General features: G+C 64.7%; 41 protein-coding genes. 19 read left to right on the forward strand and 22 right to left on the reverse strand.

Features of this window, described 5'->3' with window-relative positions; translation table 11 throughout:
- Positions 1 to 311: 311 nt before the first annotated feature.
- Together ACMZ6R_RS11355 and argF are read right to left on the reverse strand one after the other, a co-directional pair.
- The gene (locus tag ACMZ6R_RS11355; protein ID WP_416111457.1) at positions 312 to 1,505 is read right to left on the reverse strand and encodes an argininosuccinate synthase; all 1,194 of its coding nucleotides are present in this window, start codon (positions 1,503 to 1,505) and stop codon (positions 312 to 314) included.
- Between the two features lie 21 nt (positions 1,506 to 1,526).
- Positions 1,527 to 2,435: an ornithine carbamoyltransferase gene (gene argF / locus ACMZ6R_RS11360; protein WP_416111459.1), complete on the reverse strand. Its 909-nt coding sequence runs from the start codon at positions 2,433 to 2,435 to the stop codon at positions 1,527 to 1,529.
- 241 nt (positions 2,436 to 2,676) lie between these two features.
- Between argF and ACMZ6R_RS11365 the strand changes: the two genes are divergently transcribed.
- From ACMZ6R_RS11365 to ACMZ6R_RS11375, 3 genes are all read left to right on the forward strand, one after another.
- Positions 2,677 to 3,048 carry an SH3 domain-containing protein gene (locus tag ACMZ6R_RS11365; protein WP_416111461.1) on the forward strand — a complete coding sequence of 124 codons (372 nt, stop codon included), beginning with the start codon at positions 2,677 to 2,679 and terminating at the stop codon, positions 3,046 to 3,048.
- A gap of 302 nt (positions 3,049 to 3,350) precedes the next feature.
- Positions 3,351 to 4,514, forward strand: a complete 1,164-nt coding sequence (locus ACMZ6R_RS11370) for a DUF459 domain-containing protein (RefSeq protein WP_416111463.1) — start codon at positions 3,351 to 3,353, stop codon at positions 4,512 to 4,514.
- A gap of 97 nt (positions 4,515 to 4,611) precedes the next feature.
- Positions 4,612 to 5,625 (forward strand): DUF459 domain-containing protein, encoded by a 1,014-nt coding sequence (locus tag ACMZ6R_RS11375; RefSeq protein ID WP_416111465.1) that lies wholly within the window; start codon positions 4,612 to 4,614, stop codon positions 5,623 to 5,625.
- A gap of 35 nt (positions 5,626 to 5,660) precedes the next feature.
- Here ACMZ6R_RS11375 and ACMZ6R_RS11380 read toward each other — a convergent pair whose 3' ends face one another.
- The 3 genes from ACMZ6R_RS11380 to ACMZ6R_RS11390 form a co-directional block, all read right to left on the reverse strand.
- Entirely contained in the window at positions 5,661 to 8,672 is a 3,012-nt protein-coding gene (locus ACMZ6R_RS11380) for a PAS domain S-box protein (RefSeq protein ID WP_416111467.1), read from the reverse strand.
- A 302-nt stretch (positions 8,673 to 8,974) separates the two neighbouring features.
- A complete protein-coding gene (locus tag ACMZ6R_RS11385) occupies positions 8,975 to 10,342 on the reverse strand; it encodes a sigma-54-dependent transcriptional regulator (RefSeq protein ID WP_416111469.1) in 1,368 nt (455 codons plus the stop codon).
- Positions 10,339 to 12,075 carry an ATP-binding protein gene (locus ACMZ6R_RS11390; protein WP_416111471.1) on the reverse strand — a complete coding sequence of 579 codons (1,737 nt, stop codon included), beginning with the start codon at positions 12,073 to 12,075 and terminating at the stop codon, positions 10,339 to 10,341. Before ACMZ6R_RS11390 ends, ACMZ6R_RS11385 begins: the two co-directional genes overlap by 4 nt.
- 360 nt (positions 12,076 to 12,435) lie before the next feature.
- Between ACMZ6R_RS11390 and ACMZ6R_RS11395 the strand changes: the two genes are divergently transcribed.
- Complete coding sequence (locus tag ACMZ6R_RS11395; RefSeq protein WP_416111473.1) at positions 12,436 to 14,481, forward strand: methyl-accepting chemotaxis protein; 2,046 nt, start codon at positions 12,436 to 12,438, stop codon at positions 14,479 to 14,481.
- A gap of 95 nt (positions 14,482 to 14,576) precedes the next feature.
- On the opposite strand, the gene ACMZ6R_RS11400 is transcribed toward ACMZ6R_RS11395, so the two are convergent.
- The 8 genes from ACMZ6R_RS11400 to ACMZ6R_RS11435 all read right to left on the reverse strand — a co-directional run bounded on the left by ACMZ6R_RS11400 (position 14,577) and on the right by ACMZ6R_RS11435 (position 19,990).
- Positions 14,577 to 15,587: a DUF1566 domain-containing protein gene (locus ACMZ6R_RS11400; RefSeq protein WP_416111475.1), complete on the reverse strand. Its 1,011-nt coding sequence runs from the start codon at positions 15,585 to 15,587 to the stop codon at positions 14,577 to 14,579.
- Between the two features lie 203 nt (positions 15,588 to 15,790).
- The gene (locus ACMZ6R_RS11405; protein WP_416111477.1) at positions 15,791 to 16,243 is read right to left on the reverse strand and encodes a C-GCAxxG-C-C family protein; all 453 of its coding nucleotides are present in this window, start codon (positions 16,241 to 16,243) and stop codon (positions 15,791 to 15,793) included.
- Between the two features lie 153 nt (positions 16,244 to 16,396).
- Positions 16,397 to 16,648 (reverse strand): FeoA family protein, encoded by a 252-nt coding sequence (locus ACMZ6R_RS11410; protein WP_416111479.1) that lies wholly within the window; start codon positions 16,646 to 16,648, stop codon positions 16,397 to 16,399.
- A 124-nt stretch (positions 16,649 to 16,772) separates the two neighbouring features.
- Positions 16,773 to 17,024, reverse strand: a complete 252-nt coding sequence (locus ACMZ6R_RS11415) for a FeoA family protein (protein ID WP_416111481.1) — start codon at positions 17,022 to 17,024, stop codon at positions 16,773 to 16,775.
- A 79-nt stretch (positions 17,025 to 17,103) separates the two neighbouring features.
- Positions 17,104 to 17,793, reverse strand: a complete 690-nt coding sequence (locus tag ACMZ6R_RS11420; RefSeq protein ID WP_416111483.1) for a molybdate ABC transporter permease subunit — start codon at positions 17,791 to 17,793, stop codon at positions 17,104 to 17,106.
- A gap of 3 nt (positions 17,794 to 17,796) precedes the next feature.
- The gene (gene modA / locus ACMZ6R_RS11425) at positions 17,797 to 18,516 is read right to left on the reverse strand and encodes a molybdate ABC transporter substrate-binding protein (protein WP_416111485.1); all 720 of its coding nucleotides are present in this window, start codon (positions 18,514 to 18,516) and stop codon (positions 17,797 to 17,799) included.
- The gene (locus ACMZ6R_RS11430) at positions 18,516 to 19,271 is read right to left on the reverse strand and encodes an ATP-binding cassette domain-containing protein (protein ID WP_416111487.1); all 756 of its coding nucleotides are present in this window, start codon (positions 19,269 to 19,271) and stop codon (positions 18,516 to 18,518) included. The genes modA (ACMZ6R_RS11425) and ACMZ6R_RS11430 overlap by 1 nt, the downstream gene beginning before the upstream one ends.
- Complete coding sequence (locus tag ACMZ6R_RS11435) at positions 19,271 to 19,990, reverse strand: alpha/beta fold hydrolase (protein ID WP_416111489.1); 720 nt, start codon at positions 19,988 to 19,990, stop codon at positions 19,271 to 19,273. The genes ACMZ6R_RS11430 and ACMZ6R_RS11435 overlap by 1 nt, the downstream gene beginning before the upstream one ends.
- A gap of 296 nt (positions 19,991 to 20,286) precedes the next feature.
- Here ACMZ6R_RS11435 and ACMZ6R_RS11440 point away from each other — a divergent pair, with 296 nt between their 5' ends.
- The gene (locus ACMZ6R_RS11440; protein ID WP_416111491.1) at positions 20,287 to 21,471 is read left to right on the forward strand and encodes a TOBE domain-containing protein; all 1,185 of its coding nucleotides are present in this window, start codon (positions 20,287 to 20,289) and stop codon (positions 21,469 to 21,471) included.
- Between the two features lie 264 nt (positions 21,472 to 21,735).
- On the opposite strand, the gene ACMZ6R_RS11445 is transcribed toward ACMZ6R_RS11440, so the two are convergent.
- The gene (locus ACMZ6R_RS11445; RefSeq protein ID WP_416111493.1) at positions 21,736 to 23,079 is read right to left on the reverse strand and encodes a TrpB-like pyridoxal phosphate-dependent enzyme; all 1,344 of its coding nucleotides are present in this window, start codon (positions 23,077 to 23,079) and stop codon (positions 21,736 to 21,738) included.
- Between the two features lie 208 nt (positions 23,080 to 23,287).
- Between ACMZ6R_RS11445 and modA (ACMZ6R_RS11450) the strand changes: the two genes are divergently transcribed.
- A complete protein-coding gene (modA, locus tag ACMZ6R_RS11450) occupies positions 23,288 to 24,034 on the forward strand; it encodes a molybdate ABC transporter substrate-binding protein (protein ID WP_416111495.1) in 747 nt (248 codons plus the stop codon).
- A gap of 204 nt (positions 24,035 to 24,238) precedes the next feature.
- On the opposite strand, the gene ACMZ6R_RS11455 is transcribed toward modA (ACMZ6R_RS11450), so the two are convergent.
- Positions 24,239 to 24,589 (reverse strand): cupin domain-containing protein, encoded by a 351-nt coding sequence (locus ACMZ6R_RS11455; protein ID WP_416111497.1) that lies wholly within the window; start codon positions 24,587 to 24,589, stop codon positions 24,239 to 24,241.
- Positions 24,590 to 24,802: 213 nt separating this feature from the next.
- On the opposite strand from ACMZ6R_RS11455, the gene ACMZ6R_RS11460 reads away from it, so the two are divergent.
- On the forward strand, positions 24,803 to 25,648 hold the full coding sequence (locus ACMZ6R_RS11460; RefSeq protein ID WP_416111499.1) for a hypothetical protein: 846 nt from the start codon (positions 24,803 to 24,805) through the stop codon (positions 25,646 to 25,648).
- Positions 25,645 to 27,153: a carboxypeptidase M32 gene (locus ACMZ6R_RS11465; RefSeq protein ID WP_416111501.1), complete on the forward strand. Its 1,509-nt coding sequence runs from the start codon at positions 25,645 to 25,647 to the stop codon at positions 27,151 to 27,153. The genes ACMZ6R_RS11460 and ACMZ6R_RS11465 overlap by 4 nt, the downstream gene beginning before the upstream one ends.
- On the opposite strand, the gene ACMZ6R_RS11470 is transcribed toward ACMZ6R_RS11465, so the two are convergent.
- Positions 27,141 to 27,752 (reverse strand): MBL fold metallo-hydrolase, encoded by a 612-nt coding sequence (locus tag ACMZ6R_RS11470; protein WP_416111503.1) that lies wholly within the window; start codon positions 27,750 to 27,752, stop codon positions 27,141 to 27,143. The genes ACMZ6R_RS11465 and ACMZ6R_RS11470 overlap by 13 nt on opposite strands.
- Positions 27,753 to 27,856: 104 nt before the next feature.
- Here ACMZ6R_RS11470 and ACMZ6R_RS11475 point away from each other — a divergent pair, with 104 nt between their 5' ends.
- The 3 genes from ACMZ6R_RS11475 (at position 27,857) to ACMZ6R_RS11485 (ending at position 31,645) form a co-directional block, all read left to right on the forward strand.
- Positions 27,857 to 29,029 (forward strand): hypothetical protein, encoded by a 1,173-nt coding sequence (locus ACMZ6R_RS11475; RefSeq protein ID WP_416111505.1) that lies wholly within the window; start codon positions 27,857 to 27,859, stop codon positions 29,027 to 29,029.
- Positions 29,030 to 29,270: 241 nt separating this feature from the next.
- A complete protein-coding gene (locus ACMZ6R_RS11480) occupies positions 29,271 to 30,365 on the forward strand; it encodes a D-alanyl-D-alanine carboxypeptidase family protein (protein ID WP_416111507.1) in 1,095 nt (364 codons plus the stop codon).
- A 230-nt stretch (positions 30,366 to 30,595) separates the two neighbouring features.
- Entirely contained in the window at positions 30,596 to 31,645 is a 1,050-nt protein-coding gene (locus tag ACMZ6R_RS11485) for a polysaccharide deacetylase family protein (protein ID WP_416111509.1), read from the forward strand.
- Positions 31,646 to 31,657: 12 nt separating this feature from the next.
- On the opposite strand, the gene ACMZ6R_RS11490 is transcribed toward ACMZ6R_RS11485, so the two are convergent.
- Entirely contained in the window at positions 31,658 to 32,131 is a 474-nt protein-coding gene (locus ACMZ6R_RS11490; RefSeq protein WP_416111511.1) for a hypothetical protein, read from the reverse strand.
- A 115-nt stretch (positions 32,132 to 32,246) separates the two neighbouring features.
- Between ACMZ6R_RS11490 and ACMZ6R_RS11495 the strand changes: the two genes are divergently transcribed.
- Positions 32,247 to 33,686 (forward strand): helicase HerA-like domain-containing protein, encoded by a 1,440-nt coding sequence (locus tag ACMZ6R_RS11495; RefSeq protein ID WP_416111513.1) that lies wholly within the window; start codon positions 32,247 to 32,249, stop codon positions 33,684 to 33,686.
- Between the two features lie 147 nt (positions 33,687 to 33,833).
- Here ACMZ6R_RS11495 and ACMZ6R_RS11500 read toward each other — a convergent pair whose 3' ends face one another.
- The 4 genes from ACMZ6R_RS11500 to ACMZ6R_RS11515 form a co-directional block, all read right to left on the reverse strand.
- A complete protein-coding gene (locus ACMZ6R_RS11500) occupies positions 33,834 to 34,061 on the reverse strand; it encodes a hypothetical protein (protein ID WP_416111515.1) in 228 nt (75 codons plus the stop codon).
- A 189-nt stretch (positions 34,062 to 34,250) separates the two neighbouring features.
- Entirely contained in the window at positions 34,251 to 34,913 is a 663-nt protein-coding gene (locus tag ACMZ6R_RS11505; protein WP_416111517.1) for a LutC/YkgG family protein, read from the reverse strand.
- Positions 34,910 to 36,331, reverse strand: coding sequence for a lactate utilization protein B (locus ACMZ6R_RS11510; RefSeq protein ID WP_416111519.1), 1,422 nt, complete (start codon positions 36,329 to 36,331; stop codon positions 34,910 to 34,912). Before ACMZ6R_RS11510 ends, ACMZ6R_RS11505 begins: the two co-directional genes overlap by 4 nt.
- Positions 36,328 to 37,050, reverse strand: coding sequence for a (Fe-S)-binding protein (locus tag ACMZ6R_RS11515; protein ID WP_416111521.1), 723 nt, complete (start codon positions 37,048 to 37,050; stop codon positions 36,328 to 36,330). The genes ACMZ6R_RS11510 and ACMZ6R_RS11515 overlap by 4 nt, the downstream gene beginning before the upstream one ends.
- A 125-nt stretch (positions 37,051 to 37,175) precedes the next feature.
- On the opposite strand from ACMZ6R_RS11515, the gene ACMZ6R_RS11520 reads away from it, so the two are divergent.
- The 5 genes from ACMZ6R_RS11520 to ACMZ6R_RS11540 all read left to right on the forward strand — a co-directional run bounded on the left by ACMZ6R_RS11520 (position 37,176) and on the right by ACMZ6R_RS11540 (position 42,265).
- Positions 37,176 to 38,465, forward strand: coding sequence for a citrate/2-methylcitrate synthase (locus ACMZ6R_RS11520; protein ID WP_416111523.1), 1,290 nt, complete (start codon positions 37,176 to 37,178; stop codon positions 38,463 to 38,465).
- Positions 38,466 to 38,594: 129 nt separating this feature from the next.
- Positions 38,595 to 41,027: a mechanosensitive ion channel family protein gene (locus ACMZ6R_RS11525; RefSeq protein WP_416111525.1), complete on the forward strand. Its 2,433-nt coding sequence runs from the start codon at positions 38,595 to 38,597 to the stop codon at positions 41,025 to 41,027.
- Between the two features lie 71 nt (positions 41,028 to 41,098).
- Complete coding sequence (locus ACMZ6R_RS11530; protein WP_416111527.1) at positions 41,099 to 41,374, forward strand: hypothetical protein; 276 nt, start codon at positions 41,099 to 41,101, stop codon at positions 41,372 to 41,374.
- Positions 41,375 to 41,429: 55 nt separating this feature from the next.
- On the forward strand, positions 41,430 to 41,852 hold the full coding sequence (locus ACMZ6R_RS11535) for a bactofilin family protein (RefSeq protein WP_416111529.1): 423 nt from the start codon (positions 41,430 to 41,432) through the stop codon (positions 41,850 to 41,852).
- 188 nt (positions 41,853 to 42,040) lie between these two features.
- Positions 42,041 to 42,265, forward strand: coding sequence for a hypothetical protein (locus ACMZ6R_RS11540; RefSeq protein WP_416111531.1), 225 nt, complete (start codon positions 42,041 to 42,043; stop codon positions 42,263 to 42,265).
- Positions 42,266 to 42,534: 269 nt separating this feature from the next.
- Here the strand turns inward: ACMZ6R_RS11540 and ACMZ6R_RS11545 are convergent, their stop codons facing one another.
- Complete coding sequence (locus ACMZ6R_RS11545) at positions 42,535 to 43,875, reverse strand: UDP-glucose dehydrogenase family protein (protein ID WP_416111533.1); 1,341 nt, start codon at positions 43,873 to 43,875, stop codon at positions 42,535 to 42,537.
- A gap of 221 nt (positions 43,876 to 44,096) precedes the next feature.
- Between ACMZ6R_RS11545 and ACMZ6R_RS11550 the strand changes: the two genes are divergently transcribed.
- Both ACMZ6R_RS11550 and ACMZ6R_RS11555 read left to right on the forward strand, forming a co-directional pair.
- Positions 44,097 to 44,822, forward strand: coding sequence for a pyridoxine 5'-phosphate synthase (locus ACMZ6R_RS11550; RefSeq protein WP_416111535.1), 726 nt, complete (start codon positions 44,097 to 44,099; stop codon positions 44,820 to 44,822).
- Between the two features lie 12 nt (positions 44,823 to 44,834).
- On the forward strand, positions 44,835 to 45,215 hold the full coding sequence (locus tag ACMZ6R_RS11555; protein ID WP_416111537.1) for a holo-[acyl-carrier-protein] synthase: 381 nt from the start codon (positions 44,835 to 44,837) through the stop codon (positions 45,213 to 45,215).
- The last annotated feature ends 106 nt before the right edge of the window (positions 45,216 to 45,321 follow it).

Here is a 45,321-nt window from a genome sequence, read left to right on the forward strand (position 1 = left end):
CCCCCGGACCCCCACCCTCCCCCAAAAACTCTCAAAGGGGTTTATCGTCAGCAGTCCAATGCATCTTTACAGGCGGCGCTTCGCCGCTGGCGCACCTTGTTACCGCAATCGCGTCCGGCGTCGAGAGGCGAAAGCCCCTCGTGCCGCCGGGCCGATTGCGGCAACAAACGTTGGTCTCCCGCCGCCCGACGCCACCAAATCCGCCACCGCCTACCAGCCCAACCCGGTAACGGGGGGACCGGGGGGCATCAAGCCCCCCGGCAGTGGGGTCCAGGGGAGGCAGAGCCTCCCCTGGACGCCGGAGGCAATTCCTACTTCCCGAGCCCGCGCAGGCGCAAGCCGACCAGCTTGATGAAGCCGGAAGCATCGGCCTGGTTGTAGATTTCGTCCTTTTCGAAGGTGGCGAGCTTGGGGTTGTAGAGGCTGTTGGGCGACTTGCGGCCCACCGGATAGGCCTGGCCCTTATAGAGCTTGACGCGCACGGTGCCGGTGACGCGGCTGGAAGCTTCGTCGATCATGGCTTGCAGGGCCTTGCGTTCCGGACCGTACCAGAAGCCATTGTAGACCATCTCGGCGTACTTGGGAACGAGCCCGTCGCGCAGGTGCATGACCTCGCGGTCGAGGCAGATACCTTCGAGGTCGCGCTTGGCGATATGCAGGATGGTGCCGCCCGGGGTCTCGTAGACGCCGCGCGACTTCATGCCGACGAAGCGGTTTTCGACCATGTCGATGCGGCCGATGCCGTGCTTGCCGCCAAGGGTGTTGAGCAGCTTGATGAGCGACGCCGGCGAAAGATTTTCGCCGTCAACGGCCACCGGGTCGCCGTGTTCGAAATCGATGGCGATGACGTCCGGGGTATCCGGGGCTTTCTCCACGGGCACGGTGAGGAGGTAGGTGTCGGGGCCGGGTTCGTTCCAGGGGTCTTCCAGCTCGCCGCCCTCGAAGCTTAAGTGCAGCAGGTTGCGGTCCATGCTGTGGTCCGAGCCTTTCTTGTCCGAGGGGACGGGGATGCCGTTTTGCTTGGCGAAATTGATGAGGTCGGTGCGCGAGGCGAAATCCCATTCGCGCCAAGGGGCGATGGTGCGCAGATCCGGGGCCAAAACGCCGGTGGTCAGCTCGAAGCGGACCTGGTCGTTGCCCTTGCCCGTGGCGCCGTGGGCCACGGCCTGGGCGCCCTCGGCCCGGGCCACCTCGACGAGGCGCTTGGCGATAAGCGGCCGGGCGATGGAGGTGCCGAGCAGGTAGCGGCCTTCGTAGATGGCGCCGGCGCGCAGCATGGGGAAAATGAAGTCCTTGGCGAATTCTTCGCGCAGGTCGTCGATATAGGCCTTGGACGCGCCGGTGCGCAGGGCCTTTTCCTCCAGGCCGTCGAGTTCCTCTTCCTGGCCCAGGTCGCAGGTGACGGTGATGACCTCGCAGTCATACGTCTTTTTGATCCATTTGAGGATGACGGAGGTGTCGAGGCCGCCGGAATAGGCGAGGACGACTTTCTTGATGGCGCTCATGGCTCGTTCCTTCTTGCGGGGCTATTTCCCCTTGGTGAAAATCCATTCGAGAATGGCTTTCTGCACGTGGAGACGATTTTCGGCTTCGTCCCAGACCACGGAATGGGGTCCTTCCATGACGGAATCGGTGATTTCCTCCCCGCGATGGGCGGGCAGGCAGTGGAGCACCTTGACATCGGGTTTGGCCAGGGCGAGAAGCGCGTCGTTTATCTGGAACCCGTCGAAGGCCTTGGCCCGGATGGCCTGTTCCGATTCCTGGCCCATGGAGGCCCAGACGTCCGTATAAAGGTAGTCCGCGCCCTTGGCCGCTTCGGTCGGATCGTTGACCACGGCCACGTCGGCCCCTTCGTCCCGGGCGCGTGCAACCACGGCGGGATCGGGTTCGTAGCCCTTGGGCGCGGCCACGACCACGCGGAGGGGGAAGCGGGCGGCGGCGTTGATAAGCGAATGGGCGATGTTGTTGCCGTCGCCGACAAAGGCCACGGTGAGCCCTTGCAAACCGCCGGAGTGCTCGCGCATGGTGAGCAGGTCCGCCATGATCTGGCAGGGATGGTATTCGTCGGACAGGGCGTTGACCACGGGGATGGAGCCGGCCGTGGCCAGTTCCTCGAGCTTGTGGTGGCCGAAGGTTCGCACGATCAGACAGTCGGCGTAGCGGGACAGCACCCGGGCGGTGTCGCGAATGGGTTCGTCGCGGCCGAGCTGGGAATCGTTTTGGGTCATGAAAATGGGCCAGCCGCCGAGGTGGCGCACGGCGACCTCGAAGGACACGCGGGTGCGGGTGGAGGCCTTTTCAAAGACGAGGATGCAGGTTTTGCCGTCGAGCAGGCCCGAGCGATAATCGGCGGCCTTCATGGTGGCGGCCCTGTCGAGCAGGGCGGCGGCCTCTTGCTTGGAGAAGTCCAGAATGGTCAGGAAGTGTTGGGGCATGACGATATCCTTGCGACGCGACTTGCCGTAAATTGTAGAAAAGGCAATATATAGTCCTATCCGCCAGGCCTTGTAAAGGGCCTGGACGCCATACCGCTGTCCCGGATGCGTTGACCCGGCCGCCGTCAGGGTGGTAGCAAAATCCCATACTGATACATCCCATCCGGCGCCGGGCCGCCTGTCCGGCCGGGCGCGGAAACACGGGCCCGTCGGCCCATAATCCAGGCGGGAGGATGCACTCATGAAGGCAATGCGCACGGTGTGCCTGTTGGTTGGCTTCTCGGCCCTTGTGGCTCTGTCGGGATGCGTGGTCGCGGCCGGTCCCACGGTGTACGTGCCGTCGCCACCGCCCGTCTGCCCGGACGGCTACTACTGGTCGCCGGGATACGGCTGCGTGCCCGCGCCCGTCATGGTCGCTCCAAGCGTCGTCTACGCCCAGGTCAATACCCAGTATCTGAGCCTGCGGTCCTGCCCGACGACCAAGTGCGGCATCCTGGCCTCGCTGGACCTCGGCGAGCAGGTCCAGGTGCTCTACCACCAGGGCGGCTGGACCCATGTTTTCGTCCCCACCCGGGGGCTTGAAGGCTGGGTCGCCACCAAGTACATCGATTAAAAGAGCTTTCTTGTCGTGCGGCGGTCGGCCAGTCAGGCCGTCCGCCGCAGCGCCCCCTCTCCGTCTGGACAAAGCGCCGCGCCGGCTCTATAGGTAGCCGGATGCAATATTTCCCGCCGACTGCCGCCTGCCGGCGCATCCTCCGGATCTCCGAACGCCTTTTTACCGCCGCAACGCCGGTTCGGGTCGTCGCCTTCCATCACGCCCCGACCCCAGCTGCAAACGAATTGACCCGGACCGGCGCCAACTGACGGCTCCCGGCGGACAGCCCCATCCCTAACTCCCGAGCACAGTCAAGGCCCATGAGCTGGAAAAAAGCCTGCCTGATTTTTTATATCGCCCTGGTGGTGACGGCCGTGGCCAACATTGAAAAGGTGTCGGTGTGGGTCGATGAGCGGCTGGCCGACGGCCCCGCCCCCGGAGTGGCCCGCGAGGTGCGCCACGTGCGCAACCTCTGGCGCGAGACCAGTCTGGCCACCGTCTCCCGCAAAATGGACTGCGCCCTGGCGCCTTTTTTCGACGAGACCTACAAAAACACCCTGGCCTGCCGCGACGAACCGGCCACGGCCAAGGCGGCCCAGGCCCTGCATGACCGCCTGGACCCCAACCAGCCGGTGATCAAAAGCGACATCCCGGTGGATACGGCCGGGTTGCTGGCCGCCCTGGCCCCGCCAAAGCCGCCGGTTACGGATGCCGGGACGGCTGGCGACGCGAATACCGCCCAGCCGGGCGCGCCCGCCACGGGGCAGCAGGAAGGTCCCAAGTTGACGGCCGCCAAGCTGCAAGCCCCCCGCAGGATGCTGGTGGTGGGTGATTCCCTGGCCATCGGCCTGTCCTTGTCCCTGCGCCGATCCGTGGCCGAATTCGACGGCATGGAACTGTTCGAGGAAGGCAAGGTGTCAAGCGGCCTGGCCAATCCCAAGTATTACGACTGGAGCAGGGCGCTGCGCGTCTTTCTCGACAAGTACAAGCCCGACGTCGTGGTTGTCATGATGGGAGCCAACGACGCCAAGTACATCAACGTCAACGAAAAGCCCCGGGCGCCCGGAAGCCCGAACAAGACCTGGCCCGAGGTCTTCGCCATGCGCCTGGAAAATCTTTTGAGCGCCTTGCAGGACAAAGGCATCCGCAATTACTGGATCGGGCTGCCCATCATGGGCGATCCGACCTTTGCCAAGCAGGTCCAGGTCATGAACGGGATACTCAAGACCGAGTGCGCCAAATACAGCGCCAGCCGTTTTCTCGACACCTGGAATCTGCTCACCGACGCCCAGGGCAATTACTCGACGTTTCTGCCCAACGAAAAGGGCGTCAAGATCAAGGTGCGGGCCAACGACAAGGTGCATTTCACCGTGGCCGGGGGCGACATCCTGGCCCAATCCTTCCTGGCCGCCCTGGCCAAGGACATGGAACTTCGGCCCAAGAAATCCGATGCGACCAATACAACGGCTTCCAACAAGCCATGATCCTTGCGCCGAGGCGCCAAACACCGGTTCAGCCCACGCCCGCCGTGCCGGGACGGGGCGCATTCTCCCGCTGCTTTTGGCCTGTGTCCTGTGTTTCATGGCCGTCTCCTGCAAAGGCGAAAGCGGGGAGACGACCCAGCCCGACAGCGTGCTGACCCCATCGGGCCTCTTTTCCCGACGCGCCCCCAAACCGCCCCACGCCTCCCCTCTGCGGATGCTCGTCGTCGGCGATTCGCTCTCGATCAGCCTCGGCGAGCAGATGGAGCATGCCCTCGCCGGCGCGGTGGGCATCGACTACACCCGCGACGGCACGCGCTCGACCGGGCTGACCAGACCCGAACTCCTCGACTGGCCGGCCAGGCTGCGCGAGCGCGTTGCCGGCGATCCGCCGGACGTGGTGGTCATCATGATCGGGGCCAACGACGTCATGCCCGTGGAGGGGCCGGACGGCAGCCGCGTGTTCTTCGACAACCCTGCCTGGCCCGAGGCCTATGCCGCCAAGGCGCGCGAGCTGGTGGCCATCTGCCGCGCGGCCAATCCCCACGTCCGGGTCTATTGGGTGGGGGTGCCGGCCATGGGCGAGGCCGAACTGGCCAAGGGCGCGATCCAGGTCAACGCGGCGCTTTCGTCCATGTGCGCCGCCACGCCGGGCTGCCGCTTCATCGACACCCACGCGGCCTTCAGCGATCCCGCCGGTCGCTACAGCCGCCACGGCCGCGACGGCGCGACCGGCGAGCACCTGACCCTGCGCACGGCCGACGGCGTGCATATGACGGAAGCCGGGGCCAGGCTCCTCGGCGGCGTCGTCCTGGCCGGCATCGCCAAGCGGGAACATCTGCCCCCCATCGCCGGCGTGGACGAACTGCGCGCTTACGCCCGGGACGTCCACCCCACCCCCGACCAGACCGCCGCCGCGGAGCCGCAGGCGAAACCCAAAAAGACCAAGGCCAGGCCGTCCGGCAAGGTCTATACGGTGAAAAAAGGGGACACCCTTCGCCTCATCGCCCGCCGACTGGGGATTTCCGCCGACGATCTCATGGAAATCAATCCCAACGCGGAAGCCACCCGCCTGTCGCTTGGCCAGTCCCTGCGGCTCCCGGTCAAACGCTGACAAGGAGCAAGATTCTCCCCGGTCCGCTTCAGGCTCTAGGCCGTAATCTTCCCGCAGGCCCGCGTCAGCGCCGCGGCCAGGGCCTCCTGGTCCACGGGCTTGGACACGTAATCGTCCATGCCGGCGGCCAGGAGGTTTTCCCTGTCCCCGGCCATGGCGTGGGCCGTCATGGCGATGACCGGAATGGGATTTTGCCCGACATCCCGGGTTCTCTCCCGGATGCGCGCCGTGGCCTTGACGCCATCCAGAACCGGCATGCCCACATCCATGAAGATGCAGTCCGGACGGATGGCCAGGGCAAGTTCCACGGCCTCCTGACCGTTGCGGGCCACGGTCACGACATGGCCGAGCTTTTCCAGCATGCGGCTGATGCCCATGGCGTTTATGGCGTCATCCTCGGCGACCAGAACGCGCACACCGGTTGCCGGTCCCGGCGTGGCGGCGGTCGGGAGGGCTCGGCCCTCGTCGCCCTGCGCCAGCGGCTGTACGAGCGGCAGGGCGCACACGCAGCGCGTGCCCCGGCCGACCTCGCTTTCCACGCTGATGGTTCCCTGCATCAGGTCGAGCAGACGGCGCACGATGGCGAGGCCGAGTCCCGCCCCCTGGAAGCGCCGGGAAAACGACCGCTCCACCTGGTGAAAGGCCTCGAAGACCCGCTCCAGTTCCGATTCGGGAATGCCGACCCCGGTATCGGTCACGGCAAAAAACACGCTGCCGTAGCCCGAGGCATTGACCGGGCCGGCCCAGACCTCAAGGCGTACACCGCCGGTCTTGGTGAACTTCACGGCATTGCCGACCAGATTGTAGAGAATCTGGCGCACCCTGCCCTCGTCGCCGAAAAGAATCTCGGGAACGCCCGGGGCGACTTCCGCGCTCCAGTCGATTCCCGCCTCGCGACAAACCGGCATGAAAGCCGCGGTCACTGCGGACAGAAGGTCCGCCAGCCGAAACGATTCGGGGAGCAAGGTGAGCTTGCCGGATTCCACCCGGGACAGGTCGAGAATGTCGCCCAGAAGACGCGTCAACCGGCGGCAGGAAACCAGGGCGGCGTGTACGTATTCGTGCTGTTCGGACGTCAGGCTGGTTGCGGCGAGCAGTTGGGTCATACCTTGAATGCCATTTAAAGGCGTTCGCAGTTCATGGCTCATGTTGGCCAGAAATTCGCTCTTGACCCGGCTGGCCCGTTCCGCCGCCTCCTTGGCCGCAAGCAATGCGGCCGCATCGCGTCGTCTGGCCACCATTCGCCAAACAGTGTCCAGGAACAGGGAAATGGAGCGCATGTCGGAGGCATCGTAGGGTTCCCGCTTGCCGGCAACGACCAGCATCGCCACCACCCGCTCGTCCGAAACGATGGGCACGCACACAGTCTCGCCGTCCATGCCCGCCTTCCCCGCGGGTATGACCACGGGACGCCGCGTCGTCAGCGCCTCGGACCATCGCCCCGGGACATGCCGCTCAACGAGCCCCTCCGGCCGATGGAGCAGGCATTGCGTATCGCAGGCCTCGGCCACCCGCGACAACCGGCTGTCCGCTTCGTCCTGCAAAAACATGCAGCCGAACCGGCTCCCGGTCAGCCGCCTGACCTCTTCCACGGCATGGACAAGCAGTTCGTCGAGGCCGGCCGCCTCCATCCGGGTGACGGCAAAAAGGCTTTGCATGCGGGCTTCACCCAGGCGCAGGCGTTCTTCGTCGCGCTTGCGCTCGGTGATGTCCCGGAAAAAAACCAGCGCCCCGTCCTTGCCGTCCCAGGCGACAGGGACCGCGGCCACTTCGGCCAAAAACGCCTCCCCATCCAGGCGCAGCATGGTTTCCTCGCTCAAGGGCACCGCACGCCTGTTGACATTGAGGTCATGGATACGCGCGCGCACCCGATCCTGGTCGTGGATGGCGACCCGCTCCAACGCCGCCGTACCGATCAGGGCTCCGGGCGTATCCGCGCCCAGAAAACGGCGGGCCTGGGGATTGGCGTAGGCAAAAACGCCCTCGGTCTGAACGAAAACGCCGCTGGGGGCATGCTCCACGAGCTGGCGAAACCGCTTTTCGCTTTCGATCAGGCGATGTTGGGCCTCCAGGCGATCCGTGACATCGATGATCACCGAATACAGCAGTTCCCGCCCCATGAGGCGGATTGGTCCGGCATTGACCTCGACCCCCCGGATGCGTCCGTCGGCCAGACGGTGGCGGAAGCTGAAGGTGGTGGCACGCCGGGTTGTTGCGTTTTCCATGGCTGCCTTCACGGCAGCGGGTGGCAACATGTTGATTTCATGCATTCTCTTCTGCCGGATCTCCTCGCGCGTCCAACCGTAATAGGCGCAGGCCGAGGGATTGGCGTCGACCACGGCGCCGGACTCCGGGTCGATCAGCAGCATGACGGCATGGTTGTTTTCAAAAAGGCTCTGATAGCGCGATTCGCTCTCGGCAAGGCGCAGGACAAGCTGGTTCCGGGCCAGCCGACGCACCATGAGCAGGCCCAGGCCAGCCGTCACCAACGGATACACAAGCAGCACCGGCAAGGTGATGCGGCGAAGCGTCATCAGCGCGTAGTGGCCCGGCAGCAGCAGCATGCAGGCCAACATGGCCACATGCACGACAAGACCGAAAACATAGAGTTCCCCAAGGCCCAACCCGGCCAGCCGGTCCTTGCGCCATTGCCGCCAGGCCAATCCGATCAGGCCCGAGGCGATGCTGACCGCGACGCCGACATACAGGCCGACGCCGCCTTGCCCCAGACGCAGGCCGGCCACCATGACCGTGGCCAGGGCCGTGGGCACGAAACCGAAAAAGAGTCCGGCCACGCCGAGCAGGATGGATCGGGTATCGAAGAAAAGCCCGGGGCGCAGTTCCCAGGGGTTGAGCATCACGGCCATGGCGATGACGCCCAGGCAAAGCCCCATCAGGACGCGCCGGGAAAACGAGGCCTGTGCCGCCTCGGCCCTGGTGAACGAATCGTAGAGAAAGGCCAACGCGAGCAGCAAGGCCGCATTGTTGGCGAGACCAAGGAGCATGCTTTTGGGGAAAAATTCCATGGATGCTCCCTGCTGGGGCATGAAGGATGTCCACCCGATTGCTGCGCCTGCCTGACGTGGGAGTCCCCACGTACGCCGTATCGTCCACGTTGCGGCCATAAGCGGCTATTGCCGCGTTGTTCCCCGTATCGTCCCCTTGAAACTAGTGCCAATGGGTTTTGAAGGCAACATATTTGAATAATTATTTTTTACAAAAGACAGATGTATTGTGAAAGACACAATGCCGGGGACTGTTTCTCACCAAAACATACGGGAAAAAACTTTTCTGGAAAAGCAATAAACGCTCTCGCACGCTCTTTTCAAAACCAAATAAAAAAGCCCCCCTAGTCTTCGCCATATTTCTTGAGTTTTTTGTGCAGGGTTGCACGGGTGATGCCGAGCACGCGGGCGGCCTCGCTCTTGTTGCCGCCGCAGGAATCGAGGGTGGCCAGGATGACCTCGCGCTCCACATCGTCGAGCGGCCGTCCGGCGAGCCCGCCCGCGGCCCCCGCGCCGGCCGAGGCATCCGCCCTGGTCCCGATGGGATCGCAAAGGGGCAACTCGCGCTCGGAAACATATTCGCCGACGGACAAGATCACCGCGCGCTCCACGGCGTTTTCCAGTTCGCGCACGTTGCCGGGCCAGGGACAGCGGATGAGGTGGTCCATGGCCGAAGGGGTGAACCCCTTGATACGTTTGCGGTTTTTCTCGGCGAACCGGGCCAGGAAAAACTGGGCCAGAAGCGGAATGTCCTCGGCGCGCTTCCGTAGCGGCGGCACGGTCACGGTCACGACATTGAGGCGGTAATAAAGGTCCTCGCGAAACCGCCCTTCCTCCACTTCCTTTTTGAGGTCGCGGTTGGTGGCAGCCAGAATGCGCACATCCACGCCCACCGGCTTGTCCCCACCCACGCGCTGGATTTCGCGCTCCTGAATGACGCGCAACAGCTTGGCCTGGATGGGCTGGGCGATCTCCCCGATCTCGTCGAGGAAGATGGAGCCCTTGTTGGCGGCCAGAAACCGCCCTTCCCGGCGGCGCTCGGCCCCGGTGAAGGCCCCTTTTTCATGGCCGAAAAGTTCCGATTCAAGCAGGGATTCGCTTAACGCCGCGCAGTTGACGGCCACGAGCGGCCCGGAGGTCCTGGGGCTGTCGGCGTGGATGGCCTTGGCCACAAGCTCCTTGCCCGTGCCGGATTCCCCGGTAATGAGCACTGTGGCCTCGGTGGGAGCGACCATGCCGATCATGTTGAAAAGATCACGCATGGCCTTGGACTTGCCGATGATTTCCGGCCCTCCGGCCACCGGGCCGAGCTGTTCGCGAAGCGAGGCGTTTTCCGCCGCCAGACGCATGTGGTCCAGCGCCCGCTCCAAGGTCAGGCGCAGCACGTCGAGATCGAGGGGCTTGGTCAGGTAGTCGTAGGCTCCGGTCTTGAGCGCCGCGATAGCCGTTTCCACCGACGAATAGGCCGTCATGATGATGACCGGCACCGAAGGGTTGTATTCCTTGATGCGCGTGAGCGCCTCCATGCCGCCCATGCCGGCCATGCGCACGTCGAGCAGCACGGCGTCGTAAGCCTTCTCCCGGACCATGGCCACGGCCTGCTCACCATCGGAAGCCCCTTGCGGGGCATAGCCCCAGCCGGAAAGCACCGTCCGCAACATGGACAAATGCCCGGCGTCGTCGTCAACCACAAGTATTTGCGCCTGGTTCATGCTTCCCCGCTTTTGTGCCGCCGGTTGTCGGACGGCAGGTACACCGTGGCCACGGTGCCGCCGTCCGGCCGGGCGGTCAGGACGATCTCGCCGCCGTGGGCCGCCACGATCTTATGGGCAATGGGCAGCCCCAATCCGGTCCCATGCGGTTTGGTGGTGTAATACGGATCGAAAATCCGGTCGCGCTCCGCGTCGGCGATGCCGCCGCCGGTATCGGCCACGGACAAAAACGCCCGTCCGTCCGGGGCGGTGCCTGCGGCCAGGGTCATGACGCCGCCGGGCTGCATGGCCTGTATGGCGTTTAAGCACAAATTGAGCAGCGCCTGGGTAAGGCGGTCCGGATCAGCGGTAACTTCCGGCCCGTCGGCCGCGCCGGAGATGTCCACGGACACGCCCCGGGCCGTGGCGTCGGGCAGGGTCAGCCGGGCGGCGTGGGAGGCCAGATCGGCCAGACGCACCGGCCGGCGCTTGATGTCCGAAGGCCGGGCGAATTCGATCAGTTCGGAGATCACGCGGTTTAAACGGTCCACCTCGCGAACCATGACCTCGGCCGCCTGCCGGTCTTCGCTGCCCGGGGCGAACTTGGCACCGAAATACGCGGCGTAGCCCCGGATGGAACTCAAAGGATTACGTATTTCGTGGGCAACCCCGGCAGCCAGATTGCCGACGGCGGCCAGCTTCTCGCGCCGCCTTATCTCGGCTTCCAGCCGACGCATCTCACGCAGGTCCCGCAGCACGACCAGCGACCCCACGGGCGTTCCCTCCTCGGTGCGCACGGCCGAGACCGCCACGCCAAGGGCAATGGGTGCGCCACCGCTTATGGCCACGTCCATCTGGCGCTCGCCGCCCTCCCCGTTTTCCAGGATATCCGGCGGCAGCACCTCGCCGACCGGTCGGCCGACGAGCCCCCCGGAAGCCACACCGGCCAGGTTTTCGGCCGCGCCGTTGGCCATGGTCACCCGGCCGTCCGGGGCCACGAGCAACAGCCCCGCCGGCATGGCGGCCACCACTTCCGAGGCCAGGGCCGTGGTCTGGCGCAAGGCCCGGCGCTGGGCGCGGTAGCTTTGGGCCCAGAAAAGGGCCAATACGCCGCCAAGCCCGAGGACCAGCAGCACGCCGGCCGTGGTCAGGGTGTTTTGAAGATCGACCCGGCGGGCGGCCTCGATGGGGGCGACGTCGAGGCCGACGAAAATGACCAGGGGCATGCCGCGCAAGTCGTGCTGGCCCCCGGGAGCGTCGCAGTCATCGGTGCAGAAAAAGCCAGGATCGCCCATGGGGGGATGGTGGCCATGGAAGCCGTGGAGCCCCCGGCCCCGCGCCGAGGGAATAAAGCGCCGGTAGACCACAAACGACTCGCGGCCGTCATCCTCCGTGGCCAGACGCCATTTTTCCGTGGCGTCCGGGGCCAGTTCCCGCATGGCTTCGGGAGTGAAGAGCTGGCCGCCGATACGCTTGGCGTCATTGTGGGCCAGGATGCGGCCGCCGGTGTCCGTGACGGCGATATAGAAGATGCCGGGCTGGTTGGCCGTTTCCTCGAGCAGGTGCTGCAATCGGACATTGGCTCCGAAGCCGCCGCGCATGCCAGTGCGGGTGCCGGCCTCGAAGGCCTTTATCAGGGCCGCGCCTTTTTCCAGCAAGAGCTGGGTGACGTATTGCTTTTCACGGCCCAGGTCGATGGCGGCCATGGTGATGACGACGGCCGCCAGGATGACGGCCGCACCGATGACCAGCAAGGGCGACGACGCCCCGCGAAAAGGATTTCGCCGGAGAAATGCGAGCGCATTCCTTGCGCGCGTCAGGAGCCTGTTCTGCATAAAATCCATACAATCTGGTTAAATTCTATACGATACAATCCCACCGCTGTCCAGAACAGAGGCGGATTCGGCCCTCCTCCGGAGAGAACCCCGCCAGCCGGGCAAACCTCTGCATGGAGTGTTCCAGGCATCGCAACCCTTTTCGCCTGCCCGGTGGCCGTCGCAAACGTCACCAAACAAATCGGATAAATTTGACAAGCCGTCACTCGCCGCCGTAGGGAATTCGGGAAACCATCAGCATGCCTTTCCTCTTCAACATCTGGCAACGGGGTGTATTTCATGCGGAATCTGAAACTCGGGGTCAAACTTATCGGTGGTTTCCTTCTCAGCGCCGCCATCACGCTCGTTGTCGGGTTGGTCGGGCTGGCAGGGTTGTCGACCGTTTCCAAGCAGTTAAGCATCGTCACCGACGTCGACATGCCGGCCGTGCGTGATCTGCAACTCATAAAGATCGCAGGCGAATCCATCCGTGTGGCCCAGCGGACCCTGCTCGTGCCCGGCGTGCCCGAAAAGGACCGCAAACGCCAGTACGACAACATCACCCGTGTCCGCGACAGCTACCACGAAGCCTGGAACGAATACGAGAAACTGCCCAAAACGGAAGAGGCGAGGCGCCTCTGGCAGGAATTCGTTCCCGCTTGGCAGGAATGGGTCAAAATCAACAACGAGACGTTCGACGCGGCCCGGGAATGGGACAAGTCCGACCTTGGCGATCCCAACGTGTTAAGCGGCAAAATCGCCAAATTCCGCGGCGACCATTACAAGCTTTTGAGCGATGCCTGGGCCTTGGCCCTTTCCGGCGCGCCCCTGACCGGCGGGGATGACGCCGCGGCCTGCGCCTTCGGCCAGTGGCTCGACAGCGAGGGCCGCGACATCAAGAACCCCGTCTTCCGCAAGAACCTGGCCACAATCCAGCCCGTCCACGAGGCGCTGCACAGGGCCGTGGCCAAACTCAAGGCTCTGTCCGCCCGCAACACCCCGCGCGAGGAACGGATCGCCCTCGTGCAGCACGACGTCATACCCGCCGTGGAAAAGACCATGAGCCACTTTGCCGCCATGGGCGAGGAAGTGGCCCGCATCGAGGCGATCTATGCCAGCATGCGCCAGCAGGCCATGGTCACCACGCGGGACAAGCAAATCCGTTGCTTCAAACTGCTCGACGAGCTCATGACCGACTCCCTGGCCGCCGCCCAGCGGGGCAAGAAGAACGGCGAGGAAGCCGCCTCCCGGGCAATGGTCATGTTGGTCTCGGGCATCGGCATCGGCGTGCTGTTGGCCGTGGTGCTCGGGCTCATCATTTCCCGCATGATTACCAAACCCGTCCTCCTCGGGGTCCGTGCGGCCGAGGGACTGGCCGCCGGCGACCTCAACCAGCGCATCGATCTCGACCAGAAAGACGAAATCGGCGCACTGGCGGCGGCGCTGCGCCACATGATCGCCAAGCTGCGCGAGGTGGTGGGACAGGTCCAGGGCGGGGCGGAAAACGTGGCCTCGGGCTCGGAGGAGCTTTCGGCCACGACCCAGAGCCTGTCGCAAGGCGCGACGGAACAGGCGGCCAGCGTCGAGGAGATCTCGTCGTCCATGGAACAGATGGCCGCCAATATCCGCCAGAACGCCGATAACGCCAAGCAGACCGAACAGATGGCGCTCAAGACGGCCAAGGATACCGAAAGCGGCGGCCAGGCCGTGGCCCATACCGTTTCGGCCATGAAGCAGATCGCCGAAAAAATCGGCATCATCGAGGAAATCGCCCGCCAGACCAACCTGCTGGCCTTAAACGCCGCCATCGAGGCGGCTCGGGCCGGGGAACACGGCAAGGGCTTCGCGGTGGTGGCGGCCGAAGTACGAAAGCTGGCCGAGCGCAGCGGCAACGCCGCCGGCGAGATCAGCGAGCTGTCCTCCTCGAGCGTCAAAATCGCCGAGAACGCAGGAGAGTTGCTGGCCCGCATCGTGCCCGACATCCAGCGCACGACCGAACTCATCCAGGAAATCGCGGCCTCGAGCGTGGAACAAAACGCCGGCGCCGAACAGGTCAACCGGGCCATCCAGCAGCTCGACCAGGTGGTACAGCAAAACGCCTCGGCCTCCGAGGAAATGGCCTCCACCGCGGAAGAGCTCTCGGGGCAGGCACTCCAGCTCCAGGAAACCGTCGCCTACTTCCGCCTGGACACGGTGCATAAAGCTCACCGCGTCGCGCCCAAGGCTATTGCCGCCAAACCGGCAAACCCGGTCAAACCGACGGCCAAGCCCCTGGCCAAGGGCACAAGCGGCGTGCCCCTCGACCTGTCGGGCGACACGTCGGACGACGATTTCGAACGGTTTTAGGGGGAAGGGAAAAGAAGTGCGAGAGGGGAAACCCTTTGAAAAGGGTTCTCCCCTCTCGCACTCTCCCCTTCCTAAATCTTATAAATTTTAGCGCGTTATATTATTTCTGGGCCGCAAACAGGCCAGACCAGGAAATCCCGACCGCTTTTGACGCCCACGCCCACGGCCCCCTTGTGGAGGTAGAGGGCATGGGCCCAATCGTGTTCAAAGGCGCTGGTGGTGGCGGACCAGTAGGCTTCGCCCACGTCCGTGAAGGGATGTCCGGCGGGCAGGGCCGGAAAGGCGCAATCGGCGTCGACCAGGGATTCCAGCTCGTTGATGTCGGGCAACCGCCAGCCTTCGCCAAAGGCGGCGGCAACGGCCAGAGCCTCCTCCCAGGCAACGGTTCCCCTGGCCGCATCGGCCGCGCGGGCCCAGAGGAGGCCGGTCAGTCGGTCGCGCACAGCCTCGCCGCGCATCTCGAAACGCGGACTCGGCCAGGGCGCTCCCTGGCGCAGCTCCCCGTCCTGCCCGGTGCCGACGCAGGCGATGCCCTCCCCCGCTCCATCGAAGCACCTGAGTTGTCCGGTGCGCGGCAGGAGCATGTCCCCGGCCAAGGGCCAGCACAGGCAGTCCTGGTCCTTGCGGCCGTAAAACATCCGCCCGCCCTCCATATGGACGTACCAGGCATAGCCCGGCGCGGGCGCGGCGGTTGTCGCGGTCCAGTACCAGCCGAGAAAGACGTTTCGAAAGGGATGCCCGGGCGGCAGAGCCGGACGCGCGGCCCCGTAGGAAACGAGGCTTCGCAGCTCACGGCGGTTGGGCAGCCGCCAGTCGGACCGGCCGAAGCGCCCGTCGCGGGCCCAGCCGGCGGCGAAGGCGAGCGCCTCGCCCCAGGGCATGGGGAAGCCGGCCAGCCCGGCGTCACGTGGCCAGACAAGGCCGGTCAGCGCGTCGGCAACCAGTTCGGGATCGTCCGCAACAAATCGGTCCCCGTCCATCCGCCCGCGTCGGGCAGACGCCGCGTCCTGGCCGCTGCCGGGGCAGGAAATTTCCCGACCGTGCGCATCGTGGCAGGTCGTCTGCCCGGTCGGCAGCACCGCCATTGGAGAAAACTGAAGCGCCATCCGGTCAGTCTACCCGCCATCGGGCCGCGTGGCCAGACCAAGGTACAAGGGATGCAGAGCGCATCTCCCAGTCCCCGTGCCAACGCCTTTCTGCAACTGAAAAATATCCTGCAACACGCCGAATTGAAAAAATTTAAAAAGGGAAGCGCGCGAGAAGGAAGAACCCGTTCCAAAGAGTTTCCCCTCTCGCCCCCTCTTCCCCATCAAGCTTTGCCCGTTTCCTCGATAATGCCCGCGGCGATGGCCGTGGCGTCGCGCACGAAGGACATGCAGAGCGTTTTGAAGCGGCCCTCCCGCCGGGCGCGTTCGAGGCCTTCGGGGGTGGAGGGGTCCAGGCCGATGAGTTCGCGGCAGACCAGCGAACCGTGGAGCTTGCGAAACCTAGTGTAAAAGTCCTCGATGCGGTCATAGGTCGCGGCCTTGGACGCGGCGTTATCCGCACCGCCGCCCCCGCCGAAAAGCCCAAGCGCCAGCATGGCCCCGGATACGGCCCCGCAGGTCGCCCCCCGGTACATGCCCACGCCAAATCCCGTGGCCAGCCGCGCGGCCGTGTCCGTATCCAGGCCATACGGCGCGCAAAGGGCCATGAGCACGGACTGGGAACAGTTGTAGCCGCTCGTAAAATGCGTTACCGCCGCCTGTGTCGCGTCAGACATGGTCTCCCTCCGGGTTCGTGGCCGGTATTGGCCGTCTGGGCACTTCGCAAACGGCATACCGGGCCGCAACGCCCGAGGCAAGCGACGAAACGGAACGGCTCATGGCCTCTTTTCAAGGGGAAACGCGAGGGCGGCGCTGCGGCCGCAAACGGCTTACAGCAAGGTGACGGTGATGTGGTCGGCTTCGTTGTTGCGCAGGGTCAGGGTGAAGTCGCGCAGCCGCAAGGCCACGGGGTCCTTAAGCGGCGCGCGACCGATGACCTCCACCTCGGTACCTGGAACCAAGCCCATATCCCGCAGCCGCCGGCCAAGCTCACCCCCGGCATCCACGCGGACAAGGCGGGCCTTCTCGCCGACCCGCAGCCGGCGAAGGCCGATGCTCGGCGTTGTCCCATCTGTGGCCATGCGCGCTCCCCCAAAAAAACAGCGCCCGAAGAAGGCTCTCCGGGACGCCGGTCAAGACTGTTTGGTCGTCCCCCCGGCAAGACCAGCCGGGCTGTCCGCAATGTTCGGAGGAAGGAACGAAAAACTACGCCGCCTGAACACAGTCCTCGGCCAGCCGGCCCATGACCTTCTCGGCCAAGCCGCGTCCGATGGAAAGGCACGTGCCCCTGGCCCGCAGACACACCGGCCCGCCACAGCAGGCGGTGATCTCGATCACCGTACCGGGTGTTATGCCCATGGCGAAGAGCCGGCCCCTGGCCTTGGGGCAATCGCAAATGGATTCGACGCGCACGCGGCTGCCGGGGGGAAAATGGGCGAGGCAATGAAGGGGGGCCATGTGGTGCTCCTTTCCTGGAGCTTCATCTAGCCATGTTGAGAATGATTGTCAAGCTCCCTTTCGACCGAACACGCAAGCCCTATCCCCTGCCCGTCCGCTTGAGCGCATAGGTAAGTCCCAGGGAAACCAAGGCCAAAAGGGCCGACAAGAGCCCGGCCCGAAAAAAATCGCCTGTAAAAACGGCGTTGTATATTTCCAAAGAGATGGTGTTGGTGCGCCCGACGATATCGCCGCCCAAGAGCAGGCTGACGCCGACCTCGCCAAGCGCCCGGCCCGTGGCCAGAAAAAGCCCGGCCGCCACACTCTTGCGGCAATGGGGCAGCACCACCCGGACAAAGGTGGTCAGCGGCCCCTTGCCGAGCACGGAGGAAAGCTCGACCAAGCGGAGCAGATCGCCGCGCACGGCGGCCTGTACCGGCCGCACCATCAGCGGGATGCCGGAAGTGATGGCGGCCAGAGCCAGGCCGGGAAAGCTGAAGATGATTTCGACGCCGAGAAAATGCTGGAGCGGCGCGCCGATGAGCCCCTTGCGGCCAAGGAGCAGCAACATGAAAAAGCCCACCGCCATGGGCGGCAGCACCAACGGCAGGGATACCAGAAAATCGAGCATCGCAATCACCCGGCTGTGCCCCCGGCCGAGCAGGTAGCCCAGGGGCACGCCGAGCACGAAGAACACCGGAATCGCCACGGCCATCACCCAAAGCGTCAGCCTGATGGGAAAAAGGACGCCCGGGTCGGACAGGGCCGCTACAATGGCTTCCGGAGTCAATCCCTACATCCCATGCTTTTTGGCGATGGCCTTGGCCGCATCCGTGGCCAGAAAGGCGGAGAAGGACTTGGCCCCGGCGATATTGGGCGAGCCGGCCAGGGATTCGGCCACGATGACGATGGGCGCGTACAGCGACGGATCGACTTCCAGATAGCCGCCGACCTTGTCGCCGACGTTCATGATGTCGGTGCGGTTGACGAAGCCGGCGTCCACTTCGCCGCTGACCACGTACGTGGTGACCTGGGGCACGGTGGCCACGACCAGGAGCTTATCCTTGATGGTCTTGTCCAGGCCGGTCTTGGCCAGAAACTGGGTGGCGGCCCGGCCGTAAATGGCCTTTTTGGCATCGGGCATGGCCACGCGCTTGACATCGGGCTTGGCGATCTCCTTGGCGTCGGTGAAGGTTTTGCCCTTGGGCCAGGCCAGACACAGGATGCCGTGGCCGATCTCGGCGACGCCCGAGAATTTCAGACCGGATTTTTCCAGAAAACCCTTCTCCCCGATGATGACGTCGATGACGCCGCCGGCCTTGGCCTGGGTCGTGACCTGGCCCATATTGCCGAAGATGAGCTCCGGCTTGGTCCCGGAGGTCTTTTCATACGCGGCGGCCAAATCCGTAACGAGCTTTTTGTAGCCCGCGCCGGCGGCGATGGTCAAAGGCCCGGCCAGGGCCTGACCGGCCATGAGAAGCACCAGGACGCAAGTCCAAAGAATTCGCAGCATCACATTCCCTCCTCGCAGCAATGTTGGGGGTTTGCCCGGGGCCGGGCCATGGCGGGGGAAGCCGCGCCGAAACGCGCGAAAAGCGCCTCGCGCTCCTGCCGGTACTGGCACAGCTGGGTGCCAAACCAGTCCGGGTCGATGGCCCCCCGGTTGATGGTCACGACCTGATCGCCGAGAATCGCCGCCTCGGCCAGATCGTGGGTCACGTGCACGATGGGGATGGCGAACCGATCCCGAACGTCCAGAAGTTCATGACGCAGCGTCACGCGGGTGGCGGCGTCCAGGGCGGAAAAGGGTTCGTCGAGCAGAAGCGCCTTGGGCCGCCGGGCCAACGCCTGGCACAGCGCCCCGCGTTGGCGCTCGCCGCCGGACATGGTCCCTGGACGGGCGTCCTTCAAGTGGGCGATGCCGAACAACTCGAGCAGCTCGTCGGCAAAGGCCGTGTCCTTGGTGGCATAGGCCACGTTCTCGGCCAGGGTCATGTGGGGGAAAAGCGAGTATTCCTGGAAAACAAGCCCGATCCCGCGCCGCCTGGGCTTGACGCGGATGCCCTTGGCCGTATCGCGCCAGATCTCGCCGTCGAGACCCACCCGGCCCTTGTCCGGATCGTCCAGACCGGCGAGAAGCCGCAGGATAGTGGTTTTGCCCGACCCCGATGGCCCGGTCAGCACCAGGATGCCGCCGGGCGGACAGGAGAGCTCCACATCCAGGGTGAAATGGGGGAGTTTTTTCGTCAGGCGCGCAAGGAGCGTCATTACGCCTTGGCCTCACCGTTTTTCTTGTCGACGATGGTGGCCAGCACCCGGGCCAGTTCCACGGGCACCGTCATCTGGGGGCAATGGCCGCTTTCGATGGAGTGCATGGCAAAACCGAGGGATTTTGCCCGCTCGGCCATGGCCACCAGCATAGGGTTGGGATTCTGGGCGCAGCGCAGATAGTGGCGCTTGGCGGGAAAAACCAGTTCGCCAAGCGCCGGGTCGGTGAAGGCGGCCAGAGGAAATGGGGCCACACGGGCCATGAACCAGTCCGCATCGGGCGAGCCGGCCACACCGAACAGACCCGCCTCCCACGGCGAGACCAGCCAGCCGTCGATGAGCCTGGATTCGAGCATGGCCCGGAAGGGTTCGCCGCCGAGACTGGCAAAGGACTTACCGGGCTGGGGAATGATGCCTTCCACATAGACGGTGCCGGCCAACCGTTCCATGAGCTCGGCCATGGCCCCGGCGCAGATAAGTCCGGAATAGCTGTGGGCGACGAGAAACGTGTCCGAGAGGTCTTCCAGCTCGAAAAACTGGGTTAGATCGCGTACATACGCCCCAAGTCCCAGTTCCTTGTCCATGGTGTGGCGATGAAAGCCGCACCCGGACAACGTGGGCGCATACACCCGGTGCCCCATGGAAAAAAGCGCTTCGGCGGTCCGCTTCCAGACCCAGCCGCCCTGAAACGCGCCATGCACGCAAACGAATGTGGCCATGCTCCCTCCTTTGTCGGCAACCGGCGCACCTGGCCTGTCGCCGGGCGGCATGCGGCACATGCTACAGTTAATGAACAGTAAAATCCAGCATCACCCGTATTTCTATCCTCGTGACACTGCTACTCGCATAATTAAGTATCACGATTTAATTAATTCCCGTGACTCTACATAGCAAGATGTTCACTATAAAACTTTCCATGCGCGGTCACTGCATCAATGTCACGCCACAAAAACTATTCGTGATAGAAGCGCTGTATTCTTTACAACATAAGAAATGTCGGCTATCCCATCAAAGCATGAGTACGGTCGAAGAAAGCATCCTTGAAAGAGTATCCGGTCTCGACGTCCTGGCCTTGGAACGCCTAAGGGACCACGCCGAAGCCATGCTGGCCCGGAAATCCGATCGGCCGACGCACAGGCGGCAGCATGGCGCACTGGGTCCCTGCCAAGCGGCGCTGTTTACGGTCCCAAACGACATCCGGCACCTGGAAACGGATCAGATCGAGCGTTTGACGGCCGCCTTCGACGAATGGCGCGATGCGGCCCGCACCGCCCCCATCCGCCGGGCCCGCGACCGCATGCGGCTGGTCTACCTGATGTTGCGCCACAGCGGCGGCAAGCTTGGGGAAGTGCTGGCGCTCAATGAGCGCACGGACATCGACCTGGCCCAGTCGATCGTGAGCTTCGGCGGATCCGACCCCAACGAAGCCCCGCGCAGGGTGGTGGTGCCCAAGTCGCTGCTCGAGGAAGTGGTCCGATTCGCCGCAAGTCCTGCCAACAGGGGGATACGCGGCGAAATGTTCCGCCTCGACCCCGGGTTCGTACGCCGCAAGCTCTACGAGCAGGCGCGCCGGGCCGGCCTGCCCCCGGGCCGCGTCAGCCCCACGTCGTTGCGCCATTCCCGGGCGGTGGAGCTCCTTCGCGGCGGCGTTCCCCTGCCCGTTGTCCAGGTTATGCTCGGCCATTCCAGCCTGGTGCTCACGTCCATCTATTGTTCGTTTTCCGACCAGGACTGCCAGCGCATCGTCAACCATTGCGTCGCCAAGGAGAGCCGTGTGAAAACAAGCGCCCGCAACACATTTTTCGGTTCCGTCACCAGCGTGCGCAAGAGCCCGCTTTTAACCGAGGTTTCCCTGACCGCCCAAAATGGTTTCGAGATCGTCTCGGTCATCACCAACGAAAGCTTCGAGCGCCTGGGCCTGACCGAAGGCGGCCAGGTCACGGCCCTGGTCAAGGCCCCGTGGGTGCTTTTGGCCAAGGACGAGAAGATGGCCCGCACCAGCGCCCGCAACTGCTTCCCCGGCCAGGTGGTGAGCATCCGGGGCGACGGCGTGGCGGTGGAGATCATGGGGCTCCTGGACGGCGGCACGCCCATGTGCGCGCTTATCACCGCCGAATCCGTGGAAACCCTCGACATCAAGGAAGGCGACCAGATCTGGTTTTTCTTCAAGGCCTTCAGCGTGATCCTCAATATCGATTGACCGCGGCGCATCCGATCAGGCAAACGGACCCGCCTCCTCAAAAGAACGGCCCGGCGAAGCGCGCTTCGTCGGGCCGTTCGCTTTGGGCGCAGGAAGATGCGGGCGGAGAAAACCTTTCAAAAGGGTTCCCCCCGCTCGCGCATTCCATCCTAGAGCTTCTTCCGCGAGGAACACGCCAGCACGGCAGCGGCCACCGTCATTGGGCGCTCGGCGAAAGAGGCTGGATGGAAAACGTTGCGGCAAGCAAGGTTTCCCCCGGGTCAATCAATCGATGTCCGGGCAGGACTTGAGCGCCTCGGCGATATGGGATTCCGGATAGGCGTAATCGGTCAGCTTGCCTTGCAGGAAGGCATCGTAGGAGGCCAGATCAAGCAGGCCGTGGCCGGAATAAAGGAAGACCACGTTCTCGTCGGGCCCCGCCTGCCTGGCCGTCTCGATGGCGGCCTTGATGGCATGGGAGGTTTCCGGGGCCGGCAAAAAGCCTTCGGTGCGCAAAAAGAGTTTGGCCGCCTCGAAGCATTCGGTCTGGAAATAGGCCGTGGATTCCACGATACCCTCGTTGGCCAGGTTGCACACGATGGGCGCGCCGCCGTGGTAGCGCAGCCCCCCGGCATGGATGGGAGCCGGCATGAAGGCATGGCCCAGGGTGTGCATCTTCAAAAGCGGCGTCAGCTGGGCCACGTCGCCATAGTCGTAGCGGTACTGGCCCCGGGTCAACGTCGGACAGGCCTTGGGCTCCACGGCAATGAAGCGGATCTTCTCGCCCGCGAGCTTGCGGGGCAGAAACGGCAGCACCAGTCCGGCGAAGTTGCTGCCGCCGCCCACGCATCCGACCAGATAATCGGGCTTGGCCCCGATCATGGCCAGCTGTTTTTCCACCTCCAGCCCAATGATGGTCTGGTGGTGCAGCACGTGGTTGAGCACGCTGCCGAGCGCATAACGGGTGTCGTCGTGGGTGACGGCGTCCTCCACGGCCTCGGAGATGGCAAGCCCCAGCGACCCCGTGCAGTCGGGGTCCTGTTCGAGCATGGCCCGGCCGGTCTTGGTGTTTTCCGAGGGCGAGGGGAAGATTTCGCCGCCGTAGGCGTTGATGAGAATGCGGCGATACGGCTTCTGGGTATAACTCACCTTGACCATGTACACCGTGCAGTCGAGGCCGAGCTGGGAACAGGCGAAAGACAGCGCCGTGCCCCACTGCCCGGCCCCGGTCTCGGTGCTGATGCGGCGCACGCCCTCCATCTTGTTGTAGTAGGCCTGGGGAATGGCGGTGTTGGGCTTGTGGGAGCCGGCCGGAGAAACGGATTCGTTCTTATAGAAGATCTTGCATTTGACCCCGAGGGCCTTTTCCAGGCGCTTGGCCCGCACCAGCGGCGTTGGCCGATACAGGCGGTAGATGTCCAGCACGGGCTCGGGGATGGGGAGCCAACGTTGTGAAGACAACTCCTGCTCGATGACGGCCTTGGGGAAAATGAGCTCCAGCTGGGCGGGGTCCACGGGCTGCTTGGTCTGGGGATCGAGCGGCGGCGCCAGGGGAGTCGGCAGGTCGGGCAGGGCATTGTACCACTGCCGGGGCATCTCGCTTTCGGGAAGGGTGATTTTCAGCTCCATGCATCTCTCCAAGGATATGTTTTTGTCGTGCAGGCCGTAACGGCCCCGCCTTGCCGTCCTGTCCGCGCTGCTGCCGGACACGTCGCAAAGCCCACCAGCTAAAACCGGCCGCTCCATGGTGTCAATACGTGCGGGCCGGGCGACGGTGCTTTCCGTCCGTAAGCGGATCGGTTAGAAAAAACCGGCCCATACGCCAAAGGACACGGACATGAAACGATTCGCCTGCGCCCTTGCCCTTGTTTTCGCCTGCGCCCTGCCCGCCCGGGCCGGGGAAATCATTGTTTTCGCCGCCGCCAGCCTGACCAACGCCGTGGGGGAAATGGCCCCGCTTTTCGCCAGACTGCATCCGGGCCTGACCGTGCGCGGGGAATACGCCGCCTCGGGCGCGCTGCTTGGACGCATGGACAACGGCGAGGCCTGCGACGTTTTTTTGAGCGCCGACACCCAGACCATGGACGCGGCCGCGGACAGGCGACGTATCGTCGCCACGACGCGCACGACCTTTGCCGGCAACGCCCTGGTCCTGGCCGTGCCGGCCGGCAACCCGGCCCATGTGACGGGCCTGGAATCGCTTTTTCGCGGCGGCGTGCAGCGCATCGGCGTAGGCAACCCCGAATCCGTGCCGGCCGGACGCTATGCCAAACTGGCCCTGCAAAAACGGGCCATGTGGTTCGCCCTGACCAGCAAGCTCGTCTACTATCCGTCCGTGCGCCACGTCCTGGCCGCCGTCAAAGCAAGCGACTGCGACGCCGGCTTCGTCTACGCTACCGACGCGGCCATCGCCGGCAAGGCCGTGGCCATCGCCGCCACCGTGCCGCTCACGCCTCCGGTCACCTATGCGGCGGCCGTCGCGGCCAAGGCCCCCAATCCCCAAGGGGCGACCACGTTCCTCGCCTTCCTGCCCACGCCCGAGGCAAAGGCCATCCTCAGCCGCTTCGGCTTCACCGTCCCGTAAAAATGGGAGAAATTCGCCGGGGGGAAACCTTTCTGAAGAAAGGTTCTCCCCCCGGGCCCCCTTTCCAAAGACTTATAATAGTGATGGCGTATTGTCCGTATCCCACCAGTACCTATTGAAAACTTTAGGAAGGGGAGAGCGCGAGAGGGGAGAACCCTTTTTAAAGGGTTTCCCCTCTCGCACTTCCTTTCCCAAAAGTATTATTTAAAGTTCCGGCGCGGCAGGGGGCACGAGGCAGATGAAGACGAGCGGTTCGTCGCCGGTATTTTGCATCTGGTGGGTGGCGTTTGGCGGGATGAAGGCCACGGACCCGGGGCCGATGTTTTTTCGCACGCCGTCGCATTCCACCCAGCCCTGGCCGGAATGGACGAATTGCTGATGTTCCCAGGGATGCCTGTGGGCCGGAATGACGCCTCCCTTGGCCACCTCGATGACACGCATGCAGAAATTGTCCGCGCCGTCGGCCTTGCCGATGACCACCCGGCCGGTCACGCCATGCATGGTGGCGGCGGTCAGTTCCCGGGCCGGGACCTCGTCGAATGTGATACACTTCATGATCGTTGCTCCCTTCCATCACGGCTTGCCCGGCCGGGCCGCGTATGCAGCGTATCCCGGCGCGGGGTTGCCTTCCGGGTACACGCCACGCCCCGAAACGACAAGCCGCCCCCCGTTTTCCGCCTGCCCGACGAAAGATGCCGCCGGACCTTCCCTTTCCGCAAGGCATTGGCTAGCATACGCCAACGTCACTTCCCTGCCCGGAGTTACCGCATGTCCCGCATCCGACCCGCATTTGTCCTGCTGCTTGTTCTGGCCCTGACCGCCTGCGCGCCCAAGCCCCAAACCCGGCACGACGCCGCCAAAGCCAAGTCCACGGCCAAATCCGTTGCGAAGGCGCCCTCCTCCCAGCCGCCCCACCGGGTTGTCCTTGGCGAGCCGTTGCCGCCCGATGCGCCTGTTGCCCCGGCTCCGGCAGAGCCGTCGCCCTTTCAGCAGCCCCTTGCCCCTCCGGCTTCCGCTGCGCCGGCCGCCGTTGCCCAGGCGCCAGCGGAACAGACCCCGGCCCAGCCGACGCCTTTGGCGCAGCCGCCGGGGCAGGCGGCCCCCACCGCCGCGCCCCAGGGCGTTCCCATGTTCGGCGAAGCGGCCGCCCAAATTCCCGGCACGGCAGCGCCCACGGGATTTGGCGGACTGGCCTGGGGAGCCTCGGCCAAATCGACTCCGGGGCTGGCCACCTATGAAGTGGACAAGGGAGCCGATGTGGTTACCTGCATCTGGCCCCAGGGTCCCAAGGACATCGCCGGCGCGCCCATCCGCGACGCCTTCTATGAATTTTTCAAAGACCGTTTCTACCATGTGTGGATCGATTTCGACGGCATGGCCACCTACCAAAAGGCGCTGGCCGGCCTCACAAAGGACTTCGGCCCGCCGACGGAAGAAAAGCCCGACCAGTACTACCATTCCTGGAGCATCGGCGACGTCAACATCTACTGCGTCTTCCATCCCGCCGAAAACGCGGGCGACGTGAGCTTTTTCTACCAGCCGCTCTACGAACCCATGATGGCGGCCCAAAAAGCGGCCGCCGCCAAAAAAACCCCGAGGAGCCGCAAGAAATGACCGCGCGCGACGCCTATGACCGCTTGGTCGCCCATGGCCGGGCCAGTACCGACATCGGCGCGGCGCTAAGCCTCCTGTCCTGGGACCAGCAGGTGATGCTGCCCGCCGCCGCCCATGCCGGCCGGGCCGCCCAGATCGGGGAGCTGACCGCCATCCTGCACCGCCGGGCCACGGACCCGGCCATCGGCGACTGGCTTGCGGCCTGCGAGGAATCGGAACTGACGGCCGTCCCGACAAGTCCCGAGGCGGCCAACATCCGCGAATGGCGGCGTGATTACGACTTGGCCGTGAAAATCCCCCATGACCTGGCCGTGGCCTTGGCCCGGGCGGCCAGCACCGGGCAGCGGGCCTGGGAGATCGCTAGAAAAGACAACGATTTCCAAGCGTTCTCCCCACAGCTTAAAGAGTTACTTGAACTTTCAAAACGGAAAGCGGAAGCCCTGGGCTATGCCGGCGAACCCTACGACGCCCTGCTCGACGGCTTCGAGCCGGGGGAGACGACCGCCACCATAACACCGATCCTGGTTGAGCTGCGGGACGCGATCCGCGCCATCATGGACGCGGTGGCCGGCGCGCCGGCCCCAGCCCCCCTGCCCGGCGGGCCGTACCCGCTCGCGGATCAGGAAGCCTTTCTGGCCGAGGTGACCCGGCGCATCGGCCTGCCGCCCGAGGCCTCACGCCTGGACGTGTCGGCCCACCCCTTTTCGACCCAGATCGGCCCGGGCGATGTCCGCATTACCGTGCGCTACGACACCGCCGATTGCACCAAGGCGCTTTTCGGAGCCGTGCACGAGACCGGGCATTCGCTCTACAGCCTTGGCCATGACAGAGGCGACGCCCGCCATGGCACCCCCATGGGCGAATACGTTTCCCTGGGCGTGCATGAATCCCAGTCCCGGCTCTGGGAAAACCAGGTGGCCCGCTCGTTGTCCTTCTGGGAACATTTCCTGCCGCTGGCCGGGACGCATTTCCCGCAGCTGACCGGGCTTGCGCCCGAAGCCGTGTTCAAGGCCGTCGGGGCGATCGCGCCGGGGCTTATCCGGGTGGACGCCGACGAGACGACCTACAACCTGCACATTGTGCTGCGCTTCGAGTTGGAACTGGCCCTGGTGCGCGGCGATCTGGCCGTGGCCGACCTGCCCGGGGCCTGGAACGCGAAATCCGAGGAGATCCTCGGCATCGTGCCCCCGGACGACGCTTCCGGCTGCCTGCAGGACGTGCACTGGGCCACCGGAGCCTTCGGCTACTTTCCCACCTACAGCCTGGGCAACCTGTACGCCGCCTGCCTGTTCGAAGCGGCGGGCAAGGCCATCCCCGACCTGCCGCAGCGCATGGCGGCCGGGGATTTCGGGGCGCTGCTCGCCTGGCTGCGCACGAACATCCACGAAAAGGGCCGCCTGCTGCGTCCGCGCGACCTGATTGCCACGGCAACGGGCCAAGCCCCGACAGCGGGGCCGCTGATCCGGCACCTGCGAGCCAAGGCGGCGGCCATTTACGGCGTGTGAGCGCCTTTGGGCGCAAAAAAGGGATTGCGGGCCTTTTCCCGGCCCACGGTGGTCGGCGGGCCATGGCCCGGGAATATTTCCGTCGCGTCGGGGAGATTCAGGAGCCTGTCCCGGATGGAGGCCAAAAGCAGCGTGCCGTCGCCATAAGCCGTATCGGTGCGTCCCACACTGCCGGCAAAAAGCGTGTCCCCGGTGAAGGCGATCAGGGAGCGCGGGAAAAAATAGGCCAGATGCCCCGGCGTATGCCCGGGCACAGGCAGGACCAGGCAAGGCTCGTCCAGAAAGACCTGTCGTCCTGGGGGGATATCCTCAAAGGTGAAGGAGGGGCTCACCAGCCGCCCGCCCGGCGAGGCGATGCCGTCCCCGGCCAGAAAGGCGTCGGCGGAAGAGGCGTACACCGGCGCGCCCGTTTCCCGGACAAGTTTGGCCACGCCGAGTACATGGTCGTGATGCAGGTGCGTGAGCAGCACGGCGGTAAGCGTCAGCCCACGCTTGCCGATCTCCCCCAGCACCAGCCCCGGCCGGCCGCCGCAGTCGACGACCACGGCCCGGCCGTCCTCCTTCCAAAGCAGGTAGGCGTTGACCTCGAGCGGGTCCATGCGAAAGGTCCGTATCAACATGCGGTTGCGGAAATTCCGTCCTCCCGGCAGTCTCGCTTGCAAGCCCCTTGCCGAACGGGCTTAAAGGCCTCCAGGAGCCAAACATGATCCTTTTTCGCGGCAACTGCCAGATGCAGTTTTGCGCCGAGGCGGCAACGGCTGCCGGCCTGCCGGCGGCCTTCGACTCCCTGGCCTCGCCCGTGACCCTGGCCCGTTCGCCCTGCTTCGTGCCGCCGCTCCTGGCGAAAATGATCGCCGCCGCCGGAGTCGGGGAATACCTGCACACCAGGGAGCTTGCCGCCCAGTTCCTGCCCCCGGCGGCCGAGCCTCGCCCCGAGGCCCTGGTGGTCAACCTCTTTCACGAAAACACCCCCCTTTTTCTGCACAATAGCGACGGGCACGCCTTCTATATCGATCCCCGGTCCCTGGATGCCGCGCCGGCTTTCGGCCGCTTCATCCGCCGCCACTACCGCAGCATCGCGCCCAATCCCGCAACCTATCTCGACCGGCTGGCGAACATGCTTTTGGCCTGGCGGGAGGCTCTGCCCGAAGTGCCGCTTATCGTGTGCGGCCGGATGTCCCACTTTCCGGGCCTTGGCCCCGCGCCCCACTCCTATTTGCAAGGCTGGGGCGAGGCCTGCTTTGGGGCGGGCCGGGAATTCGCGGCCTGGGCGGCCAGCCTCCCGGGCGTCCATTTTCTCGACGCCGACCGGATCATGGCCGGAGTGATGGCCCAAAGCGGCACGCCGGTGGAGGCGCATTTCCCGTTTCTGCGCATCCAAACGGCCGAGGCCGGGAGGCAGGCCATAAGCCGGGACCTGGAGCATGCCGGCGGGCTGTGGCCGGCAATTGTCGCCAAGGTCAAAGAGGCGCTGGAGACGGGACAAGTGGCCTACGCCCCGGACGAGGCCGTGCCCGCGTCCTGGGACAAACCCTTTGCGCCCGAACGCCTGGACGAGGCGGCCATACTCCCCCTGCTCATAAGCGGCTCCAACTACAAGGCGGCCCGGGCGGTGGACCAGTTCTTCTTCCGGCCCGAGACCGACTTCACCGGGCTTCTGGTCACGGCGGCACCGTACATGCCGGTGTGCCACAACCTGCTGTCCATGGTGCGGGCCTACGGCCGCTGGCGCAAGAACCCGGCCCTGGCCGTCTGGTGCGAGGCCCATGCCCGCACGGCCGAGGCCTTCACGGCCAATGGCGAGGCCTACCGCCGGGAGTACCTGGGAAAAATCGCGGAACTTGCCCGGATGCTCCTTGCCCCGCAAGCCGTTTGAGATTATCAAACGCCTCGTTTGATAATCTCAAACGGGCCTGGGGCGCGGTCCGAAACGATCCGCTCCATCCTGCGCGGGCACATGCTGCCCTGATTCAAAACCCAAGTTCTGTCGGCATGTTGCCGTCAACCCGGTCTCCTTTGCGGGGTTTGTGGCATGGTTCGTGCTGCCTGTGGAAAACATTTGGGGAAGGGTTTTGATCCGCGGGAGTTGTATCACTTTTTCAAACGGGGAGGCGTCAATGCGGCGCGTTATGTTCTTGCTCATCGTCCTGTGCCTGATCGGGCCGAAAACGGCATTTCCAGCCAATCATTCCGGAAAGCTGGCGGTCAAGGCCGCCCTGGTCGCCGATTACGGCACGGGTAAAATTCTCTACAGCCAGGACCCCGATCGGCGCATAGCTCCCGCTTCCGTGACCAAGGTCATGACCATGTACCTGGTCTTCGACATGGTGGCCGCCGGCCAGGCCAGCTTCAACGACCGGGTCAAAGTCAGCCGCCACGCCGACACCACGGGCGGTTCCACCATGAACCTGCGGGCCGGCGAAACCGTCACCCTCGACGAACTCATGCGCGGCATGGCCGTAGCCTCCGGCAACGACGCCGCCGTGGCCGTGGCCGAGCATTTCGGCGGCGTGCCCGCCTGGGTCAAGCGAATGAACGCCAAGGCCCGGCAGCTCGGCATGACCAACACCACCTTCAAGACCCCCAACGGCCTGCCCGCTCCCGGCCAGCTGACCACCGCCCATGACCTCATGAAGCTGGCCGTAAGTTACCTGCACCACTATCCCCAGGCCCTGCGCTACCACTCCACCACGACCATCAACCACTGCGGCGCGGTCCATGCCAACACCAACCACCTGCTCGGCGTGTGCGAAGGCATGGACGGCATCAAGACCGGCTATGTCGGAGCCAGCGGCTTCAACATCATCGCCACGGCCAAACGCGGCAACACCCGCATCATCGCCGTGGTGCTCGGCGGCCGCACGAGCAAGGTGCGCAACCGCGAAACCGAACGCGTCCTCGACGCCTCCTTCGACGGTTCGGTGAACAGCATGTTGGCCAAGGCCGACGTCGTCCCGGCCAAATCCTCGATCAAGCGGTCCAAGTCGCACCACCACAGCAAGAAAATCCGCGTGGCCGACGTCGAGCGGCACGGAAAAATCAGCGCCAAACGCGGCGCATCGGCACACATCGACGGCCATAAGGCCAGCGTCAAAACCAGCCGCCACAAGGCCGCCAAGGTGCAAAAGACCTCCTCCAAAAAGACGAGCCACACCGCCTCCCGGTCCAAGACCAAGCACAAGAAACAGACGGGCGCCTCGAGCCGGAAGTAACTTCCCCCTTCCCGCCTGCCTCGGCCGTTCTCCGCGCTCCCGAGAATCGCGCGGACCGTCCCCCCCCTCCCCAGACGGGAAACGGTCCGCCACGGCTCTATTCTTCTCCACGCAGTCCCGTGTTTTCAAGTCTCCGGGATCATGCCGCCGGCGTTTGGCCTTCCTGCCATCTTGCCACCACTTCGGCCCGGTGCCATGGTGCTCCCCATCCCCTTTGCCGGAGGCCTCCCATGCGTTCCATCCACGTGTTCCTTCCCGCCTGCTGCCTGGTTTTCGCCCTCGGAGTGGGCACGGCCCGGGCCGATGGTTCCGCTGCCGTCTTTGAGGCCCTGTGGTCCCCGCAGGCCCTGGCCGCCCAGCCGGGAGAGCGCAAATCGGGCCGGCTCGGTCCGCCCGACCGCTCACCGCCCGAGGCCACCACGTTTCCGGCGCTCCCGGCGCTGCCCGAGGCCCTGGCCGGCTCCATCCGCCGGGTGAACACCCATGGCGAGAAGCTCGTCGCCCTGACCTTCGACCTGTGCGAGCTGGCCGACCAGAAATCCGGCTTTGACGGCGCGGTGGTGGAAGCCCTTCGCGCCGCCGGGGCGAAGGCCACCTTTTTCGCCGGCGGCAAATGGATGCGCTCCCACCCGACGCGGGCCATGCAGCTTATGACCGATCCGCTCTTCGAGATCGGCAGCCATGCCTGGACCCATGGCAATTTCGGCCAGCTCGACACGGCCGAAATGCGCCGGCAAATTGCCTGGACCCAGGCCGAATACGCCCTGTTGCGGAAAAAAATCGCCCGTATGGCCCGGGAGAAGGGCGTCGCCGAGACGGCAATCGCCACGATTCCGGCCGTGCCGACGCTGCTGCGCTTTCCCTACGGCCGCTGCCGGCCCGAGGCCTTGTCCCTGGTCGCGTCCATGGGCCTTGCCGCCATCCAGTGGAGCCTGACCACCGGAGACCCGGACCCGCACTCCACCCCGGAACGCATCATCAAGATCGTGCTCGACCGGGTGCGTCCCGGCGACATCATTATCGGCCACGCCAACGGCAATGGCCACGGCACCGGGGAGGCCCTGCCGGGCCTTTTGACGCAGCTGCGAAAACGCGGCTACCGGTTTGTCACGGTCAGCGAACTGCTTGCTTCCGGACGGCCGCTTATCGCCTCGGACTGCTACGACTTCCATCCCGGCGACACGGCGCAATACGACCGCATCTTCGGCGACGGCACCACCCATCCCCGCCATAAAAAAGGGCCGCGACCGCAGCCACGACCCGAAAAGCCAGCCCAGTAAGCGGCCACGTGTCTATTTTTTGGACTCTTCCTTGTCCTTGTCGGCCACGTCACGGCGGTAATGGGTGATGGAGGCGACCTTGGACTCCTTGGTCCCCTCGACGTAGGTGATGATCATGGTATTTTTGCCGGTCAGCTTGCCGATGTAGATGCCATCGTCGTCGGCCATGGACAGCTTCGAGGCGCCGTCGATGACGCCGACCACGGTTTCCTTGGCCCGAGCCGAAGCCTTGGTGCCGTAAAAGGCCCGGCCGTCCTGCTTGTCGATGGTGAGTGTCCAGTCGACGTGCAGAAACTGCGGTGTTTGCACGGCGTCGGCATGGCCGAGCTTGCCCATGGCCACGCTGTCGGACGTGCCTTTCCACACGCCGGTGATATCGGGCGCGGCGTTTTCCTTTTTCTCCTTGTGCTCCTTGGCCAGGGCCGGAAGGGCGACGCAGATTAGGCCGAGTACGAGCAGAAGCAGCAGAATGCGGACACGGGACATGAGGACCTCCGGGGCTAAGGTGTGGCCGGCACTTGGCGCGACGCCGGCTGTTACGATAGGATGGGCAACCGCCGCATACGTCTTGCCCTTCGATTTTTAAGCAAAAGGATTGCCCATGACAACAGAGACCGCCCCGATCCTCGTGGCCAGGGGAAAAAAGGACGCCGCGCTTTCACCGTCCATGGCCAACCGGCACGGGCTGGTGGCCGGAGCCACCGGCACGGGCAAGACCGTCAGCCTGCGGGGCCTGGCCGAAGCGTTTTCCGAACGCGGCGTGCCGGTCTTTCTGGCCGACGTCAAAGGCGATTTGTCGGGCATGGCCGTGCCGGGCGGCGACAACCCCAAAATTACGGCCCGGGCCAAGAAACTCGGGTTGACGGACCCGCCGGCCGGCTCCCCGGTCGTTTTCTGGGACGTGTTCGGCCAGACCGGGCATCCGCTGCGGACCACGATTTCGGAAATGGGGCCGCTGCTTTTATCGCGACTGCTTGGGCTCAACGAGACCCAATCAGGAGTCATGGAAATCATCTTCCGCGTGGCCGACGATTCGGGGCTGCTGCTGCTCGACCTCAAGGACCTGCGGAGCATGGCGACGTATGTGGCCGAAAACGCGACCGAACTGCGCACCCGCTACGGCAACGTCTCCACGGCCAGCGTGGGGGCCATCCAGCGGGCCCTGCTCGCCCTGGAGGGGCAAGGCGGCGAGTCGTTTTTCGGTGAGCCGGCCCTGGACCTCGACGACCTGCTCCAGACCGACGCCTCGGGCCGGGGCGTGGTCAATATCCTAAATGCCCAGCGCCTGCTCGGCGCGCCCAAGGTCTACGCCACCATGCTCCTGTGGCTGCTCTCGGAGCTTTTCGAGCGCCTGCCCGAGGTCGGCGACCCGGTAAAGCCCAAGTTGGTCTTTTTCTTCGACGAGGCCCACCTGCTCTTCGACGACGCGCCCAAGGCCCTGGTGGAAAAAATCGAGCTGACCGTGCGGCTCATCCGCTCCAAGGGCGTCGGGGTCTACTTCGTCACCCAGTCGCCCCTGGACCTGCCGGATACGGTCCTGGCCCAGCTCGGCAACCGGGTGCAGCACGCGCTGCGGGCCTTCACCCCGCGCGAGAAAAAAGCCGTCAACGCGGCGGCCGACACCTTTCGCCAGAATCCCGCTTTCGACGCGGCCAAGGCCATCACCGAACTCGGCGTGGGCGAAGCGCTGGTGTCCTTTCTCGATGAAAAGGGGCAGCCGGAAATGGTGGAACGGGCGCTTATCGTGCCGCCACGCAGCCGCCTTGCCCCCCTTGCCGACGCCGAACGCCAGGAAATCGTGCGGGGCTCGACGCTCTACGGACATTACGAGCGGATGGTGGACCGGGAATCCGCCTTCGAAATGCTCCAGGCCAGGGCGCAGCGCCGCGAGGAAGAAGCCAGGCCCTCCCGGACCCAGGCCTCGCCCGCGGAAAAGCTCATCGGCTCCATGGCCCAAAGCGCCGTGCGCTCCATCGGCAGCCAGATCGGCCGCCAAATCGCCCGAGGCATCCTCGGCGCGTTATTTGGAGGAAAGAGATAGGGGGAGGGAATATGCGAGAGGGGAAACCCTTTTGCAAAGGGTTCTCCCCTCTCGCGCTCTCCCTTTCCTAAACCTTTTTACGATGTGGGGCATCGTACGAAGGCTCGCCCCTTTTCGGGAAGGAGCTGTGGGAAAGGGGTTATGCCGTTAGTAGTATCGCCACGTACCGGGTTCTTCCCGGAAGTTCGTGTCGAGGGCTTCGCTGATGCCCACCCGTATTTCGGCGTCGCTTTCGGCCATGGTCACGTTCTTGGCCGGATCGAAACCAACATCCAGGCAGACGTCTTCCCAGTGCTTGCGCACCTGACCGGCGGCCCGCCGGAGTTCCTCTTCCTGGCCGGACCGCTTGAGCCAGCGTGCCACCCAGATCCACATACAGGCCTCCTGGTTCAAGGGGTATACAGGTTTCGACAACCTGCTTCCCCTACAAATAACCACTCGTTCCCGTATGTAACCCCCCATGAAAGGGAGACCGGGGGGGATTATCCCCCCGGCGGGGATGTCCAGAAGGGGCAGCGCCCCTTCTGGCGGGGTCCAGGGGCAGCGCCCCTGGCCTCACCACTGCTACAACCACTCCAAACCGATGACATGGACGGCCAGCGGGCCGTGGACGCCACGCACGTAGACGAATTCGATGTCCCCGGTGCTGGAGACGCCGGAGACGCAGTTGACGGCGCTCGGCATGGGGCCTTTGGCCAGCCCCTCGAACACGGCCGGCAGGTCGGGCACGAGCTTTGAGGCCGGGAGCAGCGCCACGTGCAGGCGCGGCACCAAGGGCGTTGCCCGCTCCCGGCCCTTGCCGGCAGCGAGGATCAGGCTCCCCGTGGCGCACACGGCATAGGCGACGCTGGTAATGCCCATATCCACGGCGGCAAGCGATGGACAGACGCGCTCCGGCAGGTCCTCGGGAGCCAGCACGGCCACGCCGGCACCGGCCAGGGTGGCGGCCGCATCCACGGCGTCGAGGTCGGGGTGGTCCCAGCGCACGGCGGTTTTGACCCCTTTTTTGGCGACCACGGCGGCCAGGGCGGCCTTGGCCTCGTCCGGCGTTCTGGCCAGCTCGAAGGTCGGGCCAAGGGCGGTCAGGGCGGCGGCAAAGGTTTCGAAATCGACGGCATCCAGGCACTGGCGGCGCAGGGAGAGGGGACGCCTGGCGCGCGGCAATCCCTTGGGCTGGCCGGCCCGCAGCCGGGAAAGGATGGCGGTTCTGGTTTGCGTTTCGTTCATGACCGACCTCCCTTGGCCTGCGCCCGGGACAGGCGTTTGGCCATCGCCTTGAAGCGCCTGGAAAAAGGCTTTGACAGGCCCGGGAATTTCCGGCCGCGCAAAAACTTGCCCACCGGCCCGTCCGGGGCCATGGCCGCGACGCGGTCGAGCCTGGGGTCGACGGTCCGGGCCCAGGCCGCCGCCGCGTCAAAAAGCAGGGGATGGCGGGCCAGGGCGGCATAGCTTTTGGTTGCCGTGTCGGTGCCTTGCCCGACGGCCTGTCGGCGGCGCAGCTCCTGGAGCAGCACCGGATGGTCGATGCCGGCCGGGCAGGCCTCGGCGCAGGCCCCGCAATGGGTGCAGGCAAAGGGCTGGCGCGCATCGCCCGCCGCGTCCTTGAGCACCGAGGACAGGATCAAGCCCATGGGACCGGGGTAAACCGAGCCGTAGGCATGGCCGCCCACGCTCTGGTAGACCGGGCAGACGTTGAGGCAGGCCCCGCAACGGATGCACTTGAGGATCGGGCGCAGGATCGGATCGGCCAGCAGTTCCGAGCGGCCGTTGTCCAGGATGACCAGATGCATTTCCCTGGGCCCGTCGCGTTCGCCGTCGCGGCGCGCGCCGGTGAAAAGGGACAAGTGCACGGGCAGGGTCTGGCCGGTCGCGGACGGGGGCAGGATGTCGAGCACGGCTGCCGCCTCGGCCAGGGAGCCGACGACCTTTTCCAGGGTCATCAGCGCCACATGGATGGGCGGACAGGAGCCGGTGAGCCGGATGTTGCCCTCGTTTTCCAGCACCATCACCGTACCGGTTTCGGCCACGGCGATATTGGCCCCGGTGATGCCGGCGTCGGCGGCCAGGAACTTGGCCCGCAGGCTGTCGCGGGCGATGCGCGTCATCTCCGGGATGTCGGTGCTGGTGCGGCCGAATTTTTCGGCGAAAAGCGCCGAGACCTGCTCCTTGGACACGTGCAGGGCCGGGGCCAGGATGTGAGAAGGTTTCTGGCCCATAAGCTGGATGATGTACTCGCCGAGGTCGGTCTCCACAGCCTCGATGCCAGCCGCGGCCAGGGCCTCGTTGAGCCCGATCTCCTCGCTTACCATGGACTTGCTCTTGACCGCCAGACGCACGCCGCGCGCGGTCAAAAGGTCGGTAATAAGGCGCGACGCCTGGGGCGCGTCTTCGGCAAAATGGACGCTGCCGCCGGCGGCGGTGACGCTTGCTTCCAGGGTCTCGAGCAGGTCGGGCAGGCGGTCGAGCGTCGCCTGGCGCACGGCCACGGCCCTGGCCCGACGCTCGGTGAAATCGGGCATGGCGTCAACCGAACGCTGCCGCAGGGCGTGGATTTGCAAAATGGCCTTGTCCAAAATGGCCCGGCTTTCGCCGTCGGCCAGGGCGGCGGCCGAAGCCTTGCCGAAATTGTGTCGGCCCGCGCTCATAACTCCCCTCCCGCCAGCACTTCGGCCAGATGCAGCGCCTTGACCGGGACTGCGCGCTTGGCCAGGGCGGAGCTGATATTGAGCAGACAGCTCGGTTCGGCCGTGATGACCGCCTCGGCTCCGGTGGCGATGATGTCGTCGATCTTCTTGGCCAGGATGGCCTGGCTCACTTCCGGGTAATCCACGCTGAACGCCCCGCCGAAGCCGCAGCAGCGCTCGGGATGGGCAAGCGGCAAAAGCGTGAGCCCTTCCACGGCGGCAAGGAGCTTTTCGGTGGCGTCCCCGACGCCAAGCGCCCGGGTGGTCTGGCAGGAGGCGTGCAGGGTCGCCCGTGCGACGTAGCGCGAACCGAGGTCCGGACACCCGAGCTTGTCCACCAGAAACTCGCCGAGTTCGAAGGTCCTGGCCGCCACGCGCGCCGCGCGGTCACGCCAGGGATCGCCCGCTTCGAAAAGCGTGGGGTACTTGCGCACCATGGCCGTGCACGAGGCCGACGGGCTGACGATGACCGGGGCGTCCTCGAAAATTTCCACAAACCGCCTGGCCAGGGGCCGGGTCAAATCCGGACGGCCCCGTTTGTAGGCGAACTGGCCGCAGCAGGTCTGGCCGGCGGGGAGTTCAGGCGTCACCCCGGCCCTGGAAAGGACCATGGCCGTGGCCTCACCCACCCGGGGCAGCACATGCTCGACCAGGCAGGGAATGAAGAGAAAGGCTTTCACAAAAATCCTCCTTGGGGGCCGCCAAATTACGCCGGTTGCGATACGGGTCAAGAGCGGCGGGGAGGCGTGCTTTACACCGGTTGGCACGGCGGCTATAATTTGGCCATTTCGCAAAAGGAAGTTCAATGACAGCACCCGACACAGCCACCTTGACGTACGACGGCAAAAGCGTCTCCCTGCCCGTGATAAATGGCGACCACGTGGAAAAAGCGCTGGACGTACGCAAGCTGCGTGCCCAGACGGGCTGGATCACCCTGGACCCCGGCTACGCCAACACGGCCGTGTGCAAAAGCGCCATCACCCACATCGACGGGGAAAAAGGCGTGGTGCTCTATCGCGGGTACGACCTCGATGAACTGACCCGGAAGTCCACGTTCGTGGAAACCGCCATGCTGGTCATGTTCGGCGAACTGCCGACCAGTGCGGAACGCGAGGCGTTCCGCGTCATGTTGCGCGACCAGGAGTTGTTACACGAGGATCTGCTCAGCCACCTGGACGGCTTCCCGCCAAACGGCCACCCCATGGCCATTTTGTCCGCCATGATCAACGCCATGGGCAGTTATTATCCGGAACTTTACGACATCAGCTCCCAGGACGACTTTCGCCTGGCCGCGGCCAAGATCATGAGCAAGGTGCGCACCATAGCCGCCTTCAGCTTCCGCAAATCCCAGGGGATGCCGCTCAACTATCCCAATCCGAACCTGGATTACTGTCGCAACTTCCTGCACATGATGTTTTCCGTGCCGTTTTGGGGCTACGAAGCCCCGGACCCCATCGTGCGGGCCCTAAGCATCTTCATGATGTGCCACGCCGACCAGGCCCTCGACACCTCCTGCGCCACGGTGCGCATGGTGGGATCGAGCCAGGCCAACCTGTTCGCCTCGGTCTCCGCCGGCATCTGCGCTCTGTGGGGCCGCCACCATGGCGGAGCCAGTTCGGCCGCCATCCGCATGTTCGAGGACGTGGTGGCCGGACGCACCACGGTTTCCCGCATTTTCGAAGCGGCGAAGTCCCGCTACGGCCGGCTCATGGGCTTCGGCCAGCGGGTCTTTCACGTCGAGGACCCCCGGGCCCGCATCATCAAGGCGACTTACGAAAAACTCATCGCCACCGGCTACGCCAAGCGCGACGCCTTCCACGACATTGCCCAGGAAATCGAGGAACGGGCCAGCGGAGACGAATACTTCGCCTCGCGCCACCTGCTCCCCAACACCAATTTCTATTCGAGCCTGCTGCTTCGAGCCCTCAACTTTCCGCCCAACATGTACCCGGTCATCACGGCCATAGGGAACATGCCGGGCTGGATCGCCCACTGGAAGGAAGAAACCCATTCGCCCGACCAGCGCATCCAACGGCCGCGCCAGATCTACACCGGCCGCAAACGCCACTCCTATACCTCCATGGAGAAACGGTAGCCACGGGAAGGCAGCGAGAGGGGGACCCCGGGAAAACGGATTCTCCCTCTCGCGCCCTCGCGCCTGCCGCAACTTTTGCTTTTGAAAACGCCGCTGACATTTCCTAACGGTTCCCGACAGGATTTTTCCATGCCCCGTATGCTCCGACTGTGCATCGTCTTCGTGGTGGTTTGGCTCGGCCTGGCCCTGCCCCGCATCCCGGCCAGTCCTTTTGTCCCAAGCGCCCTGGCGGCCCCGGCCAACGGAGCCAAGCAGCCGGCCGACAAACCCGACAAGGACGACGCCGAGGACGCTTCGCCCAAGGACTGGCAGGTGCTGCTGTCCATCCACCAGGACGCCCTGGTCCAACAGGCGGTGCGGTTCAAATCCCTCGAGGGACTTTTACCGAAAAACGTGCGTCACTTCAGGACCGCCCTGTCCGATCTGCAAAGCAAGCTCGACGCGCTGAACCTGATCATCTCCATTTCCGGCGGCAACCCCTGGGAAATGCGGGCCGTGCTCAGCGACATGAGCCGCTTGCGCCAAAACGCCCAGGCCCTCATCGACCCCTTTGCCAACAGCCGTGACGAAATAGACAAGATCGCCGACCGCCTCGATTCCCTCAAGGAAGAGTTCAGCAAACATCTTGCCGACGGCCAGGATCAGGCCCTGACCGACGCCATCACCTATTACCTCAACTACATCAAAGGGGTGCGGGCAAGTCTGGCCAAGGTTCGCTCGGCCCTGGAAAAACAGCTCGGTCCGGCCAAGGATTTTCTCGATGCGCTGGCGCAAAACGAGAAGACCCTCAAAGCCAGACTCCCCAAGGCCTGGCAGCAATATTACTTCACGCCCGTGGGCGAGGTCTCGTCCCTGGCCGCCTGGCCCGACACCTTTGCCAGCATCCAACTGTGGCTGCGCTCCAACACGTCCATGCTCCAGTCCCTGATCGGGGGCGCGGATTCCGCGCGCACCCTGGCCGCCCTGATCCGTGTCGGCATCGGCTTTTTCATCCTGGGGCTGGCCGACTTCATGGCCGCCTTGCGACTGCGCCGCCGCTACCCGGATTTCAAGGAGCTCAAACAGACGCGCCGCATCTGGCTGTTGGTCGGTCTGGGCTGGCTTTTCAGCTGGGTGGCCGGGGACGCGCCCATGCTGCTCCACGAATTTCTCAATGCCCTGGCCGAGATATTCCTGGCCGCCGCGTTGGTCGCCTTTGCCGAAATGCTCGCCCGGCTCACCTCGCCGACGGGCAAGGCCAAACCGGCCGTGCATCTGCGCCGGCTGTGGCTGCTTTTCTCCCTGGGCCTGCTGCTCCAGATCGGCGCCTTGCCGGACGTGCTCATGACCGTGGTGTGGATGGTCCTGCTGCTGGCCTTTTTCACGATCGCGCGCAAAAAACCCGCCGCCCGCACCGGGCCTTCGCGCCTGGCCGGCGGCTTCACCCCGGCCCTGTACATCCTGCTGTGCCTCATGACCGCCATAGGCTGGCAGCACCTGGCGGTTCTGGCCTTGGCCGGGTGGTTCCTCTTTTTAGCCGCCATCGAAACCGGCGCGGGCTTGTCGCGGCTGGTGGCCAAGTGGCAGGACAAGGCCGCCCGGGAAGGCGCGCCCATTGTCACCCGGGCCGTGGTGTCCGGCCTCGGGTTCCCGCTGATTTTCCTGTCCCTGTTCTTCCTCGTCCTCTACTGGTTCTCCACGGAACTCGGGGGGCAGGAAGTCTTTGCCGCCACCGTGTCCTTTGCCGTAAAAATCGGCGACCTCCACCTGACCGTCGGCGGACTGGCGCTGATCCTTACCGGCTTTTTCGTGACCCGCTCCACGGTGTACGTGGCCAAGTCCTTCATCCACGACCTGCCGCGGCTCCAACCCGGGGTCGACCCGGGCGTGCGCGACGTGCTCGACACCACCTCCACCTATCTGCTGTGGGGGTTTTACGCGCTCATCTCGTTGTTCCTGCTCGGCTTTTCCTTCACCAGTCTGGCGGTGATCGCCGGCGGTCTCTCTGTGGGCATCGGCTTCGGCCTGCAAAACATCGTCAACAACTTCATCGCCGGCCTGATCCTGCTCTTCGGACGCTCCATTCAGGCCGGAGACATCATCCAGATCGATACGACCTGGGGCAAGGTCAGCAAGGTCAACATCCGCAACACCGTGGTCAAGACCTTCCAGAACGCCACGCTGTTCGTGCCCAATTCCGACCTCATCTCCGGCAAGCTCATCAACTGGACCCACCGCGACGCCACCATGCGCCGGGACATCACCGTGGGCGTGGCTTACGGCTCCGACACGGGGAAGGTCCGCGACATCCTGCTCGATGTGGCGCGGGCCCACCCCCATGTGCTGCAAAACCCCAGCCCCAGCGTGCAGTTTTCGTCCTTCGGCGACAGTTCGCTCAATTTCCTGCTCATGGTCTGGGTCGACAACGTCGCCTACGGCATGGATACCGAGTCGGACATCCGCTTCAGCATCGACCAGCGCTTCCGCGAGGGAGCCATCGAAATCCCCTTCCCCCAGTGCGACGTGCGCATCATCCGGGAACCGGCCCCTCTTCCCGACAAAACGCCGCCCGGGGACGCCTGACGGCGCCGAAGCGCCTTTTTTCACGGGACAGCCGCAGCATGCTTTGCTATCCTGCCCAGTGGGAGAAGAATATGAAACGCCGCGTCATTGCCTGTTGCTGCCTGCTTGCCGCTGTGTTGCCGCTTGGCGCCGGCTGCGACAAAAAGGCCACGCCGCCCGCCATGCCGCAGCTTGCCAACCCGCAGCCCGGCCCCGGCGCCAGCCCCCAGGAAGTGGAACGCTACCAGTTGGAAGAGGAAAAACGCACCCTGGTGGATAATTACGGAGACAACATCGACCGCATCCAGCAGATCAACGCGCGCCTGATTCAGCTCAATATGGAAATCCACAACCAGGCCCACCAGTAGGCGCGGCATCATCACCCCACGCCCCGGGCCGCGCGGACAAGCAAGGATCTCTTTCATGTTCGGACGCTCCAGCAAAAAAATGCCCCGTCAGGAGGCCATTTCCGCCTTTCTTGGCGCGGGCACCCAATACCATGGCCAGTTCAACTTCCAGGGCGTCGTGCGCATCGACGGCGGCGTCATCGGCGACATCATCTCCGACGGCACCCTGGTGCTCGGCGAACAAGGCTATGTCGAAGGCCGCATCCAGGTGGCCGAACTGGTCTCGAGCGGCCACATCGTCGGCGACGTGGAGGCCGCCAGCCGCGCCACCCTCTTTAACCGCTCAAGTCTGTGCGGCAACCTGCTGGCTCCGGCCGTAATCATCGAGGAAGGCGCAACCATCAACGGGTTCGTGCGCATGGCCGCCCCTGAAAACGCCGCCCTTGACGAGAGCGAAGCCCCGCCGCAGGCACTGACCTCGGGGGATGATGCCCCGTAAGCCGCAACCAGGGCGGTCGCAACCAGCCAGGAAACGCCCGGTCAGAATTTCCCGCAGGCAATAATACCGTGGTGGATTTGGCCAGGACGCCAAAAAAACCACTGGAAATGAGGGTTGCCAAAACAGGCGTCGCCGTTTACACGGCGGTCACGCCGCCAAGCGTCCCCGCACTTAAGGAGTCGACCCGCATGGGCCAATTTTTTCCGGATAGCGACCAGTTCCCTCTGGTGGATCAGATAAAAAATCTCGGTGATGACGAACTGCTCGATTTTTGGGAGGAGACCCAATATCTTGAGCGCATGCTCGTGGAAGAGGAAAACCCCGAAGCCGAAAACTCCATGGAATACGAACGGGTGATCCTCCAGGAACTCATGCTGCGCTCCTGCCGCCGCACCCTCGAAGGGAATCGGTAAGCCTCTCCCCTCCCCCGCATCCTGACGCCCCGCCGGGCGCTTTCCCAACGCCTCTCGGAGAAATACACGACCATGCGCCCAGGCTGGTTCGTTGCCTGCCCGCCGCCGTCCCGAAGCACCCGTCCGCCACGCCGGCCATTTCCCTCCCCCGGCCCGTCCGGGCATCACGCCGCTTTCGCCACAGGCCGGGTGAATCCCTTCCCCTGTGGCCGGGCAATAAAAAAGGGCGGTTTCCCGCCCTTTTTTAAGACCTGCCGGTCGATCGATCGTTAGATCTTTGGCGCCGGACGGCCGATGCAGAAGTACACCATGCCGAGGTCGGCCAGAAGCTGCGGCGAGTACAGGTTGCGGCCGTCAAAAACCAGCGGCACCTTGAGCATCTTCTTGATGCGGCCGAAATCCGGATTGCGGAACTGGTTCCACTCCGTGACCACGGCCAGGCAGTCGGCCCCTTCCAGGGCGGCGTACTGCTCGTCGACCACGGTCAGCAGGTTGTTCCCCTTGAAATGCTCGCGGGTATTCGGGCCGGCGACCGGGTCGAAGGCAACGACCTTCATGCCCTTGGCCGTGACGTCCTTGATAAGCTCGAAGGCCGAGGCCTCGCGCACGTCGTCGGTGTTGGCCTTGAACGCCAGGCCCCACAAGGCCAGGGTCTTGCCCTTGAGCCCGCCCTGGGGCTCGAAGTAGGACTCGATCTTCTTGGTCAGGCTGTGCTTCTGGCGCTTGTTGACCTCGTCGACGGAAGCCAGCAGCTGGGGCTCGAACTTGTACTGGCGGGCGGTGTCGATCAGCGCCTTGACGTCCTTGGGGAAACAGGAACCGCCGTAGCCCATGCCCGGGTAAATGAACTGGTAGCCGATGCGGTGGTCCGAACCGATGCCCATGCGCACTTCGCGCACGTCGGCCCCGACCTGCTCGCAGATGTTGGCCACTTCGTTGATGAAGGAAATCTTGGTGGCCAGCATGCAGTTGGCGGCGTACTTGGTCATCTCGGCCGAACGCACGTTCATGACGATGACCTTTTCGCGGCTGCGGGCATAGGGGGCGTACAAGGCCTTCAACAGTTCGCCCGTACGCACGTTGTCCGTGCCGACGACCACCCGGTCAGGCTTGAAAAAGTCGTTGATCGCGTCGCCTTCCTTGAGGAATTCGGGGTTGGAGACCACGTCGAACTCGATGGCCTCACCGCGCTTTTTGAGTTCCTCGCCGATAAACTTGCGCACTTCGTCGGCCGTGCCGACCGGGACCGTGGATTTGTCCACCACGATCTTGTAATCGGTCATGCTGGCGCCGATATCCCGGGCCACCTGGTAGACATAGGACAGATCACACGAGCCGTCCTCGCGGGGGGGCGTACCCACGGTGATGAACACGAACAGGGCATTCTCCATGCCCTCGGAGACCTTGGTGGTGAAGCGCAGGCGGCCCTCGGCCACATTGCGCTTGACCAACTCGTCAAGACCGGGCTCATAGATGTGAATTTTGCCCTGGCGCAGGTTTTCGACAATGGTGGGATTGATGTCCACACAGCAGACGTCGTTGCCCATTTCGGCGAAACAGGCGGCGCTCACCAAGCCGACGTAACCGGTGCCTACAATACAAAGATTCATACCTGTATACTCGTTGTTAGGGTTTTTCCCCGGCGACGGGAAAGGGCCGCCGGGGATGGGGCGTCTAGTGCCGGCTTGCGGCCAGACCCCGTTTTCGAAGAAAGTGGTTCGCACTTACGGATTGGTCGGACGTTTGTCAACAATCCCACGCCAGCCATGGCCGGTTGCCTCGCAAATGTAAAAGGCTTACCGTCCAAGCAACAGTAAAAAAGGAGTCTGTCATGCCTCTGCTCGCGGTCAATGTCGACCATGTGGCCACCGTGCGTCAGGCGCGCCTGGGCCAGAGCCCCGATCCCGTCGCCGCCGCCGCCATGGCCGAACTCGCCGGCGCGAGAGCCCTCATCGTCCATTTGCGCGAGGACCGCCGCCATATCCAGGACCGGGACGTGCGCCTGCTGCGCCAGACCATAAAGACCCGCCTGCACCTGGAGATGGCCGCAACCGACGAGATGCGCGGCATCGCCCTTGAGCTCAAGCCCGACATGGTCTGCCTGGTGCCGGAAAAGCGCCGGGAACTGACCACCGAGGGAGGTCTCGGCGTGGCCGGCCGGGAAAAGGAACTGGCCGCCTTCGTGGCCGAGCTGGCCGACGCCGGCATCCCCACCAGCCTTTTCATCGATCCCGACCCGCACCAGATCGAGGCGTCCATCGCCGTGGGCGCGGCCTATGTCGAATTGCACACCGGGGCCTACTCCGACGCCGCGACGCGGGAAACCCGGCAAGCCGAACTCGACCGGCTGCTGGCCGCCATTCCCCTGGCCCGCCAGGCCGGACTCGGCGTCAATCTCGGGCACGGCCTCGACTACAACAATATATATGCCTTCAAAGACACAAGCGGCATCAGCGAATATTCCATCGGCCACAGCATCATCGCCCGGGCCATCATGACCGGCATCACCGAGGCCGTCTCCACCATGGCGGCCATCGTCGCCGGTTTTCCCGACTGACGGAGCACGGCCGTGATCCTCGGCCTCGGCATCGATCTGGTGGAACTGGCCCGCATCGAGGCGGCCCTCGACCGCTTCGGCGAGCGGTTCCTGGTCCGCATCCTCACCCCGGCCGAACAGGCCGCCCTGCCACCGCGTCCCGTGGCCAGAGCGGCCGGCCTGTTCGCGGCCAAGGAAGCGGCCGTCAAGGCGCTCGGCACCGGCTTTTCCCAGGGAATCGGCTTTCAACACCTGCAAATCCTCCCCGATGCCCTGGGACGCCCGACCCTGACCCTGGCCGGCCCCGCCTTGGCCCGCGCCCAAGCCCTCGGCGCGACCATCTGGCACGTCAGCATCACCCACGAACGCGCCACTGCCGCCGCCGTGGTGGTGCTGGAAAGGGAGGGGGCGTGAAGATGCCTCCGGCGGCCAGGGGAGGCTCCGCCTCCCCTGGACCCCACCGCCGGGGGGCCATGGGCCCCCCGGTCCCCCCTTTCCGCCGGTAGGAGCTTTCCTTGGC

Origin of the sequence: Solidesulfovibrio sp. C21 (assembly GCF_047785625.1) — a bacterium.
Taxonomy (GTDB): Bacteria; Desulfobacterota; Desulfovibrionia; order Desulfovibrionales; family Desulfovibrionaceae; genus Solidesulfovibrio.

Coding starts and splice junctions, on each gene's coding strand:
- ACMZ6R_RS11375 (WP_416111465.1), top strand. CDS start 4,612: ATGGCCGTCTCCTGCAAAGGCGAAAGCGGGGAGACGACCCAGCCCGAC.
- ACMZ6R_RS11380 (WP_416111467.1), bottom strand. CDS start 8,672: ATGCCCCAGCAGGGAGCATCCATGGAATTTTTCCCCAAAAGCATGCTC.
- ACMZ6R_RS11455 (WP_416111497.1), bottom strand. CDS start 24,589: ATGAAGTGTATCACATTCGACGAGGTCCCGGCCCGGGAACTGACCGCC.
- argF (WP_416111459.1), bottom strand. CDS start 2,435: ATGCCCCAACACTTCCTGACCATTCTGGACTTCTCCAAGCAAGAGGCC.
- ACMZ6R_RS11410 (WP_416111479.1), bottom strand. CDS start 16,648: ATGGCCACAGATGGGACAACGCCGAGCATCGGCCTTCGCCGGCTGCGG.
- ACMZ6R_RS11480 (WP_416111507.1), top strand. CDS start 29,271: ATGCGGCGCGTTATGTTCTTGCTCATCGTCCTGTGCCTGATCGGGCCG.
- ACMZ6R_RS11465 (WP_416111501.1), top strand. CDS start 25,645: ATGACCGCGCGCGACGCCTATGACCGCTTGGTCGCCCATGGCCGGGCC.
- ACMZ6R_RS11400 (WP_416111475.1), bottom strand. CDS start 15,587: ATGGCGCTTCAGTTTTCTCCAATGGCGGTGCTGCCGACCGGGCAGACG.
- ACMZ6R_RS11365 (WP_416111461.1), top strand. CDS start 2,677: ATGAAGGCAATGCGCACGGTGTGCCTGTTGGTTGGCTTCTCGGCCCTT.
- ACMZ6R_RS11540 (WP_416111531.1), top strand. CDS start 42,041: ATGGGCCAATTTTTTCCGGATAGCGACCAGTTCCCTCTGGTGGATCAG.
- ACMZ6R_RS11510 (WP_416111519.1), bottom strand. CDS start 36,331: ATGAGCGCGGGCCGACACAATTTCGGCAAGGCTTCGGCCGCCGCCCTG.
- ACMZ6R_RS11530 (WP_416111527.1), top strand. CDS start 41,099: ATGAAACGCCGCGTCATTGCCTGTTGCTGCCTGCTTGCCGCTGTGTTG.
- ACMZ6R_RS11550 (WP_416111535.1), top strand. CDS start 44,097: ATGCCTCTGCTCGCGGTCAATGTCGACCATGTGGCCACCGTGCGTCAG.
- ACMZ6R_RS11405 (WP_416111477.1), bottom strand. CDS start 16,243: ATGTCTGACGCGACACAGGCGGCGGTAACGCATTTTACGAGCGGCTAC.
- ACMZ6R_RS11435 (WP_416111489.1), bottom strand. CDS start 19,990: ATGGCCACATTCGTTTGCGTGCATGGCGCGTTTCAGGGCGGCTGGGTC.
- ACMZ6R_RS11525 (WP_416111525.1), top strand. CDS start 38,595: ATGCCCCGTATGCTCCGACTGTGCATCGTCTTCGTGGTGGTTTGGCTC.
- ACMZ6R_RS11475 (WP_416111505.1), top strand. CDS start 27,857: ATGATCCTTTTTCGCGGCAACTGCCAGATGCAGTTTTGCGCCGAGGCG.
- modA (WP_416111485.1), bottom strand. CDS start 18,516: ATGCTGCGAATTCTTTGGACTTGCGTCCTGGTGCTTCTCATGGCCGGT.
- ACMZ6R_RS11490 (WP_416111511.1), bottom strand. CDS start 32,131: ATGTCCCGTGTCCGCATTCTGCTGCTTCTGCTCGTACTCGGCCTAATC.
- ACMZ6R_RS11440 (WP_416111491.1), top strand. CDS start 20,287: ATGAGTACGGTCGAAGAAAGCATCCTTGAAAGAGTATCCGGTCTCGAC.
- ACMZ6R_RS11355 (WP_416111457.1), bottom strand. CDS start 1,505: ATGAGCGCCATCAAGAAAGTCGTCCTCGCCTATTCCGGCGGCCTCGAC.
- ACMZ6R_RS11460 (WP_416111499.1), top strand. CDS start 24,803: ATGTCCCGCATCCGACCCGCATTTGTCCTGCTGCTTGTTCTGGCCCTG.
- ACMZ6R_RS11395 (WP_416111473.1), top strand. CDS start 12,436: ATGCGGAATCTGAAACTCGGGGTCAAACTTATCGGTGGTTTCCTTCTC.
- ACMZ6R_RS11430 (WP_416111487.1), bottom strand. CDS start 19,271: ATGACGCTCCTTGCGCGCCTGACGAAAAAACTCCCCCATTTCACCCTG.
- ACMZ6R_RS11520 (WP_416111523.1), top strand. CDS start 37,176: ATGACAGCACCCGACACAGCCACCTTGACGTACGACGGCAAAAGCGTC.
- ACMZ6R_RS11445 (WP_416111493.1), bottom strand. CDS start 23,079: ATGGAGCTGAAAATCACCCTTCCCGAAAGCGAGATGCCCCGGCAGTGG.
- ACMZ6R_RS11500 (WP_416111515.1), bottom strand. CDS start 34,061: ATGTGGATCTGGGTGGCACGCTGGCTCAAGCGGTCCGGCCAGGAAGAG.
- ACMZ6R_RS11370 (WP_416111463.1), top strand. CDS start 3,351: ATGAGCTGGAAAAAAGCCTGCCTGATTTTTTATATCGCCCTGGTGGTG.
- ACMZ6R_RS11545 (WP_416111533.1), bottom strand. CDS start 43,875: ATGAATCTTTGTATTGTAGGCACCGGTTACGTCGGCTTGGTGAGCGCC.
- ACMZ6R_RS11535 (WP_416111529.1), top strand. CDS start 41,430: ATGTTCGGACGCTCCAGCAAAAAAATGCCCCGTCAGGAGGCCATTTCC.
- ACMZ6R_RS11415 (WP_416111481.1), bottom strand. CDS start 17,024: ATGGCCCCCCTTCATTGCCTCGCCCATTTTCCCCCCGGCAGCCGCGTG.
- ACMZ6R_RS11505 (WP_416111517.1), bottom strand. CDS start 34,913: ATGAACGAAACGCAAACCAGAACCGCCATCCTTTCCCGGCTGCGGGCC.
- ACMZ6R_RS11495 (WP_416111513.1), top strand. CDS start 32,247: ATGACAACAGAGACCGCCCCGATCCTCGTGGCCAGGGGAAAAAAGGAC.
- ACMZ6R_RS11470 (WP_416111503.1), bottom strand. CDS start 27,752: ATGGACCCGCTCGAGGTCAACGCCTACCTGCTTTGGAAGGAGGACGGC.
- modA (WP_416111495.1), top strand. CDS start 23,288: ATGAAACGATTCGCCTGCGCCCTTGCCCTTGTTTTCGCCTGCGCCCTG.
- ACMZ6R_RS11385 (WP_416111469.1), bottom strand. CDS start 10,342: ATGAACCAGGCGCAAATACTTGTGGTTGACGACGACGCCGGGCATTTG.
- ACMZ6R_RS11485 (WP_416111509.1), top strand. CDS start 30,596: ATGCGTTCCATCCACGTGTTCCTTCCCGCCTGCTGCCTGGTTTTCGCC.